Source organism: Kitasatospora sp. NPDC057940, assembly GCF_042887425.1.
Taxonomy (GTDB): domain Bacteria; phylum Actinomycetota; class Actinomycetes; order Streptomycetales; family Streptomycetaceae; genus Kitasatospora.
The window spans coordinates 1-57671 of record NZ_JBHVPH010000021.1; the positions used below are offsets into that span (position 1 = coordinate 1).

At 75.0% G+C, this 57671-nt stretch carries 33 protein-coding genes and 1 pseudogene (1 of these 34 running past the window's edge); 14 read left to right on the forward strand and 20 right to left on the reverse strand.

Annotated elements, in window-relative coordinates:
* Positions 1–442 precede the first annotated feature (442 nt).
* Positions 443–973 carry an EF-hand domain-containing protein gene (locus ACFVTF_RS27070; protein ID WP_387817050.1) on the forward strand — a complete coding sequence of 177 codons (531 nt, stop codon included), beginning with the start codon at positions 443–445 and terminating at the stop codon, positions 971–973.
* 147 nt (positions 974–1120) lie between these two features.
* On the opposite strand, the gene ACFVTF_RS27075 is transcribed toward ACFVTF_RS27070, so the two are convergent.
* The 4 genes from ACFVTF_RS27075 to ACFVTF_RS27090 all read right to left on the reverse strand — a co-directional run bounded on the left by ACFVTF_RS27075 (position 1121) and on the right by ACFVTF_RS27090 (position 4415).
* Entirely contained in the window at positions 1121–2131 is a 1011-nt protein-coding gene (locus ACFVTF_RS27075; protein ID WP_387817144.1) for a zinc-binding alcohol dehydrogenase family protein, read from the reverse strand.
* Positions 2132–2218: 87 nt separating this feature from the next.
* A complete protein-coding gene (locus ACFVTF_RS27080) occupies positions 2219–3019 on the reverse strand; it encodes a glycine betaine ABC transporter substrate-binding protein (protein ID WP_387817051.1) in 801 nt (266 codons plus the stop codon).
* A complete protein-coding gene (locus ACFVTF_RS27085) occupies positions 3016–4002 on the reverse strand; it encodes an alpha/beta hydrolase (protein ID WP_387817052.1) in 987 nt (328 codons plus the stop codon). Before ACFVTF_RS27085 ends, ACFVTF_RS27080 begins: the two co-directional genes overlap by 4 nt.
* Before the next feature lie 68 nt (positions 4003–4070).
* The gene (locus ACFVTF_RS27090; protein WP_387817053.1) at positions 4071–4415 is read right to left on the reverse strand and encodes a YciI family protein; all 345 of its coding nucleotides are present in this window, start codon (positions 4413–4415) and stop codon (positions 4071–4073) included.
* A 144-nt stretch (positions 4416–4559) separates the two neighbouring features.
* On the opposite strand from ACFVTF_RS27090, the gene ACFVTF_RS27095 reads away from it, so the two are divergent.
* Positions 4560–5507: a LysR family transcriptional regulator gene (locus ACFVTF_RS27095; protein WP_387817054.1), complete on the forward strand. Its 948-nt coding sequence runs from the start codon at positions 4560–4562 to the stop codon at positions 5505–5507.
* Positions 5508–5767: 260 nt separating this feature from the next.
* Here the strand turns inward: ACFVTF_RS27095 and ACFVTF_RS27100 are convergent, their stop codons facing one another.
* From ACFVTF_RS27100 to ACFVTF_RS27120, 5 genes are all read right to left on the reverse strand, one after another.
* Positions 5768–6112, reverse strand: coding sequence for a tRNA-binding protein (locus ACFVTF_RS27100; RefSeq protein WP_331744710.1), 345 nt, complete (start codon positions 6110–6112; stop codon positions 5768–5770).
* Entirely contained in the window at positions 6112–7014 is a 903-nt protein-coding gene (locus ACFVTF_RS27105; RefSeq protein ID WP_387817055.1) for a 2OG-Fe dioxygenase family protein, read from the reverse strand. The genes ACFVTF_RS27100 and ACFVTF_RS27105 overlap by 1 nt, the downstream gene beginning before the upstream one ends.
* 368 nt (positions 7015–7382) lie before the next feature.
* A complete protein-coding gene (locus ACFVTF_RS27110) occupies positions 7383–8546 on the reverse strand; it encodes a lactate 2-monooxygenase (protein ID WP_387817056.1) in 1164 nt (387 codons plus the stop codon).
* 367 nt (positions 8547–8913) lie between these two features.
* Positions 8914–12183 carry a BTAD domain-containing putative transcriptional regulator gene (locus ACFVTF_RS27115; protein ID WP_387817057.1) on the reverse strand — a complete coding sequence of 1090 codons (3270 nt, stop codon included), beginning with the start codon at positions 12181–12183 and terminating at the stop codon, positions 8914–8916.
* Positions 12184–12192: 9 nt separating this feature from the next.
* Positions 12193–13128, reverse strand: coding sequence for a DUF4184 family protein (locus ACFVTF_RS27120; protein WP_387817058.1), 936 nt, complete (start codon positions 13126–13128; stop codon positions 12193–12195).
* 266 nt (positions 13129–13394) lie between these two features.
* Between ACFVTF_RS27120 and ACFVTF_RS27125 the strand changes: the two genes are divergently transcribed.
* The gene (locus ACFVTF_RS27125) at positions 13395–14519 is read left to right on the forward strand and encodes an RICIN domain-containing protein (protein ID WP_387817059.1); all 1125 of its coding nucleotides are present in this window, start codon (positions 13395–13397) and stop codon (positions 14517–14519) included.
* Positions 14520–14798: 279 nt separating this feature from the next.
* On the opposite strand, the gene ACFVTF_RS27130 is transcribed toward ACFVTF_RS27125, so the two are convergent.
* Both ACFVTF_RS27130 and ACFVTF_RS27135 read right to left on the reverse strand, forming a co-directional pair.
* Positions 14799–15701, reverse strand: a complete 903-nt coding sequence (locus ACFVTF_RS27130) for a hypothetical protein (protein WP_387817060.1) — start codon at positions 15699–15701, stop codon at positions 14799–14801.
* Entirely contained in the window at positions 15698–16039 is a 342-nt protein-coding gene (locus ACFVTF_RS27135; RefSeq protein ID WP_063352404.1) for a PadR family transcriptional regulator, read from the reverse strand. The genes ACFVTF_RS27130 and ACFVTF_RS27135 overlap by 4 nt, the downstream gene beginning before the upstream one ends.
* A gap of 170 nt (positions 16040–16209) precedes the next feature.
* Between ACFVTF_RS27135 and ACFVTF_RS27140 the strand changes: the two genes are divergently transcribed.
* Positions 16210–16341, forward strand: a complete 132-nt coding sequence (locus ACFVTF_RS27140) for a hypothetical protein (protein WP_387817061.1) — start codon at positions 16210–16212, stop codon at positions 16339–16341.
* 100 nt (positions 16342–16441) lie between these two features.
* On the opposite strand, the gene ACFVTF_RS27145 is transcribed toward ACFVTF_RS27140, so the two are convergent.
* On the reverse strand, positions 16442–17005 hold the full coding sequence (locus ACFVTF_RS27145) for a peptide deformylase (RefSeq protein ID WP_387817062.1): 564 nt from the start codon (positions 17003–17005) through the stop codon (positions 16442–16444).
* A gap of 343 nt (positions 17006–17348) precedes the next feature.
* Complete coding sequence (locus ACFVTF_RS27150; RefSeq protein WP_387817145.1) at positions 17349–17870, reverse strand: TetR/AcrR family transcriptional regulator; 522 nt, start codon at positions 17868–17870, stop codon at positions 17349–17351.
* 293 nt (positions 17871–18163) lie between these two features.
* Here ACFVTF_RS27150 and ACFVTF_RS27155 point away from each other — a divergent pair, with 293 nt between their 5' ends.
* The gene (locus ACFVTF_RS27155; protein WP_387817063.1) at positions 18164–19129 is read left to right on the forward strand and encodes an alpha/beta hydrolase family protein; all 966 of its coding nucleotides are present in this window, start codon (positions 18164–18166) and stop codon (positions 19127–19129) included.
* An 85-nt stretch (positions 19130–19214) separates the two neighbouring features.
* On the opposite strand, the gene ACFVTF_RS27160 is transcribed toward ACFVTF_RS27155, so the two are convergent.
* From ACFVTF_RS27160 to ACFVTF_RS27185, 6 genes and pseudogenes are all read right to left on the reverse strand, one after another.
* On the reverse strand, positions 19215–19925 hold the full coding sequence (locus ACFVTF_RS27160; RefSeq protein WP_387817064.1) for a hypothetical protein: 711 nt from the start codon (positions 19923–19925) through the stop codon (positions 19215–19217).
* Positions 19926–20096: 171 nt separating this feature from the next.
* On the reverse strand, positions 20097–20774 hold the full coding sequence (locus tag ACFVTF_RS27165) for a hypothetical protein (protein ID WP_387817065.1): 678 nt from the start codon (positions 20772–20774) through the stop codon (positions 20097–20099).
* A 221-nt stretch (positions 20775–20995) separates the two neighbouring features.
* Complete coding sequence (locus ACFVTF_RS27170) at positions 20996–21196, reverse strand: MbtH family protein (protein WP_331744753.1); 201 nt, start codon at positions 21194–21196, stop codon at positions 20996–20998.
* A 49-nt stretch (positions 21197–21245) separates the two neighbouring features.
* Positions 21246–22073: pseudogene (ddaH, locus tag ACFVTF_RS27175) on the reverse strand (dimethylargininase); the annotation flags it as partial.
* Positions 22074–22178: 105 nt separating this feature from the next.
* Positions 22179–23003, reverse strand: a complete 825-nt coding sequence (locus tag ACFVTF_RS27180; RefSeq protein ID WP_387817066.1) for an ABC transporter permease — start codon at positions 23001–23003, stop codon at positions 22179–22181.
* Between the two features lie 79 nt (positions 23004–23082).
* The gene (locus ACFVTF_RS27185) at positions 23083–23994 is read right to left on the reverse strand and encodes an ABC transporter ATP-binding protein (protein WP_387817067.1); all 912 of its coding nucleotides are present in this window, start codon (positions 23992–23994) and stop codon (positions 23083–23085) included.
* A gap of 469 nt (positions 23995–24463) precedes the next feature.
* Between ACFVTF_RS27185 and ACFVTF_RS27190 the strand changes: the two genes are divergently transcribed.
* Together ACFVTF_RS27190 and ACFVTF_RS27195 are read left to right on the forward strand one after the other, a co-directional pair.
* Positions 24464–24940, forward strand: a complete 477-nt coding sequence (locus ACFVTF_RS27190; RefSeq protein ID WP_331745471.1) for a GNAT family N-acetyltransferase — start codon at positions 24464–24466, stop codon at positions 24938–24940.
* 446 nt (positions 24941–25386) lie between these two features.
* The gene (locus tag ACFVTF_RS27195) at positions 25387–32601 is read left to right on the forward strand and encodes an amino acid adenylation domain-containing protein (protein ID WP_387817068.1); all 7215 of its coding nucleotides are present in this window, start codon (positions 25387–25389) and stop codon (positions 32599–32601) included.
* A 74-nt stretch (positions 32602–32675) separates the two neighbouring features.
* Here ACFVTF_RS27195 and ACFVTF_RS27200 read toward each other — a convergent pair whose 3' ends face one another.
* Positions 32676–33509 (reverse strand): thioesterase II family protein, encoded by an 834-nt coding sequence (locus ACFVTF_RS27200; protein WP_387817069.1) that lies wholly within the window; start codon positions 33507–33509, stop codon positions 32676–32678.
* A 311-nt stretch (positions 33510–33820) separates the two neighbouring features.
* On the opposite strand from ACFVTF_RS27200, the gene asnB reads away from it, so the two are divergent.
* From asnB to ACFVTF_RS27235, 7 genes are all read left to right on the forward strand, one after another.
* Positions 33821–35704: an asparagine synthase (glutamine-hydrolyzing) gene (gene asnB, locus ACFVTF_RS27205; RefSeq protein WP_387817070.1), complete on the forward strand. Its 1884-nt coding sequence runs from the start codon at positions 33821–33823 to the stop codon at positions 35702–35704.
* Entirely contained in the window at positions 35701–36444 is a 744-nt protein-coding gene (locus ACFVTF_RS27210) for an aspartate/glutamate racemase family protein (protein ID WP_387817071.1), read from the forward strand. Before asnB ends, ACFVTF_RS27210 begins: the two co-directional genes overlap by 4 nt.
* Entirely contained in the window at positions 36441–38228 is a 1788-nt protein-coding gene (locus ACFVTF_RS27215; protein WP_387817072.1) for a non-ribosomal peptide synthetase, read from the forward strand. The genes ACFVTF_RS27210 and ACFVTF_RS27215 overlap by 4 nt, the downstream gene beginning before the upstream one ends.
* Complete coding sequence (locus ACFVTF_RS27220; protein ID WP_387817073.1) at positions 38225–44713, forward strand: amino acid adenylation domain-containing protein; 6489 nt, start codon at positions 38225–38227, stop codon at positions 44711–44713. Before ACFVTF_RS27215 ends, ACFVTF_RS27220 begins: the two co-directional genes overlap by 4 nt.
* 1 nt (position 44714) lies before the next feature.
* Positions 44715–45452 carry an aspartyl/asparaginyl beta-hydroxylase domain-containing protein gene (locus ACFVTF_RS27225; protein WP_387817074.1) on the forward strand — a complete coding sequence of 246 codons (738 nt, stop codon included), beginning with the start codon at positions 44715–44717 and terminating at the stop codon, positions 45450–45452.
* Positions 45453–45556: 104 nt separating this feature from the next.
* On the forward strand, positions 45557–50029 hold the full coding sequence (locus tag ACFVTF_RS27230) for an SDR family NAD(P)-dependent oxidoreductase (protein WP_387817075.1): 4473 nt from the start codon (positions 45557–45559) through the stop codon (positions 50027–50029).
* Positions 50026–57671: the 5' portion of an amino acid adenylation domain-containing protein gene (locus ACFVTF_RS27235; RefSeq protein ID WP_387817076.1), read on the forward strand. 979 nt of this gene lie beyond the right edge of the window; 7646 of the gene's 8625 nt are visible here — the first part of the coding sequence; its start codon is at positions 50026–50028; its stop codon lies beyond the right edge, outside the window. Before ACFVTF_RS27230 ends, ACFVTF_RS27235 begins: the two co-directional genes overlap by 4 nt.

Here is a 57671-nt window from a genome sequence, read left to right on the forward strand (position 1 = left end):
CCGTCCGACGTTTCAAACTCTAGCCGATCCCCGCTCCGAAAAGCGAATCGGCCGCAATCCAATAAAACGAACACGCCGAATAAGAACCAAGCCGCGACAGGACGCGACCCAGCCCGAACCAGGCCATGGCATTTCAAAAGGATTGGCCGCCCCGGGACCGTCCGCGCCGATGCGTGTCCGGTGCTCCCTGCCGAGCGACTAGGGAACACTACCCCCACTCGGCACCCGAAACAAACGCCCGGCCCGGGGCAGCGCAGAAGCGCCCTGCCTGTCCGTCACCAAGCTCGCCCTCGGCGAACGCGCCCTCGCCGCACCGGGGTCAGGACGTGCGGCGCCCCCTCGGAGTGGCGGCGGAGCGTCAGGCGCGCCTGGCCGGTGACCGGACGCCCGGCCGATAGCGTGCCCCGAGTAATTCGACCTTCGGTGAACGGATGGTGACGGAATGTCAGACGCGGCGAAGCGGCGCATCTTCACGATGCTGGACACTGATGGCGACGGCGTGATCACCCACGGCGAGTACCTTGCCCGGGTCGACCGGGCGGCCTCGGCCTGCGGACGCGGCCCGAAGGACCCTCTGGTCACGGCGGCCCGCGCGGCCCACCAGGAGGTCTTCCGACAGATGGACGGTGACGGCGACGGCGGCGTCACCTTCGAGGAGTACCGTTCCTGGGCCGGCCACGAGGCCTTCGAGGAGTCCTGCCGTCCCGCCCTCGGATCGCTGTTCGACCTCGCCGACTCCGACAACGACGGCCGCCTGACCCGTCGGGAGTTCACCCGGCTGCGCGCGGCGACCGGCAATACCGCCGACGGCGCCACCGCCGCGTTCGGCGCCCTGGACACCGACGGCGACGGCACCGTCGACCGCGCCACCTACCTGGCCGCGATCCACGACTTCCTCACCACCGGCTCCTCCCCCATGGCCGACGCCTACCCTGACGGCCACCCGGACCCACGGGAACTGTCCGCCCGCTGACCGGACCCACGTGCCACGACGCCACAAGCGGCACACACCGGCACGGCATCGATGCCTGCCCCGCGAGCAGGACGGCCCGGGCCCGGAGGCTCGGGCCGGGGAGCACGGGTGAGCGGCGGTGGGCGTGGGTGAGCGGCAGGGGGCGGGTCAGAAGCCGGTGAGGGTGATCTTGCCGATGGTCGTGCCGGATTCCTGGATGCGGTGGGCCTGGCGGAGGTTGGCGGCGTTGATCGGGCCGAGGTCCCGGGTGGCGGTGGTGGTCAGGTGGCCGACGTCGACCAGCCGGGCGACCTGGGTGAGGATGTGGTGCTGGGCGGACTGGTCGGCGGTGTGGAACATCGAGCGGGTGTACATGAACTCCCAGTGGAACGAGATGCTCTTCGCCTTGAGCAGGCCGATCGGCAGCGTGTCGAAGTCGTCGATGGCGACGATCCGGCCGAAGGGGTTGAGCGCCTCGGCGTAGACGTCGAGGTTGCGGTCGGTGCCGGTGGTGCTGAAGACGTAGTCCAGGCCGCCTGGCGCCACCTCGGCGAGTTGCGGGGCCAGCGGCCGGCGGTGGTCGATGACGTGGTCGACGCCCATCGTGCGGGCGAAGGCGGCCGTCTCCGGGCGGGAGGCGGTGCCCACCACGGTCAGACTGGTCAGGGCACGGGCGAGTTGGGCCACCATGGAGCCGACGCCGCCTGCGGCGGCGGTCACCAGCAGCGTCCCGGTCTGCTCCAGGGCTCCGGTCCGCAGGCCCAGCCGTTCGAACAGGCCCTCCCAGGCGGTGAGGGAGGTCAGCGGCAACGCCGCTGCCTCGGCGAAGCTGAGCGTGGCCGGCTTGCGGCCCACCAGTCGCTCGTCCACGGCGTGGAACCGGGCGTTCGCGCCGGGCCGGTCCAACGCCCCCGCGTAGTAGACGTGGTCACCGACCGCGAAGAGCTCGACCTCCGCGCCGACCGCGACCACGGTGCCCGCCGCGTCCCAGCCGAGCACCCTGGGCTCCGGCCCCGGGTGGGCGTTCTGGCGGATCTTGTAGTCCACCGGGTTGACCGCGACGGCCTCGACCCGGACGAGCAGGTCGCGCGGCCCCGGCCGGGGCACCGGCAGTTCGAGGTCCAGCAGGCTCTGGGGGTCGTCGACGGGCAGGTTCTCGCGGTAGCCGACCGCGCGCATGGTCGTGGCCTGGTTGTCGTTCATGGTGTTCTCCTCATCGAGGCGGGGCGGGAGGGGCAGAGCGGGGCTGCTGGACGCGGCGCCGGGTCAGGGGAGCAGCTCCGGGCGGCTCGCCAGGTAGCGGTCGGCGGCCTGCAACGGGGTGAGGCCGTCCGCGTTGATCATGGTGTCGAGTTCCTCGACGCCGTCGTTTCCGAGGCGCAGCGCGTCGAGGCGGGTCAGTGCGTCGGGGTGGACGCGGTCGAGCACCTCGCGGCGTACGACGGGGCCGGCCGCGTCGACGGTACCCAGCAGCCCCTTGGGCTCGGCGATGGCGCGCAGGCCGTGGAGGCGGTTGAGGTACTGCGGGCGCCAGAGCGGGATGACGAACCACTCGCGGTCGGCGATCCCCCGTTCGACGCGGGCGGTGAAGCCCGGTTCGTTGCCCGGGGTGAAGGTGTAGCCGGCCCGGTCGAGGCCGTAGGCGGTCACCATCCGGGCGGAGAAGCGGCTGATGCCGGCGCCGGGGTTGATGCCGTCGATGCCGCGGGTCATCCGCGCGGCCACCTCGGGGCGGACGAGGTCGGCGACCTCGCCGACGGCTTCGAGGGGGACGTAGGGCGGCACGGCCCAGAGGCAGTACGGCTCGTAGTGCGGGGCGAGCAGGCGCACCTCGTCGCGGTACCCGGCGAGGTAGCCGTCGTGGCTGGAGGGCAGCCAGGCGGAGACGAGTACGTCCACCTGGCCGGCCGCCTGGAGCTGGAAGAGCTGTTCGTGCGGTGCCTCGATGCTGTTGACCCGGTGCCCGTGGGCCTGGAGGACACGGCGGGTGACGGCCGCGACGGCGCGGTGGAAGGACAGCGCGATGTTGCCCACGGTCAGCGCGGGCGCGGGATCGGGGGTGGTCATGGGGACTCCTGTCGCGGGTGGAGGGCGTCGTGCAGGAACGCCGTGATCTGGGCCGTGGCAGCCCGGGCGGCCGGGGTCTCGCGCAGGGCGTCCAGGACGACGAAGGCGTGCACGGTGCCCAGGTACCGCGCTGCGGTCACGGGCACGCCGGCGACGCGCAGCGCGGCGGCGTAGGCCTCGCCCTCGTCGCGCAGCACGTCGGCTTCGGCGGTGATGACCAGCGTGGGCGGCAGTGCGGCGAGCTGTCGCGGCCGGGCGCGCAGCGGGACGGCGCCCGGATCGCTCCGCTGGTCCGGATCGGGCAGGTACTGCTGCCAGAGCCAGCGCAGGTGGTCCGCGCTCTGGAGGTACCCCCGGGTGAACTGCCGGTAGGAGGGTGTGTCGAAGTCCGTCGACAGCGGCGGGTAGAGGAGGACCTGGCAGACGAAGGAGAACTCGTCCTGCTCGGTCGCCGCCAGGGCCAGGGCGGCGGCCAGGTTTCCGCCGGCGCTGTCGCCGAGTACGGCCATCCGGTCCGGGTCCAGCCCCGCCGTCGTGCCCTGCCGGGCGATCCAGGCGGCGACGGTACGGGCCTGGCGCAGGGCGGTGGGGTAGGGAGCCTCCGGCGCCAGGTCGTAGTCGACGAAGACCACGGCCGCCCCGACGCCCACCGCGAGTTCGCGCAGCAGCCGGTCGTGGGTGGTGGCGCTGCCCGCGATCCAGCCTCCGCCGTGCAGGTGCAGGACCACCGGCAGGGGCCCGGCTGCCGGTACGGGCGGTCGGACGATGCGCACCCGTACCGGGCCGGTGGGGCCGCCCGGCACGGTCAGGTCCTCGATGCGGGCCTCGGGCCGCGGGGCGGGGCCGGACTGTGCCCGCTCCAGTGCGGCGCGGATCTCGGCCAGGGGCAGGAGGCGCGAGTCGGGGCCGGCCGCAGCCTGGTCGGCGAGCGCCTGTGCGGCCGGGTCGAGGACCGGCGGCGGCAGGTGGGGATGGTCGGACATGGTGGGCACTCCGGGCGCGAGGGTGCGGGGCCGGGCCCGGGCGGTGGGCCCGGCCCCACGGTGTCGGATCAGCCCTGCGGCAGCTGCAGGGGGATGAGCGGCATGATCGACTCGGTCTCGACGAGACCGGCCGCGACCGCGGGCAGCGTCGCCAGGATCTCGCGGGCGGCGTCGACGGTCGCGGCGTCCACGATCAGCGCGGCGCCCGGCACGTCGGTGCGGTGGTAGCCGTGCACGATGACCCCCTGGTCGACGAGCTCCTTGGCGCGGGCCAGCTCGGCGTCGATGACCTTCGCGAAGTCTTCCTCGGTGGCGTGCGGCGCGGCGGCGAAGGTGGCGAGCACGGTGGTCTTGGGCTGCTCGGACTGCTCGGACTGAACGGGCTGGTCGGGCTGGTCGGAGAGGTCGGACATGGTGGTGACTCCTTGGGGGGTTCCACGAGGGAGAGATGAGGCGGCCGGGTCCGCGGGCCCCGCCGCGGGGCATGTCCTCATCCTGCGGAACCCGGCACCCATCAGTCCAAGGAATCGTTTCTATCGGACCCATATGCTGAGCGCATGGCAACACTCCGACAGCTCGAATACCTCACGGCCATCGTCGACGAGGGTTCCTTCACCCGCGCCGCCGAGCGCCTGCGCATCACCCAGCCCGGTCTGTCCCACCAGTTCCAGGCGCTGGAGCGGGAGGTCGGCGGTCCGCTGCTGGAGCGCCTGCCGCGCGCGGTGCGCCTGACCCCGGCCGGGCGCGCGATGCTCCCCCACGCCCGCGCCGCCCTCGCCGACGCCGAGCGCGCCACCACCGCCGCCCGCCGGGCCACCGGGGCGGCCACCGGCGAACTCCACCTCGCCACGCTCTACTCGATCAGCTTCGGCGTGCTCCCCGCCGCGCTCGGCATCTGGCGGCAGCGGCACCCGGGCGTCCGCGTCCGGCTCTTCGAACACCGGCGCGCCGACGACCTCACCGACGCCATGGCGGCCGGCCAGGCCGACGTCGCCCTGGGACCGCCGCCGACCGACTGGGAGGGGCCCGTCCGGTACGTGGGCACCGAGGAGTTCCTGGTCGTCACCCACACCGACGATCCGATCGCCTCCGCCGGCCGGGCGCCCCGGATCCGCCTGGCCGACCTCGCGGACCGCGAGTGGGTGCACTTCACCCCGGACAGCGGGCTCGCCGACATCCTCGACCAGGCCTGCGCCGCCGCCGGATTCCACCCGAGGACCGCGGTCCGCACCGAACAGGCCCCGGCCGCCGCCAACTACGCCGCCGCGGGCCTCGGCCCCACCCTCGTCCCGGCCAACACCGTCCCCCCGCACTTCGCCGGCGCACTCCTGCGCCCCGACCCCCCGGTCAGCCGCCGACTCACCGCCTACACCCGCACCGGCCCCGACCCCCTCGCCGCCGCCTTCCTGGACGTCCTCAGCGACCGAGCGCTCCTGATGCCCCCTCACATCCGCCGACGACTGCGCCTGCCCGACCGGGCGGCCCGGCCCGCCGAGGGAGCCTGACGACCCGGCCCGGGCTCCGCGGCCACGGCGTCGGCTCCGCCCTCATGCAGGAGCTGCGAAGGATCGCCCGGGACGAGCTGGATCCCGAACAACGGACGGAGTCCTGAACGACCAGTGCGCACCCCGGCGGGCCGGGGTGCGCAGGAAGAGGTTCCCCACCCTCCACGAACGCGACCGAGTCAGTCGGTCGGGAGGCCCGGGGGAATCTCACCCCCGGGCTCCCACAGAGTGAAGTCCGGCCGGTCGCCTGCCGGTTCGCGTCAGAGCAGCCGTGCTCCCGGCTTGACCTCCCGGTCCGGGGCGATCAGGACCACGTCGCCGCCGCCCTCGCCCGGCACGCCGAGGACGAGGACCTCGGACATGAAGTCCGCGACCTGCCGGGGCGGGAGGTTCACCACGGCCATCACCAGGCGGCCTTCGAGGTCGTCGAGCGCGTACAGATCGGTGATCTGGGCGCTGGACTTCCGGACGCCCAGATCGCCGAAATCGATCCACAGCTTGTACGCGGGTCGGCGGGCGCGCGGGAACGCCTCGGCGCGGACGATCCGGCCCGCACGGATGTCGACGTTCAGGAAGTCGGTGATCGTGATGTCGTCCGCCGTCATCACACCATCACCGAGGGAAGCAGCCCGACCGACATCGGCAGGGCGGAGTGGCAGGCGAGGGAGTCGTGCGTGTGGGAGATGTGACCCTCCATGGCAGGCTTCCGCGTGAAGAAGATGAGCATATCCCTGGTGGAGGTCCGCTGCGGGTCGGCGGCGACCACCGGGGAGAGGCTGTGCTTCCGCTCGTGGTCGACGACCAGCATGGTGTCGAGGAAGTGGCGGTGCTGGTACTGGCCCACGACGAGCTCCGGCTCGACCTCGTCCCAGCGGACCGCGTTGATCTGCTGCATGTCGTGGAGGAAGGTGATCGCGCTGTCGGCGGTCATGTTCTCGCTGCCGAGCAGGGTGGTCATGGTGTGGTCCACGCCGTCGCTGTGCACCCCTTCGAGGGCGGGCTCGCCGACGAGTTCGGGCGTGGTGACGGTCCGCAGGTTGAACAGGGTGCACACCCAGCCGGGGTAGTCGTAGTCGAGCTTCGGGCGGTGCGCGATCTCCACGTCCTGGACCATGAACGCCTTGAACAGGAGCAGCCCCTGGAAGGCCCGGTTCAGCTGGAGGTCGTCGCCGACCTCCGCGAACTCGCGCTTCTGTCCGGAGTCGTGGCGTACGAAGTCCTCGTCGGCCGAGAGCGCGAACGGCTGGAATTCGCCCCGGTCGATCGTCCCGTTCTTCACGTCGAAGTGGAAGCGGCCGTTCTTCGACTGGCGGAAGGGGAGGGTGGGGTCGTCCGGCAGGTCGTCGCTCACCCGCTGGAGCTGGGCCAGGTCGGCATCGGTGGCGCCGAGCCCCTTCAGTAAGCCGGCCATGCGCTCTCCAGGGACGAAAGCCGAACGCTGCTCGACGTACTCCTTCTTGATCCGGGTCAACTCGGATATGACCTGGTCGAGTTCGTTGGTGTTCATAGAATGAATACTCCGTTCCGGTTAAGGGGACGACTCCCCGCGGGATCTCTCGTGTCATCGGCGACGTCCGCCCCGGGGCGGAACCGATCGCCTCCGACGAGAAACCTACGAGCAGCTGATCAATGATCAGTCAACGATGGATCTACGTGCGCGTCATGGCTGATTCAAGGTCTTGACGGCTCCACGAGCCCGCAGATCACGGTCTTATGACGGCCAGTCATACACAGGAACTCCCGACGGTCAAAGCCGACCACAGAGATCCGGTCAGGACCGCTTTCACCACAACCGGGTTCAAGTGGTTCGGGGAAGTACGGACCGCGTCGCCACCGAATACGTGTGGTGAATTCGGCCGTCGACCGTCGACCGCCTCAGAGGCGCACCAGCGCCTCGCGGGTCAGGTCGGCCAGGGTCGGGTAGCCGTCGACCGCCATGAGCAGGTCGGCCTCCGCCAGCAGTGAGCGCAGCACGTGCACGACGCCGTCCTCGCCGCCGAGCGCCAGCCCGTACGCGTACGGGCGGCCGACGCCGACCGCGGTGGCGCCGAGGGCGAGCGCCTTGACCACGTCGGCGCCGCTGCGCACCCCGGAGTCGAAGAGCACCGGCAGAGCGCCCGCCGCCTCGACCACGGCGGGCAGCGCGTCCAGGGCGGGCAGGCCTCCGTTGGCCTGGCGGCCGCCGTGGTTGGAGCAGTAGAGGCCGTCGACGCCGCCGTCCCGGGCCCGGCGGACGTCCTCGGGGTGACAGACGCCCTTGAGGATGATCGGCAGGTCGGTGAGCGAGCGCAGCCACGGCAGGTCGTCCCAGGTCAGCGGGTTGCCGAAGACACCGGCCCACTCCAGGATCGCCGCGCCCGGATCCTCCTCGGGGGCCTTGGCCAGACGGGCCCGGAAGACCGGGTCGGTGAAGTAGTTCGCCAGGCAGTGGCCGCGCAGCTGGGGGAAGTTGGAGGTGGCGAGGTCGCGCGGGCGCCAGCCGGTGATCCAGGTGTCCAGGGTGACCACGATGCCCCGGAAACCGGCCGCCTCCGCGCGGTGCACCAGGCTGGCGGCGAGGTCGCGGTCGGTCGGGGTGTAGAGCTGGAAGAAGCCTGGCGTGTCGCCGAACTCGGCCGCGACCTGCTCCAGCGGGTCGACGGTGAGGGTGGAGGCCACCATCGGCACGCCGGTGCGGGCGGCGGCCCTGGCGACGGCGAGGTCTCCGTGGCCGTCCTGGGCGCAGAGGCCGATCACACCGACGGGTGCCAGGAACAGCGGCGAGGGCAGGGTGTGGCCGAACAGGTCGACGGTCAGGTCGCGGCGGGCCGCGCCGACCATCATCCGGGGGTAGAGGCCCCATCGCTCGAAGGCCCGGACGTTGGCGCGCTGGGTGTGCTCGTCCCCCGCGCCGCCGGCCACGTACGACCAGATCGACGGCGGGAGGGCGGCCTGCGCCCCGGCCTCCAGCCCGGCGTACGTCATCGGCAGGGCGGGCTGCACGCCGCGCAGGCCGTCGAAGTAGATCTCGTTCTGGTAGTCCCCGAACTGCTGGGCCATGGTTCCCAACCTCCTGTTGGTGTGTGCGGTGTGGTGCGGTGCGGCGTGGTGTCCGTGTGCGGGGGTGACCGGAGTGACGGGAGTGACGGTTGCGTTGATCTGATGTCTACCGGCCCCTGCGAGCGTTCGGACGTCTTGCCGTAGGTACGTAGGGAGAGTCATCCGTGTTTCGAACGATTGTTGTCCGTACGGCTGTTGCCGGTGCGGCCGTGCTGGTGCCGGTGGTGGGCGCTGTTGCCGTGGGCGCGGGGGCCCCCGTGCGGCAGAGCTCGCCGACCGAGCCGTCGGCGCAGGCCTGCGACGGCTCGGCCGGCGTGCACTGCCTCTCGGGGCATGTCACCTGGAACGGCACCGGTCTCGTCATTCGCTACCGGGGGTGAGGAGTCCGGTCGGCGGTCGCCAGAGCGGCCAGCATCGACGTCACGGCGGCGGCCTCCGGGGCGCTGAGGCGGCTGAGCAGTAGACGCGCCTTCGCTTCCTGATGCCGGGCGGCGTGGTGGTCACCGCGGGCCGTCATCGCATGGGCCAACACCAGGTGGGCGAGAGCGCGTTCGCGCTGTCGCCCACCTGCTTCTGCGAGGTCCAGGGCCCGCTCCGCCTGCTGAACGGCCTCGTCGAGCCGTCCGAGCAGGCGCAGGACGTCGGCCAGGCGGCTTCGGGCGGCCGACTCGCGGTCGAGGTCGCCGGTGACGCCCGCGCAGCAGATGCAGGACCGCAGTTGCACCGCGGCGTCGTCGAGTCGGCCCAGCTCCTGGTAGGCGAGGCCGAGGACGTAGTGCACGTACGCGGTCATCGCGACGTCGGCGGTCCCCCCGGGCTCGGCGAGGATCCGCTGACAGGTCTGCACCGCCGTGGCCACGCGACCGGTGCGGATGCGGGACAGGGCCGCGTTCGCGGTGCTCGCCACCTCGCCGGACCGGTGGCCGAGCTGCCGGGCGAGCGCCACCGCCTCGTCGAAGGCGGCGATCGCCTCCTCGTGCCGGCCCTCGGCCTGGGCGATGAGGCCCAGGTCGTTGAGGGCTTGCCGGAGAACGGCCGGGTCCTCCGCCTCCCGGCAGGCTTCGGCCGCCTGCCGGGCCTCGGCGCCGGCCTCGCCGAGCCGGGCCCGGGCCAGCAGGACCGTGCCGAGGAGGAACCGCGACCGGCCCTCCGCGCAACGGTCGCCGGCCGCGACGGCGGCGGCGATCAGCGTGCGGACGGCGTCCTCCGCCCGGCCGCCCACGGCGCCGAGGCCGAGCGGGCTGAGGGCGATCAGCAGGTTGACGGCCGCCCGCAGGTCGGTCATCGCCGAGGGCCTGCCGTCGGCGAGGGCGCGCAGGGTGTCCGTCGCGACGGCGGCGGCGAGCGCCACGGCGCCGGGTGTCTCGGTCCGGGCCCAGCGGCGGGCGTCCGCCAGATCCGCGAAGACCGGGGAGTGGCCGGCGCGGGAGACCGGGGAGCGGCCAGGACGGGTGGCCGGGGAGCGGTCAGGAGGGGTGGCCGGCTGCTGGAGCGGCTCGCCGAAGACGTCGGCGACCGGGTCGCCGGGTACGGCGAGGGTGAAGGCCGTACGGGCGCGGCCGAGCAGATGGGTCAGCAGCCGCTGCTGGGCGCCGGCCCGTTCGTGGTCGCCGGTCCGCAGCGACGCCCGGCGGCCGAAGGCGCGCACCAGGTCGTGGTAGCGGTAGCGCCCGGCACCCGTCGACTCCAGCAGCGCCTGGTCCACCAGCGACTCCGCGAGCCGCTCCGCCTGGTACTCCGCCAGGCCCAGGACTGCGGCTGCCGACGCCAGACCGAGGTCGGGCTCCGCCCAGGAGAGCATCCGGAACACCGTGGCCAGAGAGGGCGGGAGCAGCCGGTAGCTGAGCTCGAAGACCTGCTCGATCGCCAGGTCGCCGATGCGCAGGGCGTCGATGCCCTCGCGGTCGTCGGCCAGGCTCCGGACGAGCTCACCGATCGGCTGGTCCGGGGTGGCGGCGAGCCGGGCCGCGGCGATCCGTACGGCCAGGGGGAGCCGGCCGCAGGCATCGACCAGCATCCTGGCCTGGGGGCCCTGTCCGGACCGGCGTGCCGCGCCGATGACCGAGTCGAGCAGGCCGATCGCCTCGGGCTCGCTGAACACGTCCAGCGCGACGTGCAGGACCGACGGCACGCTGGTGAGCACCGTGCGGCTGGTGACGATGACGGCGCAGTCCGACGAGCCGGGCAGCAACGGCTGGATCTGGGCCTCGTCGCGCGCGTTGTCCAGGAGGATGAGCAGCCGCCGTCCCGCGCTGGCGGTCCGGAACAGCGCCGACCTGCTTTCGAGGTCCTTGGGCACGACTGCCGCCCGGACGCCCAGCGTCGTCAGGAAGTCCGCCAGGATGTCGGACGCGTTCGCGGGCACCAGGTCGGCGCCGCGCAGGTCCGCGTACAGCCGGCCGTCGGGGAAGTCCGGGCGCACGGTGTGGGCGGCTCGCACCGCGAGGGTCGTCTTCCCCACCCCGGCCATCCCGGTCACGGTCACCAGTCGCAGTGCGGGACTGGTCCGTCCGGTCGGTGCTTGCCCGGTCGGTGCTTGCCCGGTCAGCGCTCGTCCGGTCAGCGCTCGTCCGATTCCGGCGATGTGGTCCTGCCGTCCGATGAACTGCGATACCACCGGGGGGAGTTGGTCCAGGGCCTCACTGTCGGCCGCCTCGCCTGCGCCGCGCTCGACATCTCGGTCGATGTCTCCGTCGGCGACTCGGCCGACGTCTCGGTCGACGTCTCGGTCGGCCCTGCGGTCTGCCGGCGCGGGCGACAACGGTACGTCCGGGCGTAAGTCCGGACCGGGTGCGGCGGCCCTCGATCGCATCGCGGCATCCACACCGAGATCGTGACACAACTCCGTGAGCGCGGGCGCCGGTTCGATCCCCAGCTGCTCCGCCAGCCGTAATCGAAGCGCGTCGTAGACCGCGCGCGCCTCGGACCTGCGCCCCTGCCGGCACAGCGCGCGGATGAGCAGTTCCTGGAGGCGCTCGTGGAGCGGGTGGTCACCGGCCAGCTGCTCCAGCTCCGGCAGGTAGCCGGAGGGGGCGTCGAGTGCGGTGTCGCGGGCCGCGCCGAGCCCCGCGCCGCGAGATACGTCGAGGGACGTGTCGAGGGCCACGTCGAGGGCGAGGCGCTCCTCCAGGAGTGTGAGGCGCAGCCTCGAAAGCCGTTCCCGCTCGCGGCACATGAGCGGCCCCGGCAGGCCGGCGAGCGGCTCCCCGCGCCACTGGGCCAGGGCTTCTGACAGTGCGTTCCGGGCGTTCTGCGGCCGCTCGGCGGCACACGTCCCGGCCAGTTCCTGCCAACGTTTGACCCGCCACACGTCCACGCGCTCCGGGTCAACGGCCAGACGGTAGCCGCCCGTCAGGGAGACCAGCACCCTGGGTGCCGTACGCACGGGCTCCAGCAGATTCCGCAGCTGCCACACGTAGGTGCGCAAGGTGGTGTCGGGCGCACCGGGCGGCCGGTCTCCCCACAGGCCGGTGATCAGCTCGTCGACCGTCACGGCCGCGTTCGGGCGCAGCAGCAGGGCGGCCAGTACCGCCCGCTGCTGCGGGCCGCCGAGGTTCAGATCCGTGTCGGAGCGCCGGGCCCGCAGCGCGCCGAGTAACGCGAAGCTCGGCGAGTCCTGATCATCATCTGGACGCACGTGTTCCCCTCATCTGGTCGGCCCGGTACCGATCCGGCCATCGGCCTCTGCGTGGTGTTCCGATTGTCGGTGAACGGCCCCGCGTTCTCCCTGCGAGCCCGGGCATACTGTGTCAACTCTGCCCCTGCGAATGCGGGTTGCCGTGAGGGCGCGCCGAATCCACCACATGAGGACGTACAGGGTCAGGCTGCCGATCAGGCCGGCGCCGGCGCCCTTCGCCGCGTCGGACAGCACCCCTTCGACCACGGCGCTCAGCGGCAGCCCGTCGGTCGCCGCCTCCGGGCCGGCGTGCCACCACCAGGCGTGGGCGACGGCTCCGACGAGCGAGACCAGGGCCATGGCGAGGAGGACGGGCCGCCGGATTGCGCTGCCAGGCTTCGCTCGGCCCCCACCGGAGAGGAATCGGGCCCGCCTCGGCCACACGTACACCGCGATGGCGGCCAGGCCGCCGATCGTGCTCGCGTGCTGCAACGCCCGCGCCCAGGTGAGGCTGCCCACCAGCGTGGAGTTGAGCCAGGGCGTACGGGCGACCACGAAGCCGTCGAAGTGGGTGAAGGCGTCCCAGACCAGGTGCGTGGCGATACCGATCAGGGCGGACAGCACGATCCACCCGGCTCGCCGCGCCAGCTCGCCGGCAGTGCGCAGCCCCCGCGACGCGGTGACGGGCACCGGCAGCAGCGACGCCAGGGGACGATGGCCGGCGCGGAGCAGTCCCCACAGGGCGAGGGCGTACGGCAGGGCGACGGTGACCGCGCCCTGAGCGCTGTGCGAGGTCGTGGCGTTGACGAAGGGTTCGTACCAGGACTGCGCGCTGACGGGCAGCCCCGTGGTGGTGACGAAGTAGGGCAGGTCCGGTGCGACGGCTCCGGCGACCAGCGCGGCCCGGCTGAAGGGCGATCGCAGCAACGGCAGTACGGCCGCGGGGTGGGCCGGGGTGAACGGCATGAGCATCCTCTCGCACAGACCTCAATAGTCCGTCGAACGGAATGCTACGTCAAACGGACTAATGAGCTCTGGCGGACGCGCCGCGCCGCCCCCACACGGTGAGAGCACGCGCGGACAGGTTGTCCGAAGGAGCCTTCGATGGGTGTCGGAGCGCAGCCTCCTGCCGAGACGCCCACGGTGTGCCGTGCGCCATGGCGCACCCCCACCCGATCAGGTGATCATGTTGTGACGTCATGTCATATTCGACTACCGAAAGGATGTTCACGATGCTGGTCGACTGGCCCACCGAGACCTTCGTCCTGCGCCTGCACCGCATTCCCGGCCTGGTGGCGGGCGCCCCGGCGGGGAGCCCGGAGGGCACCCCCGTGGTGCTCGGGCCGGAGACCGGCGGCGACGGCGAGCAGTGGGTGGCCGAGCGGTTCCGGGTGATCAACCACCGGATCCGGCACGCCGCCACCGGCCTCTACCTGACCGCCGAGGAATCGAGCCGGGGCGCCACGGTCACCCTGCGGCCCAAGTTCCCCGACACCGGCAGCGATTCCTCGTACTGGCGCCAGGCGTGGCGGGCCTTCGTCCAGCGCGACACCGGTCGGCTGATGGCCCTCCACGACTCCTCCAACTGCCTCCTCGGCCTGGCCGACCCAGCCGCCGAGCGGCCGGGCGGGCCGCTGATCCTGGAGAAGGGCGCCGGGGCCGAGGACCGGTCCTGCACCGCCTGGGCGCCCGCGCCCGTCCCGCCGCCTGCGCCCGCCCCCACTCCCGCACCGAAGGCCACCGACCTCCCGGTGGGGACGGGACGGGTCCGAGTACCGGCCCGCCGCTTCGAGAAGCACGTGCGGACCATCGAGCAGATCTTCGATGAGACCAGCTTCCGGGAGGTCCCCGGCGAACTCCTCACCCCGGGCACCCGCATCGAGGCCTTCGACTTCGACCAGTACTCCCAGGGCGACTGGTACCAGGAGGGCCGGGAGGGAAGTCTCGTGACCTTCACGGACAGCTACGACACGGCGGGCGCCGTGCGCAGGGCCTTCCACCGGCTGAAGGGGGAGCCCGCCCGCTACGTGGACTCCGGGGAGGTGGACGTCCACTACGTCCCGCCGAAACTCGTCGCCCGCACCAACTTCCCCGCCGCGCTCTTCGACCGCATCGGCGGCAGCGGCGCCATCTTCCGGACGCCGTACCGGCTGCCCAACGGATACGGCTTCTACAACCAGCCCGAGCGCCGCGAGGGCCTCTACTTCCCCAAGCGCGACGGCGCCGGCACCGTCATCCAGTGGAACAAGACCTGGATCGCGGACAACGACACCACGTCCAAGGTCTTCCTCTGCTTCGACGGCCGCTACTTCATCGACCAGATGGACATCACCTGGGCCGAGGACGGGAAGAGCTGACCCGCTCGCCCGACCCGTACGGCGACCATCCGCTCGACGCACCGCGCATCCCGGCCGACGTCGATCCGACCCGTGGGCCGGACGCCTCGCACCCGACGTCAAGCAGCTCGCAGCCAGGCTGAACGAGGATGCGAAGAGGGCCCAGCCGCTGGTTGCGGCTGGGCCCTCTTGCTGCCTGAAGCATCTGTTCCTGGGCGGAAGGTGAGCCAGCGCCCCAGCCATTCCGAAGAAATCGGCTCCGACATCACCCGATCGAGTTCACCAGCCGCAGCGGGCAATTCAGCGGAGGATGCGGCCGCCTCGCTTCAGACGACCGGCGAGCCCGGCGGCCACCGCGGTGGCCGGCAACGCGGCCGCCAGGCACGCGACGACAGCCGCCTCCCCCCACGCCACCGTGTAGGCCTGGGCGAGCAACGGCGGGGAGGCCAGGGCCATCGCCGCCAGCTCGCGGCCGCCCCACGATCCGCTGGACCAGGTCAGCGCGACACCGGTCGCGGCGAGGACGACCAGCGGCCAGCACCCGTAGTCGGTGCTGACCCACGGCACCCCGTGCGAGGCGATGGCCGCCCGGGGCACGACCACGAGCGCGACCACGGCGGCGGCCGCGCCCGCGCGCCCCGCCGCGACGCCCTCCGTCCGCCGGTCCTGCGGGCAGGCGAGCAGCACGGCCGCCGCCAGGACCATCGCGGCCGGGGTGACCACCGGGTCACCGAACGCCCGCCCGCTGACCACCGCGGCCGCCGCGAAGGAGAGCAGCCCGGCCACCGTGCAGGGCACCCCGAGGCGCCACCGGCCGGTCAGCGCCGCCACCGACCCCGCGACCACGACCAGCGACGAGACGAGCAGCGCGCCCCACGCCCCCGACAGGTCGGTTCCGAGTCGCACCCCCAACGGGACGGGCGAGGACACGACGCCGGCGTACCAGGTCAGCAGGTGCAGGCCGCCGGCGGCGCCCGCGGCGGCCAGCGCGAAGGGGTACGCCAGCGCGAGGACCTTCGCGACGGGAGCGGCCGTGCCCAGCCCCATCCGCATCCTCATCGCGTGCGCCGCCAGACCCGCGCCCTCCCGCAGCCGCGAGCCCAGCGGCTCGCCCGCGGTCATCTCGCGGAAGGTCGCCACGATCTCCCCGCCGTGGGCCCGGCGGTAGGCGGCGGGATAGAGCCGCAGGACGCGCTCGATCATGCGGAGGCCGCCGGCGGCTTCGCGACGGACAGGCGGCGGGTGGCCTCCTTCGCCGCCGCGGCCAGACGCTCGGCCTCCACCGCGAGCCGCTCCCGCCCCGCCGGGGACAGGGTGAAGATCCGCCGGGCCCGGCCGTCGACGATCTCCTCGCGGTCGATGTCGATCAGTCCGTCGGCCAGCAGCCGGTCCAGGGCCCCGTACAGCGCCCCCGTGCGCAGCGCGACCCGGCCACCGGTCATCACCTTGACCTCCTGCGCGATGGCGTATCCGTGCCGGGGCGCGTCGGCGAGGGCCGTCAGCACCATCAGGGTGGGCTCTTGCATCACACGTTCACTCACCTCACGAAGATAGTCACTCCGCCGGACCATCTCAACGCGGCCGGCCATCGCCGTGCGGTGCGCGGCCGTGAGGTGCGTGGTCGTGCAGGTCCGGCGCGAGGTGCGCGAGCCAGGACCGCTGGCGCCACCCGTCGACGTCCCTGTCGTGACCGAGCCGGGAGGAAGCGCCGATGGACGAGAACGTGGTGCTGGGCACGGTGGCCGAAAGGTTCGAGCCGGTCCGTGAGGGGTTCGCTGCGGTCACGGCCGGGGAGGGCCGGCGACCACGCCGCGCAGCCCGTCGCCTGCCAGACGCGGCCTGATGGTCGGCCACCCGCACATGTGCCGGTGCTGCGCCAGATCTACTGGTCTGAGCCAAATCCCGCGCTAGCCACACTGCGTGGAGTGACATACCTCCGGATGTCAGTAGGTCCAGGTCGAACCGGTACCCCGGTACTCCTCGACCGGGATCGGGTGGACGTCGGGGCGCATGCGGTCGATGTAGAGCAGGCCGTCGAGGTGGTCGACCTCGTGGGCGATGAGGCGGGCGAGGCCGAACTCGTAGGTGGCGGTGGTGATGGCGCCGTCGAGGGTGGTGGCGGTGACGTCCATGCGGAGGGGGCGGGTGACCATGCCGCGGACGTCGAAGAAGCTGAGGCAGCCCTCGTACTGTTCGTCGGTCTCGTCGGACACGGCGGTGACCTTCGGGTTGAGCAGGATGATCGGGTCCGCGCCGGCGGTCGGGGGCAGGACGAGGGCGGCGGCGCGGGGGATGCCGATCTGCGGGGCGGCGAGGCCCATCCCCTTGGCGAAGGAGTGGACGCGGCCGATCCGGTCGACGGCGGTGAACAGTTCGTCGATGACGGCCTGGGCTGCGGCGCGTTCGACCGGGAGGTCGAAGGGCTCGGCCGGACGGTTGAGGATGGGGGCGCCCTGTTGGACGACGCCGAGGGACTGCATCTGCTGGCTGGGCCGCACCTCGATCACCTGGTCTCCTTGGTCCGTTGCGGGTTGTCGGCGGTGGCGCGGAAGCGCGCGTGCAGTGGTGGGCCGCCGGTGGCCCAGGCGAAGTGTAGGCGCCCGCCGCCGCCGTGGCGGCTGATCGCGGTGCGCGAGGCCGTTCGAGGCCTCGCCGCAGGATGCCGGGCTCTGGCGCGACGCTCAGGCGGCGTTCGCTCACTCCGCCGCCGACCGCGATCTGGTCGTGGCCGACAACGGCTCACACGATGTGCCGCTCGACCGCCCCGGCGTCGTGATCGGGGCCATCCACGCCATGCCGGCCAAGACGGGCTGAGCCGGGGAGCTCGCGGTTTCGGAGGGCCCTCGCGCGTCAGGACGACGGGGGGCGCTGGAGGCCGTGGAGGAGCAGGTCGACCAGGCGGCGGGGGTCGTAGCGGGGGTCGCCGTCGCGGCCGGCGCAGAGATTGCCGATGCCGCGCATCAGTTCGTAGGCCTGGGTTCCGGGCCTGATCTCGTCGGCCTCGGCCGCGGCGGCGAGCAGTTGGGCGCAGACGGGCACCAGGCGGTCGAGGAAGTAGGCGTGCAGCGCGTCGAAGCCGCTGCCGTCCGACTGCAGCGCGTTGGCGAGTCCGTGTTTGGTGACCAGGAAGTCGACGAAGAGGTCGACCCATTGGCGAAGTGCCGCGAGCGGGGAGTCGGCCTCGGCCAGCAGCGCCGGGCCGGCTTCGGCGCAGGCCTCGACCTGGTGGCGGTAGACGGCGACGACGAGATCCGCGCGGGTCGGGAAGTGGCGGTAGATCGTTCCCGTTCCGACGCCCGCCCTGGCCGCGATCTCGCGGATCGGCGCGTCGACGCCGGAGGAGACGAACACCTCGGCGGCGGCGGCCAGCAGTGTCTGCCGGTTGCGCTGCGCGTCGGCCCGCCTTCCCCTGGTCGGCGCTTCCTCGGGCGGGGTCTCCCCTGGCCGGGTCTGCCCGGACTGGCCCGCAGTGGACACGATGCTCTCCTTCCGACAGCCGTTGGCCGTCGACCACCGACCGTTGACTAAGCGGAACAACGTTCCGTATAGTAAGTGGAACAAGGTTCCGGTTTCAGCATAGCCGAAACCGGACGCTCCCGACCGCCTCGCCCGCCGCCGGCCGCTCAGGCCCGGCCGGGAGAGGCCCCTGAAGGGACATGCGCACCATGAGCGAATCGACGCACCCGGCCGACACCTTCGGCCCGCCCGCCCCCGTCCCCGTCCTCTCCGTCAGTCCGGTCGTCCTGCCGGTGCCCGGCCGGGCCGTGGACCTGGAGGTGCGGGTCTCCGCCCCGCTGACCGGGAGCGACCTGCCGGTCGTCCTCCTCTCCCACGGCCAGGGCCACTCGAACAACCTCTCCTCGCTGAACGGCTACGCCCCCCTCGTCAACTTCTGGGCCGCGCACGGCTTCGCCGTCATCCAGCCCACCCACCTCAGCTCGACGACGCTGGACCTCGCCCCCGACACCCCCGGGGCACCCATGTACTGGCGGTCCCGGGCCGAGGACATGACGCACATCCTCGACCGGCTCGACGCGATCGAGGCCGCCGTCCCCCAGCTCCTCGGACGCCTGGACCACGGCAGGGTCGCCGTCGCCGGGCACTCGATGGGCGGGCACACCGCGAGCCTGCTGCTCGGCGCCCGCCTCACCGACCCCGACGACGGGACAACCGTGCATCTGGTCGAGCCCCGGATCACGGCGGGCGTCCTCCTGGCCGCACCCGGCAGGGGCGGCGACGCCCTCACCCCGCAGGTGGCCGAGAACTACCCCTTCCTCTCGACCCCGGACTTCTCCCGGATGACGACGCCCGCACTCGTGGTCGCCGGGGACAAGGACGCCTCCGCCCACCTGACGGTCCGGGGCCCGGGCTGGCACACCGATCCGTACACCCTCTCCCCCGGCCCCAAGTCGCTGCTCACCCTGTTCGACGCGGAGCACGGGCTCGGCGGGATCTCCGGATACGACGTCGCCGAGACCACGGACGAGAACCCCGCACGGGTCGCGCTGCTCCAACGGCTCACCTGGGCCTACCTGCGCACCGCGCTCCACCCCGGCGACCCCGCCTGGCAGACGGCATGCGACGCGCTGGCGGCCGAAGCCGACCCGCTCGGCCGGGTCGACTCCAAGTAGCACCGGCCGAGCCCGTGCGTCATTCGACGCCGTCACCCCGGTGAGCGCGAGGGCGCGGGTGGTCGACGGCCGACGACCACCCGCGCTACTCCACCGGCGAAACGTGCAGCGCAGGAAGCGTGGGCGCCGGGGCCGGTCGCCCCGTCAACTCGCGGTACTGGCGCACCCGGAACACCCCGGACAGGCTCGCCGTCACCGTCACGGCGACCGCCAGCCACAGGGCCGCGCCCGCCATGGCCAGCACCCCGGAGACCCGGTCGGCCGCCGTGAGGCCCACACCGAAGACCGCCACCGACGGAAAGAAGGACAGCGAGACGGGCAGAGCGATCCAGGTCGAACTGCGCCCACTGTCCCCACCGTGGGCCCGGAACGCCCGCCGGGACGTCCGCATCGCCTCACGGACCCCGACGCCGTCGATCATCATCGCCGGCAGTACCAGGTAGGAGGCCATCGCCCACCAGATCCCGACCAGCAGCAGCGACCCGAAGAAGATCACCACCACACCGACCAGTGCCCACACCACGATCGCCGGCAGCCGCCGCAGCGCCCGCCCGTAGCCGGCCCCGATCCCGACCGGCCGCCCCCGCAACGCGTCGTCCGCCGCGACGATCAGCACCGCGTTGAAGAACGTGGCGAAGACCGCCACGACGAGGATCGCGACCACCACCAGCGCGATGTCCCCCGCAACGGCCCCCGACCACAGCCCCGTCACTCCCAGGGCGAGCGCCCCGACCACACCGGCCAACGCCACCCCGGCGATCCCGGGCAGGAGCAGCAGTGTCTTGTGTGCCCACATCACCCGCGCCGATTCCCTGACCGGACTCTTCATGCTCAACGCCCCCCTGGAGTCGATCCATCGTACGGACGACTACCGCCAAGGGCCCCTCCCCGCCATCCTGGACGCCGATGACGACCAGGATGGCGGCAACCCCTGGTCGTCAACGGCGCAGATCACGGCCAACGACGCTCATCGGACGGCCCGTTGGCCGCGGCGACCGAATTCCGCGCGTCTGGTGCGTCGCCCGGCTTTCGCGGCCATAGCCCGAGTTCTGGCTACCAGATCGGCCAGCACCTCCCTGTCGCAGGCACTGGCCAGGGCGGAAAGGGTTCGCTCCACCGCTTCGACATCCCTGCGGCTCGGCTCCATGCCCATGTGGTCGACGGCGAAGGTCAGCAACTTGCCGTGCCGCACGCCGTCCTCCAGCGAGCGGGCACGGAAGAGCTCGGCCCGCAGGCTCTCGGAGTCCATGCCCTCGCACTCCGCCGCGAGGGCATGGAAGTCGCTCCGCCGCCAACCCACGATGGTCTGGAAGTCGTGCTCACACAAGGTGTCGTCGAAACAGGCCAACAAGAGGGCCGACCGGGCGGTGGACCAGGCAGTCTCCGAGAAGAGGACACGGTCCACCCGCCCAGCCCGCAGTGCTCGGACTGTGCCGACAGCGGGCCGGTGAGGATCGGGGGCCGGAGACGTTTCCGTCCTCCTGACGCGACGGAGCTCGTCGAAGAGGGCTCTGCACGCGTCCACCGAAGGGTCGGCATCCTCAGGCGGGAGACGATGGTGGATGGCGATGAAGAGCGCCCGCTCGACGATGTCCGTCTCGTTCCGGTCGAGAACAACGCCGCCCGGCAGCAGGTCAGCGGTCATTTCTCGCGATGGCTGAGCGGGTTCGGCGGGAAGTGCCGACGAACTGGCGGGCGGAGGAGCATCGCTGCGGGCCGGCCACCGCTGAGAGCGGATGGCGCCGGGCGGCCTACGCGCCATGGGCCTTTCGGGTCTGGATCATGGCGCCCATGATGCCAGACCCGAGAGACCTTGCGCATGTGTGATGCCGCTGCCAATACGCGAGGGCCGGGGCCGGCTACCGGTCAGTCGTGGGTCAGGGTTCGGGGGCGGATGTCGGGCCAGGTGTGCTCGATGTGGTCGAGGCAGGCCTGGCGTCGGGCTGCGCCGAAGACCGTCGTCCAGCCCTCGGGCACGGTGGCGAAGGCGGGCCACAGTGAGTGCTGGCCCTCGCCGTTGACCAGGACCAGGTAGTCGGCGTCGGGGTCGTCGAAGGGGTTCGTCACCACGTCGTCCTCTCGTGCTCGGTGAAATCCGGTGGGCTTTCCGGTGTGGTCAGTGGCCGCGCAGTTCCAGGGTGCAGCACTTGACGCTGCCGCCCGCCTTGAGGAGTTCGGTGAGGTCCACGCCGATCGGCTCGAAGCCGCGGCGGCGCAGTTCGCCGATCAGGTGGGTGGCCGATTCGGGGAGCAGGACGTGGCGGCCGTCGGAGAGCGCGTTGAGGCCGAAGACGGCGGCGTCCTCGGCGGTCGCCTGGATGGCGTCCGGGAAGAGTTCGCGCAGTACCGCCCGGCTGCCGGGGGTGAAGGCCTGCGGGTAGTACATGATCTCTTCGTCGGAGAGGACGGCGAGCGCCGTGTCCAGGTGGTAGAACTCCGGGTCGACCAGGGTCAGGCTGGTCACCGGGACGCCGAAGAACTCCTGGGCCTCGGCGTGCGACCTCGGGTCGGTGCGGAAGCCGGTGCCGGCCAGCAGCCGACGGCCGGCCAGCAGGTAGTCGCCCTCGCCCTCGTTGATGTGCTCGGGCCACAGCAGTTCGGACCAGCCCTGCTCGCGGAACCAGGACAGGTAGGCCGGGCCCTCGGCCGTGCGCTCGGCGTGGCGGAAGCGAGCGCCCAGGACCTTCCCGTCGACCACGGTCGCGCCGTTGGCCGCGAAGACCATGTCGGGTAGTCCGGGCAGCGGGTCGATCTCCTCGACGGTGTGGCCGAGTTCGCGGTAGAGGTCGCGCAGCCTGGTCCACTGGGCGAGCGCGAGCGCGCCGTCCACCGGCTTCTCCGGGTGCATCCAGGGGTTGATGGAGTAGCTGACGCCGAAGTGGCTGGGCCGGCACATCAGGAAACGGCGCTGGCTTGCGACGCGGGCTGTCATCGGGGTGGTTCTCCTCGGTCTGCGTGCTGCGTGCTGCGTGCTGCAATCTGCGAGCTACGAGCTGCGAGCTGCGTGGTCTTCGTGTTGCTCCGGGGCCCGGGAGGTTCCGGGAGCCGTTCAGTCGATGAGCCGGCGGCGCATCCCGCGGACGGCCAGGAACCAGGCGAGGACGGCGAACGCGGCCAGGACGGCCCCGTGCAGGGCGTCGCCCGCGCCGATCGTTCCGAAGGCGCCGTGGCGCACCAACTGCGTGCAGTGGTAGATCGGGTTGACGGCCGCCACCCCCTGGACCCAGTCGGGCAGCCCGTCCAGCGGGAAGAACACGCCCGCGGCCATCACCAGCGGGGTGAGCACGCCGGACACCACGAGCCGCAGCCAGTCGATCGCCGGCACCAGGCAGGACACCCACATGCCGAGCAGGGCGAAGGCGAAGCCGGAGACCAGCGCCACCAGCGGCACCAGCAGCAGCTCCGGCCCCGGCGGCAGGCCGATGGCGAGGCAGACCAGCAGTGGCGCGGTGCCGTAGACGGAGGACTTGACGGCGATCCAGGACGCCTCGGCCGTGACCAGTTCCCAGACGTCGACGGGCTGGCACAGGACGGCGTCGTAGATCTTCTGGTACTTGCGGCGGTTGAAGCTCTCGAACATCCCGGCGAAGGCCGAGGCGAAGAGCACCGAGGTGACCACCATGCCGACGCCGACGAACTGCGGGTACGGGTGCCCCTGGACCGAGTCGATCAGCCGGCTGAAGCCGATGCCGAACCCGGTCATGTAGACCAGCGGCTCGATCAGCGAGCCGAAGGTGATGGCGGGCCAGTAGCGGCGGAAGAGCAGCAGTTCGCGCAGCCACACCGCCCGCATGGTCGGCCACAGGGCGGGCGGGAGGCCTGGGGCGGGACCGGTCTGGGCCTCGGTGCGGGGCATGGGCGTCGCCGTGGTCATCGGGTGTCCTCTCTGTGGGGGCGGGCAGGCGGGCGGTAGGCGAGGGAGCGAGGGGGACGAGGGAGCGGCCGGCCCGGGCTCAGCCGAGCAGTTCTCCGGTCAGCGCGACGAACACGTCCTCCAGGGAGGTCGGGCGCAGCACGTCCGGCGGGCCGAGGCGCTCGCGCAGCTCCGCGGAGATCGTCTCGGCGCGCAGGACGGAGACCGCGGGCCCGGTGCGCCGGCTGGGCAGTCCGGCCCGGGTGGCCTCGGCCTCGACGAGTTCGCGCCGGGCCGCGTCGCCCCGGTACTCGGCGGCCTGCGCGCCCGCGTGCGCGCGCAGCAGTTCGGCGGGGGTGCCCCGGGCGATCACCCGGCCGCCGGTCACCACGGCCACCTCGTCGGCGAGCCGTTCCGCCTCTTCGATGTAGTGGGTCGACATGACCACCGTGGTGCCGCTCTCGCGCATCCCGTCGATGACGTCCCACAGGTCCTGCCGGATCTGCGGGTCCAGGCCGACGGTGGGCTCGTCCATGAGCAGCAGCCGCGGGTTGTTGACGATGCCCCGGGCCAGTAGGACCCGTCGGCGCATGCCGCCGGAGAGCGCGTCGGCGCGGGTGTGCGCGCGGTCGGTCAGCCGGACGGCGGCCAGCGCCTGGTCGACCGCCTCACGGTAGCGCTCGCGCGGCAGGGCCGTGAACCGGACGAAGACGTCGAGATTCTGGCGCACCGTCAGTTCGGGGTCGATGTTGTCGTGCTGCGGGACGACGCCGACCAGGGAGCGGGCGCGGCGGGAGTCCTCCGGCATCCGGTGCCCGAACACCTCCACGGTGCCCGCGTCCGCGCGGGTCTGCCCGGTGAGCATCCGCATGGTGGTGGACTTGCCCGCGCCGTTGGGCCCGAGCAGGCCCAGGAACATGCCGGGCGGCACTTCCAGGTCCAGGCCGCCCACCGCGGTGGTGGCACCGAACGTCTTGACCGCGCCGCTGATTCGGACGGCAGGAGTGTCCACGCGGGCGCTCCTTTCGGGGAGTCGGGGAAGGCAGGAGAAGCGCAGGGGATGCGCGGGGGAAGTGCAGGGCAAGGCGAGGGGAAGGCGAGGGGAAGGCGGAGGAAGTCGGGCGAAGCCAGGGGAAGTTCGGCGTCGGGGAAGCTACAAGGGAAGTCGGGGAATGTCACCGCCCGGTGCGCCGAAATCCTCGCTCCACGGGGGCCGGGCCCGCGCGATCATCTAACCGCAGAATCGACTTGTCAGGAACCTGCTTTCGGGGGTTCCCCTGTCCATGACCAGGTGTTAGGTTGCTCGAAGATCAATGCCGCCGGGACGCACTATGTCGGCCCATCCGGGGGGAAATTCGGCTCCATCACCCGTAGTTCGCGACCGTAGCGTCGGTGTGCGACGGGTGCTGATCACGTATTCCTCCTTCGGTCGTCACCCGCGGCACCACCACCCCTTCACGCACCTGACCGAGGAGATGTGGATGCAGTCCGACGGACCGCTCACCGCGAACGTCCGCCTGCGGGCCGCGGTAGCCGAGGACGCCGATGTCGTCACCGAGGTCTTCCTGGCCTCCCGCACCGCGACCATGCCGTACCTGCCCCGTCTGCACAGTGACGAGGCCACCCTCAGCTGGATCACCCACGTCGTGCTCCCGGACACCCGGGTGTGGCTGGCCGAGGACGCCGGGACCGGGGCCGTGCTGGGCTTCGCCTCGCTCGACGGCAACCTGCTCGACCACCTCTACCTGCGGCCCGAGGCGCGTCGCCGCGGCATCGGGACGGTGCTGCTGGAGGCCGTCAAGTCGGCCAGCCCGCAGGAGCTCTCGCTGCACGTCTTCCAGAAGAACACCGAGGCGCGCGCCTTCTACGAGCGGCACGGCTTCGTCGTGGTGGACACCAACGACGGCAGCCGCAACGAGGAGAACGAGCCGGACATGACCTACCGCTGGACCGCGTGACTCCCGCCCGCACAGCGCGGTAGCCGGTAGTCCCCCCGCCGAGGGACGTCGGCGGACCCCCGCGGCCCCGGAGCCCACAAGGACCCCCGGAGGCCACCACGGCCGGGGGCCCGCGACGGCCCCGGGGGCCCGGCGGCCCACGACATCACCACGGTCCGTCAATCACCACGGTCCGTCAATCACGACGGCCCCACATCACCACGGTCCGTGGATCACCACGGTCCGTGCATCACCATGGCCCGCAACTCGCCACGGCCGGGCCCACAACGGCCTGAACTCACCACGGCCGCGGCCCCCGTCGGCCCGTCACCCACCACGGCCGCGACTCGCCCCGGCCGCGACTCACCACGGCCGGGGCCCACAACGGCCAAGAGCCACCGGAAACCACCGTCCGGCCCGCCCGACCCACCCGGCCGGCGGGGCGGTTCCACCTGGAGGGATGCCCCGTGCTGGGCGAACACAGCCTGCCCGCGGAGACACCGCTGTCGTACGCACAGTTGGCGCTCTGGTTCAACGACCGCCTCCAAGGCGGCGACGCCTCGTACAACGTCCCGGTGGCGCTGCGGCTGACCGGGCCGGTCGACCACGAGGCGCTGCGGTCCGCCCTCGCCGACGTGGTGGAGCGGCACGCGGCCCTGCGCACCGTCTTCCCCGAGCGCGACGGCGTGCCGCGCCAGCACGTGCTGGCGATGGCCGAGCTGCCGCCGGTCCTCACCGTGGTGCCCGTCACCGAGGAGGAGCTGCCCGCCCTGATCGAGGCCGGGGCCGGGCACGTCTTCGACCTGGAGTCCGAGGCCCCGCTGCGGGTGCAGCTGTTCGTGCTCGGCCCGCAGCAGCACGTGGTGCTGATGGTGCTGCACCACATCGCCGGCGACGGCTGGTCGCTGGCCCCGCTGGCCCGCGACCTGAGCACCGCCTACCTGGCCCGCAGCCAGGGCCGGGCGCCCGTGTGGTCCCCGCTGCCCGGCACGTACGCCGAGTACGCCGTGCGCCAGCACGCGAACCTCGGCGACCTGGACGACCCGCAGGGTCAGGGCGGTCGCCAACTCGCCTACTGGCGCCAGGCGTTGGCTGGCCTGCCGGACTTCCTGGAGCTGCCCACCGACCACCCCCGCCCGGCGGCGATGTCGCACCGGGGCGAGTACTTCCCGTGGGACCTCCCGGCCGAGCTGCACCGCGAGCTGCTGGCGCTGTCCCGCTCCTGCCGGGTCAGCATGTTCATGGTGCTCCAGGCGGCGCTGGCGACGGTGCTGACCCGGTCGGGGGCCGGTACGGACATCCCGATCGCCAGCCCGATCGCGGGCCGCACCGACGAGCGCTACGACGACGTGGTCGGCTACTTCGTCAACCCGCTGGTCCTGCGCCTGGACACCTCCGGTGACCCGACCTTCCGCGAGCTGCTCAAGCGGGTGCGCCGCACCGACCTCCAGGGCTTCGCCCACCAGGAGTTCCCGTTCGAGCGGCTGATCACCGCGCTCAACCCGCACCGCTCGCTGGGCTGGCACCCGCTGTTCCAGGTGATGCTGGCCTTCCAGAACACCCCCGAGGCCTCCCTCACACTGCCCGGCATCGAGACCGAGATCACCGAGGCGGGCCCGGGCGGAGCCAAGTTCGACCTGTCCTTCAACATGCGCGAGGTGCACGACGCCGACGGCGCCCCGGCCGGGCTCGGCTGCTTCGTCGAGTACAGCACCGACCTGTTCACCCGCGCGGGCGCCGAGGCCCTGACCGCCCGGCTCGGCCGGCTGCTCGCCGCGGCCGCCACCGACCCGGACCAGCGGATCGGCGCGTACGACCTGCTCGGCGCCGAGGAGCGGATCGACCTGTTCGAGCGTGCCCACGGGCCCGCCCTGCCCGCCCCCGCAATGCCGCACGCCGCCGCGGAGACGTACCACGGCGCCTTCGAGCAGCGCGCCGCCCTGGAGGGCGAGGTCACCGCCCTCGTCGCCGAGGACGGCCGGTTCACCTTCGCCGAGGTCAACGAGCGCGCCAACCGGCTCGCCCGGGAGCTCGTGCGGCGCGGCGCCGGCCCCGAGCGCTACGTCGTCCTGGCGCTGCCGCGCACCACCGACCTGCTGATCGCGCTGCTCGCCGTCCTCAAGTCGGGCGCCGCCTACATACCGGTCAGCCCCGCCGTGCCGCGCGAGCGGCTGGCCGGCATCCTCGCCGACGCCGCCCCGGTCTGCGTGCTCGCGACGGCCGCCGACGCCGGCCGGCTGCCGGACGGCGCGCCCGTCCTGGTGCTGGACGAGCCCGGGGCGCGGGCCGCCGTCGCCGCCCACCCCGGCGGGAACCTGACGGACGCCGACCGCACCGGCCCCACCGGTCCGGACGACCCGGCCTACGTCATCCACACCTCCGGCTCGACCGGGGTGCCCAAGGGCGTGGTGATCCCGCACGGCGGCCTCAGCAGCCTGATGCACCACCACCGCACCCGCATGGTCCGCCCGTCCGGCGGCCCGCAGGGCCGGCGCCTCCAGCTCGGCCTGGTCGCCTCGATCACCTTCGACACCGCCTGGGAGCCGCTGTTCTGGCTGCTGGAGGGCCACCCGCTGCACCTGCTGAGCGACGAGGTCCGGCTCGACCCGCAGGCCCTGGTCGGCTACGTCCGCCGGGAGCGCCTCGACTTCCTGGACCTCACCCCGACGTACGTCCCGGCGCTCACCGCCGCCGGCCTGTTCGCCGAGGGCCACCACCGCCCGGCCGTGCTGATGCTGGGCGGCGAGGCCGTCGGGCCGGCGCTGTGGACCGAGCTCTCCGCCCTGCCGGACGTCGCGGTGTTCAACTACTACGGCCCGACCGAGTGCACCGTCGACGCGCTCGCCTGCTCCCTGGCCGACAGCCGCACCCCCGTCATCGGCCGCCCGCTCGACAACACCCGGGCGTACCTGCTGGACGACCTGCTGCGCCCCGTCCCGCTCGGCGTGCCCGGCGAGCTCTACCTGTCCGGGCCGCACCTGGCCCGCGGCTACCTGCGCCGCCCCGCCCTGACCGCCGAGCGCTTCGTCGCCGACCCGTACGGCCCGCCCGGCGCCCGGATGTACCGCACCGGAGACCTCGCCCGGATGCGCCGCGACGGCCAGGTGGAGTACCTCGGCCGGGCCGACGGGCAGATCAAGATCCGCGGCTTCCGGATCGAGCCCGGCGAGATCGAGGCGGTGCTGCTCCGCCACCCCGCGATCGTGCAGGCCGCCGTCCTGGCCCGGGGCGCCGGCGCCGAGGAGCGCCACCTCGCCGCCTACCTGGTGACCGAGGACGGGAACGCCCCCGACCTCGCCGAGGTGCGCGAGCTGCTGGCCGGGCAGCTGCCCGACTACATGATCCCGGCGGCCTACGCCGTCCTGGCCCGGCTCCCGCTCAACTCCAGCGGGAAGCTGGACGGTTCCGCTCTGCCCGAGCCCGAGCTGCGGGCCGCCACCGGCCGCTCCCGGGCCCCCCGGGACGCCCGCGAGGCCGCGCTGTGCGCGCTGCTCGCCGAGGTCCTCGGCGTGGCCGAGGTCGGCCCCGACGACGACTTCTTCGCGCTCGGCGGCCACTCCCTGCTCGCCACCCGGCTGGTCAGCCGGGTGCGCACCGCCCTGGGGACCGAACTGCCCATCCGGGCGGTCTTCGAGAGCCCGACGGCCGCCGGGCTCGCCCGCGCGGTGGACGCCGGGCGATGTCGCCCGGCGCTGACCGCCGCCGCCCGCCCCGAGCGGATCCCGCTCTCGCACGCCCAGCGCCGGCTCTGGTTCCTCCAGCAGCTGGACCCGCACAGCGACGCGTACCACATCCCGCTGGCCCTGCGCCTGACCGGCGCCCTGGACGTGGACGCCCTCGCCGCCGCGCTGCACGACTGCGCCGTGCGCCACGAGGCCCTGCGCACCGTCTTCCCGCTCCCCCGCGGTGGGGACGCGGCCCCCCACCAGCGGATCCTCGCCCCGGAGCAGCTCCCGCCGCTGCTGCGGCACTCCGGGACCGCCCCGGTGACCGAGGAGGGCCTGGCCGAGGCCCTGCGCACCGCCGCCGCCCAGCCCTTCGACCTCGCGTCGGAGCCGCCGCTGCGCGCCCACCTCTTCGCCCTCGCCCCCGAGCGGCACGTCCTGCTGCTGACGGTCCACCACATCGCCTGCGACGGCTGGTCGATGGGCCCGCTCGCCCGCGACCTGGGCGCCGCCTACCAGGCCCGAACGGCCGGCCGGGCCCCCGAGTGGAGCGCCCTGCCCGTCCAGTACGCCGACTACACCCAGTGGCAGCTCGCCCTGCTCGGGGACGACCAGGACCCGGGCAGCACCGCCGCCCGGCAGTGGCAGTACTGGAGCGGGGCGCTGGCCGGCCTGCCCGAGGAGATCGCGCTGCCGGTGGACCGGCGGCGCACCGCCGAGACCGGCCAGCAGGCCGGCCGGGTGCCGCTGCGGCTGAGCGGCGCGGACCACCGCGCCCTGGCGGAGCTCGCCCGGGCCGACGGCGCCAGCCTCTTCATGGCCGTCCAGGCCGGTCTGGCGGCGCTGCTCACCCGCCTCGGCGCGGGCACCGACCTGCCGATCGGCACCCCGGTCGCCGGGCGCACCGACGAGGCCCTGGACGACCTGGTCGGCTTCTTCGTCAACACGCTGGTGCTGCGCACCGACACCGACGGGGACCCGGGCTTCCGGGAGCTGCTGCGCCGCGTCAAGGACGCCGACCTCGCCGCCTACGCCCACCAGGACCTGCCGTTCGAGCGGATCGTCGAGCTGGTCAACCCGGAGCGCTCCCCCGGCCGCCATCCGCTCTTCCAGGTCGCCCTGGTGATGGAGCAGGCGGGCTCCGCCGTGGAGATCCCCGGCCTCGACAGCGAGCTGTTCACCGCCGGCCCGGCGCCGGCCAAGTTCGACCTCACTGTCACCCTGGGCGCGCCCGTCGGCCCGGACGACGAGCTGACCGGCGCCGTCGAGTACCGCGCCGACCTGTTCGACCGGGCCACGGTCGAGGCGATCGCCGGCTGCCTGACGCGGCTGCTCGGCGCGGCCGCGGCCGATCCCGAGCGGCCGATCTCCCGGCTCGAACTGTCCGCCGAGGGCGAGCGACCGCGACTGCTGGAGCGCTCCGCCGGCGAGCGGCGGGAGCTGGCGCCGACCACGCTGGCCGCCCTGGTGTCGGCAGGGCTCGCCGCGCCGTCCGACACCCCCGCCCTGGTGTTCGAGGGACAGGCGCTCGGCCCGGCCGAGCTGGACCGCCGGATCGACGCGCTGGCCCGCCGGCTCGCCGCGGTCGGCGTCCGCCCCGGCAGCCGGGTCGCGGTGGCCGTGCCCCGCTCGGTGGAGCTCGTGGTGGCGCTGTGCGCCGTCCACCGCGCCGGCGGCGCCTACCTGCCGCTGGACCCGGACTACCCGGCCGACCGGCTCGCGTACATGCTGGCGGACGCCCGCCCGGCCGCGGTGATCGCCGCCCCGGAGCAGGCCGCCGCGCTGCGCCCCGCCGAGGGCGTGCCGTGCCTGTCGCCGGAGGACCTGCCGGCGCCCGAGGGCGTCACGCCGACCGCCCCCGGCCCCGGCGACCCGGCCTACGTGATCTACACCTCGGGTTCGACCGGGCGGCCCAAGGGCGTGCTCGTCCCGCACCACGCCATCGCCAACCGGCTGCGCTGGGGCCAGGGGGAGTACCCGCTCGGCGCCCGGGACGGCGTGCTGCAGAAGACCTCGGCCAGCTTCGACATCTCGCTGTGGGAGTTCTTCTGGCCGCTGACCACCGGCGCCACCCTGGTGCTGGCGAAGCCCGACGGGCACCGCGACCCGGCCTACCTGGCGGAGCTGATCCGGCGCGAGGGCGTGAGCGTCGCCCAGTTCGTGCCGTCCATGCTGGACGTCTTCCTCCAGCACCCGCGGGCCGCCGAGTGCACCGGGCTGCGCCTGGTGGTGGCCAGCGGCGAGGCGCTGCCCGCGGCCACCGTGCGCCGGTTCCGGCAGGTGCTCCCGGGCGCCCGGCTGGACAACCTCTACGGGCCCACCGAGGCCGCCGTGGAGGTGACGGCCTGGGAGTGCGGCCCGGCGGACGAGCAGGCGAACCCGGTGCCGATCGGGCGGCCGGTCTGGAACTCCGGCGCCTACGTGCTGGACACCGCCCTCAACCCCGTCCCGCCGGGCGTGCCGGGCGAGCTCTACCTGACCGGCGAGCAGCTCGCGTACGGCTACCTCGGCCGCTCGGCGCTCACCGCCGAACGCTTCGTCGCCGACCCGCACGGCGCGCCGGGCACCCGGATGTACCGCACCGGCGACCTGGCCCGCCACCGCCCCGACGGCGTGGTGGAGTACCTGGGCCGGGTGGACAGCCAGGTGAAGCTGCGCGGCCACCGGATCGAGCTCGGCGAGATCGAGACCCGGCTCGGCGAGCACCCGGCGGTCACGGCCTGCGCCGTCACCGTGCGCGAGGACCGGACCGGCACCGCCCGGCTGGTCGCCTACGTGGTGCCGGACGGCTCCGCGCAGCCGCCCACGGCCGCCGCGCTGCGCGCCCACCTGCGCGGCCGGCTGCCCGACCACATGGTGCCCACCGCCTACGTGCTGCTCGGCGCGCTGCCGGTGACGGCCAACGGCAAGCTGGACCGCCGGGCGCTGCCCGAGCCGCAGACCCACGTCGAGAGCCGGGCCCGGGAGCCGCGCACGCCGGCCGAACGCACGCTGGTCGCGGTCTTCGCCGAGCTGCTGGGCGTGCCCGAGGTCGGCCCGGAGGACGACTTCTTCCTGCTCGGCGGCCACTCGCTGCTGCTGATCCGGCTGGTCGAGCGCATCCACGCGGAGTTCGGCGTCGACCTGCCCGTGAAGGCGCTGTTCGAGGCGCCGACCCCGGCCGCGCTGGCGCAGCGGCTGACCGGGCAGCGGCCCGGGCGCGCCGACGCCCGCTTCGAACCGCTGCTGGCGCTGCGGGCCGCGGGCGGCCGGGCACCGCTGTTCTGCGTCCACCCGGTGACGGGCGACGGCCTCGGCTTCATCGGCCTGCTGCGCGGGCTCGACCCGGACCAGCCGGTCTACGCCTTCCAGGGCATCGGCCCGGTCGGCGGCGGGGAGCGGCCGGCCGACGTGGACGGCCTGGCGCGGGAGTACCTGGCGCGGATGCGCGCCGTCCAGCCGCACGGCCCCTACCGGGTGCTCGGCTGGTCCTTCGGCGGGCTGGTCGCGCACCAGATCGGCGTGCTGCTGCGCGAGCAGCGCGAGCAGGTCGACCTGGTCGCCCTGCTGGACAGCCATCCGGCGCCGCCGGGCGCCGGGGAGGTCACCGACACCGACGTGCTGGCCGAGCTGCTGACGGCGACGGGCGCGCCCGCCGCCGAGGTGGCGGCCGTCCTCACGGAGCAGTGGCGGCCCAAGCCCTCGGAGCTGCTCGACCGGCTGGCCGTGGCGCTGCGCGAGGCCGCGCCGCGCGACGAGGACGAGCTGGCGGTGTTCCTCGACTCCTGCCGCTACCACGCCGGGCTGATGGCGGCGTGGACGCCGGGGGTGCTCGACGCGGCGCTGACCACCTTCACCGCGACCGGCGACCACCGGCCGCAGGACACGGTGGCCGTCTGGTCCGCCCACGCCACCGGGCCGGTGGCCGACCACCCGCTCGCCGCCCGGCACCTGGACCTCGCCGACGCCGGGCCGATCGACGAGATCGCCCGGGTCGTCGCCGCCGTCCTGCGACGGGCCGACGAGGGCCGGCGATGACGGTCCGTCCGGAGCGTTCCGGACGGACCGCCACCCGCCGCCCGGCCCCGTCGTACGGAACCGGGCGGCCGGGGTCAGGCGCCCGGCGCCCGGCCCTCCTGGGGGCCGTCCGCGGTGTCCAGGCACGCCCGGGCCTGCGCCGCGAGCTCCGCGAGCACCTCGGCCCGCTGCTGGTGCAGGAAGAAGTGGTCGCCCGGCAGGATGCGGTGGCGGAAGTCGGCCGCCGTGGTGGCCCGCCAGCCGGTGATCCACTCCGGTCCGGCCATCAGGTCGTCGGCGCCGCCGAGCGCCAGCACCGGGCAGGGCAGCACGGTCGGCCGGACCCGGTCGTTGTACTCGCCCAGCAGGGTGACGTCCGCCCGGAGCACCGGCAGGATCATCTGCATCAGGTCGGCGAACTCCAGCACCTCGGCCGGGGTCCCGCCGAGGCCGACGATGCGCTCCAGGAGCTCGTCGTCGGTGAGTCCGTGCAGCCGGGTGACGTCCGGCGTGCCGGGGGCCCGGCCGCCGGAGACCACGAGGGACAGCGGCAGCGGCCGCGCCTCGGCGGCGAGCCGGCGGGTCGTCTCGTAGGCGATCCGGGCGCCCATGCTGTGGCCGAAGAGGATGAACGGTTCGTCCGCCGGGCGGCTCGCCAGCAGGGCGAGCAGGCCGTCGACGACCTCGTCCATGACGGCCGACGGCGTCTCGGCGAGGCGGGTGCCCCGGCCCGCCAGCTCCACCGGAACGATCGTCAGGCCCGGCTGCTCGCCGGACCGGGCCCACGGCAGGTAGGCGCTCGCGGAGCCGCCGGCGTGCGGCAGGCAGTAGACGCGCACGGGCCCGGACCGCCCGTTCGGCGCGGCGTCCCGGTGCCACGGCGTCCATCGGGCCACCTCGTCGTGCTGTACGGCGGACGAACCGGTCATCGCTGCTCCTTTTTCTTCCCCAGTCAATTACGCGAAGCCTGAACAGGCCTCCCGCACGACTTTATGCGGTAATTCACGGGTTGGTCCAGCCCGTATTCCGGCATGCCCCGAGAGGATCCAACCGGGCGATGCTGCAGCTCAGTTGTGCCCTGAAATAGTCGGTTGGCGCATAAGGATCTTGAGTCTTTCCCGGAACACCGAGCTCTGTTACGGTGCTCCTCGTCCGGGTTTCTTTCGGATATTTCCAGAGTATTTCGATCGGCGAGTTCCGACGACGAGTTCCGAACGCACGACGGGAGAGGGCGGACAGAATGTGCGGAATAACCGGCGTATTCGTCCTGGGCGGCGGTCGCCCGGCCGATGCCGCCGTGGTCCGGGAGATGACGGCGTGCCTGGTGCACCGCGGCCCCGACGACGACGGCCACTACGCCACGGACGGCCTGTGCCTGGGCTTTCGCCGACTGGCCCTGAACGACCTCGCCGGCGGCAACCAGCCGCACCGCACCGAGGACGGCACCCTGGCCTCGGTCTGCAACGGCGAGATCTACAACCACCGCGAGCTGCGCGCCGCGCTGAGCCGCCGCGGCCACCGGTTCCGCACCGAGAGCGACACCGAGGTGCTGCTCCACCTGTACCGCGAGTACGGCGAGGACCTGACGGCCCACCTGGACGGCCAGTTCGGCTTCGCGCTGCACGACGCCGCCGCGCAGCGGCTGCTGCTCGCCCGCGACCGGGCCGGCATCGTCCCGCTCTTCTACACCGTCGCCGACGGCCAGCTGATCTTCGCCTCCGAGATCAAGGCGATCCTGCGCCACCCCGCCGTCAGCGCCCGGGTCGACCTGCGCGGCCTCGACCAGGTGCTGACGCTGCCCGGGCTGGTCAGCCCGCGCACCATGTTCGAGGGGATCAGCGCGCTGCGCCCCGGCGAGCGGCTGATCGCCGACCGCTCCGGCGTGCGCACCGAACGGTACTGGGACCTCGACTTCCCGCTCGCCGCCGACCTCGACCCGGTGGCCCCCGAGGCCCTGGACCGGGAGCTGGAGCGGTACGCCCACCGCACCGCCGAACTGCTCGACGGGGCCGTGCGCAGCCGGCTGCTCGCGGACGTGCCGATCGGCATGTACCTCAGCGGCGGCCTCGACTCCAGCCTGATCGGCGCCCTGATGGCCCGGGCCCGGCCCGGCCACGCCTGGCCCAGCTTCTCCGTCACCTTCCCCGGCCGCGACTTCGACGAGGGCCCGCACCAGCGGCTGGTCGCCGCCAAGCTGGGCACCGAGCACCACGAAGTCCCGGTCGGCGAGCACGAGGTGGCCGAGCGGATCACCGCGATGGTGCGCCACGCCGAGGCACCCGTGCGCGAGTCGTACAACGTCTGCTCGCTGGCGCTGTCCGAGGCCGTCCGGGCCGCCGGGACGGTCGGCGCGCTCAGCGGCGAGGGCGCCGACGAGCTGTTCGGCGGCTACCCCGGCTACCGCTTCGACGCCACCGGGCTCGGCGGCAGCCGGCTCACCGGCCTGGACGCGCAGCTGGAGCGCGAGATCCGCGAACGGATGTGGGGCGTCGACCTCGGCTACGAGCAGGACCAGCTGCCCGCCCAGGAGTTCCGCCGCGAGCTGTACGCCGAGGACCTGGCCCACGGGCTGGACGAGTTCTCCGTCACCAACCAGCGCCTGGTCGACCCCGGGCGGCTGGCCGGGCGCCACCCGCTGCACCAGCGCTCCTACCTGGACTACCACCTGCGGCTCGCCGACCACCTGCTCGGCGACCACGGCGACCGGATGGCCCTGGCCAACGGCGTCGAGCTGCGCTTCCCCTTCCTGGCGAACGCGGTGGTCGACCACGCCACCACGCTGCCACCGGAGTTGATGCTCGCCCACGGCCGGGAGAAGGCCGTGCTGCGCCGGGCGGCCGAGGGCCTGGTGCCCGGCGAGGTGCTCGGCCGGCAGAAGTACGGCTTCCGCGGCCAGACCAGCAGCCACCTGCTGAGCACCGGCGCCGACTGGTTCGAGGAGCTGGTCTCCCCCGCGACCGTCCGCCGCCAGGGCTACTTCAACCCGGACACCGTCGCCGCCCTGACGCGGCGTCAGCGGGGAGACGGCCAGCAGGTGCACGCCCACCTGGACACCGACTACCTGATGCTCGTCGCGACCTTCGCCCTCTTCGTCGAGGAGTTCGATCTGCCGTGCCTGGGATGACCGCCACCGCCGCCGGGCCGATCGCCGGCCCCGGCACCCGCCCGCGCCACCCGCTGGTCGGGGTGGTCGGCGGCATGGGCCCGCTGGCCTCCGTCGAACTGCTGCGCACCGTCTACCGGGCCTGCCGGCTCCACCCCGAGCAGGACACCCCCCGGGTGCTGCTCTGGTCCGACCCGGCCGTGGTGGACCGCACCGAGGCCATCGGCAGCGGCGAACTCGACGAGCTGCGCCGCGCCGTGGAGTCCTCGCTGCGCGGCCTGCTGGCCGCCGGCGCGGAACGCGTGGTGATCGCCTGCATCACCGCCCACCACGTGCTCGGCGACCTGCCCGCCGACCTCGCGGCGCGCTGCGTCTCCCTGGTCGACGTGGTGCACGAGGAACTGGCCGCGGCCGGCGAACCGCACCTGCTGCTCTGCTCCTCCGGCACCGCCCGGGCCGGCATCCTCACCTCGGGCGCCGCCGGGGCCCGGGCCGCCCGGCAGCTGGTGGCGCTGCGCCCGCCGGACCAGGAGGCGCTGCACCGGGAGATCCACCGCCTCAAGCGCGGCGAGGACCCGGCCCGCACCATCGACTTCCTGCGCGAGACCCTGCCCCGCTACGGCGTGCGGTCCTTCGTCGCCGCCTGCACCGAGCTGCACCTGGTCACCAGGGCGATCGAGGACGCCGGTCTGAGCGAGGCGCTGCCCTCCCTCGACCCGCTGACGGTCGTGGCCCACCGGATCATGAACGGAGAGTTGTGAGCCACACGAGCATCCTCGACCGCTGGGCCGACCAGGTCGAGCGCCGAGCCGCCGCCCCCGCCCTCGCCACCGCCGAGCGGGTCTGGAGCCACCAGGAGCTGGCCGGGCTGGCCGCCGGCCTGCGCGACCGCCTCGCCACCGGCACCGGCCCGGTCCTGGTCGCCTGCGCGGACCCCGTCCCGGTGGTCGCGGCGATCCTCGCCTGCGCCGCCACCGGCCGCCCGTTCGCCCCGGTGGACACCCGCCAGCCCGCCGCCCGCTGGACGGCCCTGCTGGAGGACCTCCGGCCGGGCGCCGTGCTCGCCGACGCCGCCGGCCGCTCCGCGCTGGCCGCCGCCGGGCCGGGCCTGACCGTCGCCGGACTGCACCTGGCCGTCGCCGGACAGGGCGAACTGCCGCTGCTCGCCGCCGAGTCGATCACCCCGCTGCCCTGGGCGGCCGACGACTGGATCGGCATCAGCGGCCCCGACGCCGGCTACGTCTACTTCACCTCGGGCACCACCGGCCGCCCCAAGGGCATCCGGGGCAGCTTCGAGGCGGTCGCGCACTTCCTGGACTGGGAGATCGCCGAGTTCGGCATCGCCCCGGGCACCCGGATCTCCATGCTCACCTCCCCCGGCTTCGACGCCTTCCTGCGCGACGCCCTCGTCCCGCTGTGCGCCGGCGGCACCGCCGTGCTCCCGGCGCCCGGCGCCATCCCCGTCGGCGCGGCCCTGGCCCGCTGGCTGACCGAGCAGCAGGTCGACCTGCTGCACTGCGTGCCCACCGTGTTCCGCACCCTGCGCGCCGCCGGGCTGGCCGCCGACTCCCTGCCGCGGCTGCGCGGCGTGCTGATGGCCGGGGAGCCGGTCCGCCCCGCCGACATCGCCTGGTGGCGGGCCCTGTTCGGGGGCGACAAGGAGCTCGTCAACCTCTACGGGCCGTCCGAGACCACCATGACCAAGGTCTTCCGCCGGCTCACCGCCGAGGACGCCGACGCCGGGACCGTCCCGGCCGGCCGGCCGATGCCCGGGGTCGAGATCGCGGTGCTGTTCGGCGGGCGCCCGGTGGTGGACGCGATCGGCGAGATCGAGATCCGCACCCCGTTCCCGCTGCGCGGCTACCTGGGCGACGCGGCCGGCGGCTTCGTCGCACCGGACCGGTACCGCACCGGCGACCTCGGCCGGCTGGGCGCCGACGGCACCCTGGAGGTCCTGGGCCGCCGCGACCAGCAGGTCAAGGTGAACGGCGCCCGGGTCGAGCTCGGCGAGATCGAGGACCTGCTGCGCCGCCACCCCGCGGTGGCGGACGTCTGCGCCGCCCTGGTCGAGGAGGCCGACGGCGAACCGGTGCTCTGCGCCTACCTGGTCGCCGACGGCGCCACCGACGAGGAGCTGCGCGCGCACGCCGCCGAGGGCCTGCCCGCCGCCGCCCGCCCCGCCCTGTACCTGCGGCTCGCCGCGATCCCGCGCACCCTCAGCGGCAAGGCCGACCGGCGGGCGCTGCCCAGCCCGGCCGCCGCCCTGGCCGGGCGCACCGGCGAACAGCCGCTGGACGGCCTGGAGGCCGGCATCGCCGAGCTGTGGCGCGAGCTGCTGCACGTGCCCGCCGTCGGCCGGCACGACGACTTCGCCCTGCTCGGCGGGGACTCCCTGGGCATCGCCCGCCTGCTGGACGGGCTGCGCACCCGCTTCGGCGTCGAGGTGCCGCTGCGGGTGTACGTCGGCGACCCGACCGTCGCCGGGCTGGCCGCGGCCGTCGCCGCCGGCCGCGCGGACGCCTCGCCGGAGGGCGGCCGCCGATGAGCCGCGACACCTCCCTGCCGCTGCGCGGCGACCGCGCCCGCGCGCCGCTGTCCTACGCCCAGCGCTCCATCTGGCGGGCCGAGCAGGTGCTGCCCGGCACCGCCCTGAACAACGAGAGCGCCGCCTTCCACGTCAGCGGCCCGCTGGACGTGGCCGCCCTGGAGCGGGCGCTGGCCGCCGTCGCCCGGCGGCACGAGGTGGTGCGCTGCGCCGTCGCCGCCGACGGGGCGGGCGAGCCGTGGCAGCTGTTCGCCGACCTGGTCCGCCCGGCCGTCGAGACCGTCGACCTGACCGGCGTCCCCGAGGGCGAGCGCGCGGACCGGCTCGCCGAGCTCACCGCCCGCGCCGTGGCCGTGCCCTTCGACCTGGCCCGGCCCCCGCTGATGCGCACCCAGCTGTTCCTGCTGGGCGGGGGCCGCTCGCTGCTGCTGTTCACCGCCCACCACATCGTGGTCGACGCCTGGGGCTTCGGCGTCTTCCTGGAGTCGCTGGCCGCCTGCTACACCGCCGAACTCGGCGGCGGGGCCCCGGCCCCCGCCCTCGCCGACGGGCCCGACTTCGGCGACTTCGCCGCCTGGCAGCGCGGCGACGACAGCGACACCGGCCACGCCGGCGGAATCGACCACTGGCAGACCCGGCTGGGCGGCGAACTGCCCACCGCCGACCTGCCGTCCGACGTCGGCCCCGGCGGCGACCCGGCGGCCGGCGCGCTGCACCACTTCACCGTCCCCGCCGAACTGGCGGCCCGGCTCAGCGCCTTCGGCCGGGGCGAACTGGCCAGCCTGTCCACCGTGCTGCTCACCGCCTTCTGCGCCACCGCCGCCCGCTGGACGGGCCAGGACGACCTGGTGGTCGGCATGCCGGTGGCGACCCGCGGCCGCACCGCGCTGGCCGGCGTGGTCGGACCGCTGCTCAACCTCGTCGCCCACCGCAGCGACCTCGGCGGCGAGCCGAGCTTCCGGCAGGCCCTGGCCCGCACCCGGCAGAACCTCAAGGCCGACCTGCGCCACCGTGACACCCCCTTCGACCTGGTCCTGGAACGGCTCGGCCGGGCCGCGGGCGGGCGCACGCCGCTGTTCCAGCTGATGTACTCCTTCCACAGCGGCCCCACCACCACCCTGGAGCTGCCCGGCGTCACCACCGCCCCGGCGCCCTCGCACAGCGGCACGGCCAAGTACGACCTGACCTTCTTCCTGCGCCCGCGCCCCTCGGGCGCGCTGGACGCGACGCTGGAGTACCGCACGGCGCTGCTCGCCCCCGAGACGGCGGCCGACTTCGCGGACTCGCTGCTGTGCCTGCTGGAGGCCGCCGCGGCCGACCCGGACCGGCCGCTGGCCGAGCTCCCGGTGCTCTCCGAAGACCGGCGCCGGCGCGTCCTGGTCGACTTCAACCGGGCGCCCGACGCCGAGCGCGCCTGGGCCACCGTGCCCGAGGCGCTGCGCGCACTCGCCCGGCAGGACGGCGCAGCACCGGCCGTCGAGTCGCCCGGCCACGCGTTCGGCCGGGCCGGGGCCGACGCGGCCGCCGACCTGGTCGCCCGCCGGCTGGTGGCCCGGCACGGCGTGGCGCCCGGCGACCGGGTGGCCCTGCGCGTCGAGCGCGGCGCACAGCTGGTGCCGCTGATCGTCGGCATCTGGCGGGCCGGGGCCGTCCTCGTCCCGCTGGACGAGGCCATGCCCGCCGCGCGGGCCGAGCACGTGCTCGCCGACAGCGGCGCCCGCCTGCTGATCGGCGACCCCGTCGAGGGGCTGCCCGCCGCCGACCCGGCCGCGCTGCTCGACGAGCGCCCGGACGCCGCCGACTCCGGGGCGGGCCAACCGCTGCCCGGCGCCGGCCCCGCGGACCTCGCGTACCTGATGTACACCTCGGGCTCCACCGGGCTGCCCAAGGGCGTGGCGGTGCCGCACGGCTGCGTCGCCAACCTGCTGCACAGCGTGGTCCGCGCCGAGCCGGGCCTGCGGGCCGACGACACCCTGCTCGCCGTCACCTCGATCACCTTCGACATCTCCGTCCTGGAGCTGTTCGCCCCGCTGCTGGCCGGCGGCCGGGTCGTGGTCGCCCCGCGCGAGAGCGTCCGCGACGCCGAGGCGCTGGGCGCGCTGCTGGAGCGCAGCGGCGCCACCGTCGTGCAGGCCACCCCCTCGCTCTGGCGCGGGCTGCTGGACGGCGGCTGGGCGGGCCGGCCCGGACTGCGGGCGCTGTGCGGCGGCGAGGCCCTGGACGCCGACCTCGCGGATCGGCTGCTGGCCCGCTGCGCCGAGCTGTGGAACCTGTACGGGCCGACCGAGACGACCATCTGGTCCACCGTCGGGCGGGTGCTGCCCGGCGAGGGCGTCACGGTGGGGCGCCCGGTGGCCGGCACCGTCTGCTACGTCCTGGACCGGCGGCTGCGGCCGGTGCCGCGCGGGGCCGTCGGCGAGCTGGTGATCGGCGGGGCCGGCGTGAGCGCCGGGTACCGCAACCGCCCGGAGCTGACCGCCGCCGCCTTCGTGGCCGACCCGGTCGACCCGGCCGGCGGCACCGTCTACCGCACCGGCGACCTGGCCCGCCACCTGCCGGACGGCCGGCTCGTCGTGCTCGGCCGGGCCGACCAGCAGGTGAAGATCCTCGGCCACCGCATCGAGGTCGGCGAGGTGGAGTCCCTGCTCGCCGCCCACCCCGAGGTCCGCCAGGCGGCCGTGGTCGTGGACCGGGGGCAGCCCGCCGGGCCCCGGCTGGTCGCCTTCGTCACCGCCCGCACCGGGGACGACGAACTGCCCGACCGCCTGCGCCGCCACCTGCGCGAGCGGCTGCCCGCCGCCGCCGTCCCCGGGGTGATCGCCCCGCTGCCCGCGCTGCCGCTCAACACCAGCGGCAAGGTGGACCGGCCGGCGCTGCTGCTGCGCGCCGGGGAGCTCACCGCCGCCCGGCGCAGCGCGCCCGTCACCGAGGCCGAGCGGGCCGCCGTCGCGCTCTGGGCGGAGGTCCTGGGCCTGCCGTCCGAGCGGGTCGGCACCACCGACGACTTCTTCGCCGCCGGGGGCAACTCCATCGCCGCGACCCGGCTGCTCGGCCGGGTCCGGGCCCGCTTCGGCGCCGCGCCCTCGCTCGCCGAGTTCTACACCGACCCCACCCCCGCCGCCCTGGCGCGGGTGCGGCCCGCCGCCCCGGCGCCCGCCGCCCGGACGACCGGGCCGGCCCCGGACGCCGTCCCAATGACCGACCAGCAGCGCCAGCTGTGGCTGCTGCACCGCCTGGCCCCCGACTCGCCCGCCTACCACCTGCCCGCCGCGCTCGACCTGGCCGGCCCGGTGGACGAGGCGGCCCTGACCGGGGCGCTCGCCGACCTGACCGCCCGGCACCCGGTGCTGGCCGCCCGCTGCGAGCTGCGCGAGGACGGCCCGGTGCTGGTCCTCGCGCCGCCCGCCGCACCGGCCCTGGCCGTCCTGGACGCGGCGCCCGAGGAGGTGCCCGAGCTCGCCCGGGCGGAGGCGGTGCGCCCCTTCGACCTGGCCGGTGAGCCGCCGCTGCGGCTCACCCTGGTGCGCACCGGCCCCGAGCGCTCGGTGCTGCTGTGCACCGCGCACCACCTCGCCGTCGACGGCTGGTCGATCGGCGTGGCCGTGCGCGAGCTGGCCGCGCTGTACGCCGCCCGCCTCGGCCTGGCCGAGCCGCCGCCCGCGCTCGACCTGGACTTCGCCGGCTACGCGGCCGGCTGCGCCGACGAGGCGGGCCTGACGCTGCGCCAGGAGCACCTGGAGTACTGGCTGAAGCGGCTCGACGGGCACCCCGGGGTGCTCGACCTGCCCGCCGACGCGCCGACCCGGGCGCGGCCGACGGGAGCCGGCGAGACCCTGCCGGTGGCGCTCGCCCCGGAGCTGACGGCCGCGCTGCGCGAGGGCGCCGCCCGGCTGCGCACCACGCCCTTCACCCTGCTGCTCGCCGTGTACGCGGCGCTGCTGGGCCGCTACGCGGGCAGCGACGACGTCCTGGTGGGCGTGCCCGTCGCCAACCGCGACCGGCCCGAACTGGAGTCGCTGGTCGGCTCGTTGGCCAACACCCTGCCGGTGCGGGTGGACCTGGCCGGGGCGCCGTCCTTCGCCGAGCTCGCCGCCCGCACCGGGCGGGCGCTGGCGGGCGACCTCGGCCGTCCGCTGGTCGCCTTCGACCGGCTGGTGGCCGGCCTCGGCCTGGCCCGCGAGCCGGGCCGCCCGACCCTGGTCCAGGCCTCGCTGGTGTTCCAGGACGCGCCGCCGGCCGACGTCCGGCTGGGCCCGGCCGCCGGCGTGCTGCGCCAGGTCCCCACCGGGGCGGCCAAGTACGACCTGACCCTGGCCCTGGACGAGCGCGCCGACCGGATCGCCGGCGCCCTGGAGTACGCCACGGACCGCTTCGGCCCGCAGTTCGCGGACCGCTTCGCCCGGCACTTCCACGTCCTGCTGCGCGCCGCCCTGGCCTCGCCGCAGGCCCCGCTCGACGCCGTCGAGCTCACCGACCCCGCTCTGCCCGACCCGCGCCCGGCCCGACCCGCGGGCCAGGCGCGCGCCGAGCACGCCGTCTCGGTGTCGGAGCTGTTCCGGGACCGGGCGGCCGCCCGTCCGGACGCCCCCGCGATCCGGGCCGAGGGCGTGACGGTCGACTACCGCCGGCTCGACGCCTGGAGCGACCGGATCGCGGCCCGGCTGCTGGAGCGCGGCGCGGCGCCCGGCCGGTTCGTCTCGGTACTGCTGCCCGCCGGCCCGGTGCAGAGTGCCGCGATCCTCGGCGTCGCCAAGACCGGGGCCGCCTTCGCGGTGCTCGACCCGGCCGACCCGGACGCCCGCCTGACCGCGCTGCTGGCGGACGCCGAACCGGTGTGCCTGCTGGCCGCCGAGAGCACGCTCGCCCTGCACCCCGAACTACTGGCGGACGACGGGCACTTCGCCGGCGTCCCGGTCGAGGCCGTCGACCCGCGGGTGCCGGCCGCCGACGAGCCCGCGGGCCCCGCCCCGGCCGCCTCCCCCGCGGGCCCCGGCGACCCGCTCTGCCTGGTCTACACCTCCGGCTCCACCGGCACGCCCAAGGGCATCGCCCTGCCGCACGCGGCGCTCGCCCAGTTCGCCCACTGGCAGCGCGAGCACTTCGGCATCGGGCCGGACAGCCGGATCGCCCAGTGGGCCCCGTTCACCTACGACGCCGCGTACACCGAGGTGTTCGCCGCGCTCTGCTCGGGCGCGGTGCTCTGCCTGCCGCCGCAGGGGCTGCGCCGCGACCCGCTCGCGGTGGCCGGGTGGCTGCGGGCCGAGCGGATCACCCAGATCCAGACCGTCCCGGCCTTCTTCCAGCTGGTCACCGAGGCGCTGGACGCCACCGGCTCGCACCTGCCGGACCTCGCCCACGTGCTGATGGCCGGCGAGGTGCTCCCGGTGGCCCTGGCCGCCGCCTGGGCGCACCGCCCCGACCGGCCGCGGCTGCACAACCTCTACGGGCCCACCGAGTGCGTGCTGGCGACGCACCGCGAGCTGGCGCCGGGCGAGGAGTTCCCGGCCGGGGTGCCGATCGGCACCCCGATCCCGGGCCGCGAGGCGGTGGTCCTGGACCGCGAGGGCCGGCTCTGCCCGGTCGGGGTGGTCGGCGAGATCCACCTGCGCAGCGACTTCCTGGCCGGCTCGTACCACCGCAGGCCCGAGGAGAGCGCCCGGGCGTACGTCGCCGACCCCTGGCGGGCCGGGGGCGGGCTGTACCGCACCGGGGACCTGGGCCGCCGCCTCCCGGACGGCGAGCTGGCGTTCGTCGGCCGGATCGGCAGCCAGCTGAAGATCCGCGGCAACCGGATCGAGCTGGAGGAGATCGAGGCGCTGCTGGAGCTGCACCCGGGGGTCCGCGAGGCGGCCGCCGCCGCGCACGGCCGGGGCGGGGCCCGCCGGCTGGTCGGCTACGCGGTCGCGGCGCCCGGGGTCACCGGCGCCGAGCTGCGCGCGCACCTGGCCGAACGGCTCCCGGCGGCGGTCGTGCCGGACACCGTGATGCTGCTGGACGCGCTGCCCCGAACGCGCACCAACAAGCGGGACCGGGCCCGGCTGCCGCTGCCCGGGGCCGCCGCCCGGCCCGCCGACGCCGCCCCGCTGGCCGGGGTCGAGCAGCTCGTCGCCGACGCCTGGCGCCAACTGCTGGGCGGCGGACCGGTCGGCCGGCACACCAACTTCTTCGAGGCCGGCGGCGACTCGCTGCTGGCCGCCCGGCTCCAGCTGGAGCTGGCCCGCCGCCTGGAGCGGCCGGTCCGGCTGGTGGACATCTTCGGGCGGCCCACCATCGCCGAGTTCGCGGCCGGCCTCACCGAGGGCGCCGCGCCGAACGGCCGGGCCGCCGCCGAGACCGCCGAGCCGCGCGGCGAACGCCGCCAGAGCGCCGTCCGGGCCCGCGCCAGGGCCCGCCGCGAGGCCCGGGACCGGGCCGAGGGCCCGGCCGCCGACCAGCACACACCGGCCGGGCCGACGACCCGGACCGCACCGACAGGGAGGGACTGACATGGACGTTCAGGGCGTGATGACGGAGCTGCACGGCATCCTCGGCACCGAGGGGCTGGAGCGGGTCGAGGAGTGCCTGCGCATCCTCACCGGCGAGCAGGCCCCGGAGTACCTGCACGACGACCAGGAGCCGACCCGGCTGTTCTTCCCCGGGATCAGCGCCCTGCCCTGGCACGACACCGCCGAACTGCCCTGGGTGGCCCGGATGGAGGCGGCGTACGACCGGATCAAGGCCGAGTTCCTGGAGCTGCGCGCCGAGCAGGCCCGCTTCGCCCCGTACGAGGACCTGTACACCAAGGAGCTCGGCTGGCAGGGCTGGGACACCTACCAGCTGTACCGCAACGGCAGCTGGCGCGACGAGGTCCCGGAGCGCTGCCCCGAGACCCACGCCGCCGTCTCGGCGAGCCCGCACGGGCCGCGCGACGGCATGTTCACCATCCTCAACCCCGGCGTGCACATCACCCCGCACACCGGCGGCGTGAACCTGCTGCTGACCGCGCACCTGCCGCTGATCGTGCCGCCCGGCTGCGCCATCAAGGTCGGCGACGACGAGCGGGGCTGGGAGGAGGGCAAGGTGATCCTCTTCGACGACAGCTTCATCCACGAGGCCTGGAACAAGGGCACCCAGCAGCGCGCCGTCCTGCTCTGGGACGTCTGGCACCCGGAGCTGACGCCCGTCGAGGTCCGGGCCCTGGAGTTCCTGATGCCCCGTTTCCAGCGCTACCTCATGGCGGTCTGAGCCGCCCGGCGGCCCCGAACCCCATGGCGGTCTGAGCCCCGGCCGCGTACCCGGTCCTGCCCGCCCCGCCGCGCGCGGAGCCCACCTCACCCACGGAGAACACCTTGAACGCACAGCCGGTCATTCCCGACGAGGCCGAGACCGACGGCCGGGTCGCCGTCGTCGGCCTCGCGGGCCGCTTCCCCGGAGCCGATTCCGTCGACGCGCTGTGGGAGCTGCTGGCCTCCGGCACCGAGGCGATCAGCCGGTTCGGCCCCGAGGAGCTGCGGGCCGCCGGGGTGCCGGACGGCGAGGCCGGCAAGCCCGGGTACGTGGCCGCCAAGGGCGTGCTGGCGGACGTCGCCGGCTTCGACTCCCAGCTGTTCGGCTACAACGCGCTGGAGGCCTCGGTCATCGACCCGCAGCAGCGGATCTTCCTCGAATGCGCCTGGGAGGCGCTGGAGGACGCCGGCTGCGACCCCGACCGGGCGCGCGGGCCGATCGCGGTCTACGCCGGGTCGCTGCTGAGCACCTACCTGATCCACAACCTGCTGCCGCGCACCGACCTGCGGGACTCCCTCGGCGTGCCGATGCTCTTCCAGGGCAACCAGCCCGACCAGCTGGCCCCCCGGGCCGCGTACAAGCTCAACCTGCGCGGCCCGGCGGTCAGCGTGCAGACCGCCTGCTCGACCTCGCTGGTCGCGGTGCACCTCGCGGTGCAGAGCCTGCTGTCCGAGGAGTGCGACCTCGCGCTCGCCGGCGGCGTCACCGTCACCGTGCCGCACCGCTCCGGCTACCTGCCGGTGCCCGGCGGCATCGAGTCGCCGGACGGGCACTGCCGGCCCTTCGGCGCCGAGGCGGCCGGCACGGTCTTCGGCAACGGCGCGGGCGTCGTGGTGCTCAAGCGCCTCGCCGACGCGCTCGCCGACGGCGACCGGGTGCACGCCGTCATCCTCGGCTCGGCCGTCAACAACGACGGTGCGAACAAGGCGGGTTACACCGCCCCGGGGGTCGCCGGCCAGACCGCCGTGATCCGCGAGGCGCTGTCCGTCGCGGGCGTCGCCCCGGACAGCATCGGCTACGTCGAGGCGCACGGCACCGGCACCCCGATCGGCGACCCGATCGAGGTCGAGGCGCTCACCGCCGCCTTCCGCGCCGAGCAGGACGCCGACGACAGGTCCGCCACCGGCTGGTGCGGCCTGGGCTCGGTCAAGTCCAACCTCGGCCACCTGGACACCGCCGCCGGCGTCACCGGCCTGATCAAGGCCATCCTGACGGTGCGCGGCGGCCGGATCCCGGCGAGCCTGCACGCCGAGGCCGTCAATCCCGAACTCGGCCTCGCCGACAGCCCGTTCTTCGTCCCGGCCGGCCTCACCGACTGGCCGGTCGCCGACGGCCCGCGCCGGGCCGCCGTCAGCGCCTTCGGCATCGGCGGCACCAACGCGCACGTGATCCTGGAGCAGGCCCCCGAGCCGGCCCCGCGCGAGGCCGCCGCACCGGGCGCCGTCCCCGTCGCCCTGCCGCTGTCGGCCCGCACCGCCGCCGCGCTGGACGCCGCCGCCGAGCGGCTCGCCGACGACCTCGCCGCCCACCCGGACCGCCCGCTGGCCGACGTCGCCCGCACCCTGCGCACCGGCCGCCGCCAGCTGGTCCAGCGCCGCGTCGTGGTCGCGGACGACACCGCCGCCGCCGTGGCCGCGCTGCGCGGCGCCGGCCGCCGGGAGTCGGTCCGGGCCCGCGCCGGGCAGGGCGCCGCCCCCGTCGCCTTCCTGCTGCCCGGCCAGGGCGCGCAGTACCCGGGCATGGCCCTGGGCCTGCACCGGGCGCACCCGGTCTTCCGGGCCGCCCTGGACGAGGCCGCCGACCTGCTGCGCCCGCACCTGGGCCTCGACCTGGTCGAGCTGCTGCGCGGCGGCGACGCCGACCTGCTGCGCCGCAGCTCCGTCACCCAGCCCGCCGTACTGGCGGTCGGCCACGCCACGGCCGCGCTGTGGCGGCACTGGGGCGTGCGCCCGGCGGCGCTGCTGGGCCACAGCCTCGGCGAGTACACCGCGGCGCTGCTCTCCGGCGTCCTCGACCTGCCCGAGGCGCTCGCCCTGGTCGCCGCCCGCGGCCGGCTGATGGAGCAGACCGCGCCCGGCGCGATGCTGGCCGTCCCGCTGGACGAGGCGGCCGCGGCCGACCTCGCCGCCGCGCACGGCCTGGACCTCGCCGCCGTCAACGGACCGGGTGCCTCGGTGCTGTCCGGCACCGCCGAGGCCGTCGAGCGGGCCGCCGCCGAGCTGGGCGAGCGGGGCCTGCGCGCGCTGCGCCTGCCGGTGGAGCGGGCCTTCCACAGCGCCCTGTGCGCACCCGCCGCCGAGCAGTTCGCGGCCGAGCTCGCCAAGGTGACGCTGCACGAGCCCACCGTGCCCTTCCTGTCCAACCTCACCGGCGACTGGATCACCCCGGAGCAGGCCACCGACCCCGGCTACTGGGTGCGCCAGATGCTCGCCCCGGTGCGCTTCCACGACGGGCTGACCCGCCTGGCGGCGCTCGACGAGCGGATGGTGCTGGTGGAGACCGGCCCCGGCAGCGTGCTGACCGACCTGGCCCGCGCGGCCGCCGAGGGCACCGCCGGGCCGCGGCTCGCCCTGCCGCCGCTGCCCACCCGCGGGCGGCGCGGCGCCGAGGACGAGCCCGGCAGCGCCGTCCTCGCGCTCGGCAGCCTGTGGGCGCACGGCGCCGCCGTCGACTGGGAGCCCGTCGACGCCGACGCCCGCCCCGCCGACCTGCCCGGCTACCCCTTCGAGCGGCTCCCGCACTGGATCGAGCCCGCCGTCCCCGGCCGGGCGCCCGCCACCGCGCTGCCCGCCGCGGACCTCGACGCCGTCCACGCGACCGTCAACTGGCGCCAGCTCGCCGAGGCCGCCGGGGACGACCCGCTGGCCGGCCGCCGCCAGACCTGGCTGGTCCTGCTGGACCGGGCCGGCGCCGCCCAGCCCCTGGTCGAGCTGCTGACGGCACGCGGCCAGATCGTCACCACCGTCCAGCCCGGCCCGGCCTACCGCCGGGTGCGCCGCGGCGTCTACGAGCTCGACCCCGCCGACCCGGCCCAGTACGCGAAGCTGCTGGCCGACCTGCGCGGCCTGGTCCGCACGCCCACCGCCGTCCTGTACGCCTGGGGCCTGGACGAGACGCCGGACGAGACCGCCGGCTACTTCGGCCTGGTCCACCTCGCCCGGGCGATGTCCGCCGAGAGCGTGCTGAACGAGGTCCGGCTCGGCGTCGTGACCGCCGGGGCCTTCCCGGCCGCCCCCGGCGAGCAGCCCCGGCCCGCCGCCGCCCTGCTCAGCGGCCCGGTCCAGGTGCTCGGCGAGGAGTACCGCAACCTGCGCTGCACCCAGGTCGACCTCGCCGTCGGCGCCGCGCTCGACGAGGCCGCCGCCGACGCGGTGGTGCGCGCCGTGCTCACCGGCCCGGCCCGGCTGCTCGCCCTGCGCGGGGGCGCCCTGCTCACCCGCGGCGTCGAGCCCGCCGAGCGCCCCGTCCCGACCGCCCCGGCCCGGGTGCGCCCCGGCAGCACCTGGCTGCTCACCGGCGGCCTCGGCGGGATCGGCCTGACCCTCGCCAGCGCCCTGGCCCGGGCCGGCGCCGCCAAGCTCGTCCTGCTCGGCCGCGGCGCCGCAGACGAGGCCGCGCTCGCCGCCGTGCGCGCGAGCGGCGCCGAGGTGCTGGCCGTCCAGGCCGACGTCACCGACGCCGCGTCGCTGGACCGGGCGCTGGAGCAGACCCGTGCGGCCTTCGGCCGGATCGACGGCGTCGTCCACGCGGCCGGCGTGCCCGGCGGCGGCTCCGTCGAGCTGCGCTCCGACGACAGCATGCGCACGGTCCTCGCCCCCAAGACCGCCGGCCTGCGCCACCTGCTCGCCGCGCTGCGGCCCGGGGAGGCCGAGGTGCTGGTGCTCTGCTCCTCGCTCGCCACCCTGATCCCGACCTACGGCCAGGCCGACTACGCGGCCGCCAACGCCTACCTCGCCGCCGTCGCGGAGGCCGAGGCCGCGCGCGGCGAGCGCCACGCGGTGGCCGTCGACTGGGACATGTGGGCCGGCGTCGGCATGGCCAGCCGGGCCGAGGTCCCCGAGGCCCTGCGGGCCTTCCAGGCCGACATGCTGGCCGGCGCGCTCACCCCCGAGCAGGGCGCCCGCGCCTTCGCCGCCCTGCTGGAGGGCCCGCCCGGACGGGCCGTGGTGGCCCGGGCCGGCGCCGCGATCGCGGACGGCACGCTGCGCACCTCCGCCGCCCCGGCCGCCGAGGCCCCCCGGACGGCGGCCCTGCCCCGCCCCGAGCTCGCCACGCCGTACACCGCCCCGGCCACCCCGACCGAGGAGCGCCTGGCCGAGATCTACGCCGAACTGCTCGGCCTCGACCGGGTCGGGGTGGACGACGACTTCCTGGAGCTCGGCGGCCACTCGCTGCTGGCCGCCCAGATCGCGGCCCGGCTGCGGGCCGAGTTCGAGGTCGACGTCCCCGCCCGGGTCTTCTTCGAGGGCGGCCGCGTCGCCGACCTCGCCACCGAGATCGAAGACCGCATCCTCGCCGACCTGGAGAACCAGTGACCAACCCCGCAGGCCGCCGCGAGGACCGCCTCGCCCGGCTCACCCCCGAGCAGCGCGCCGCCTTCGAGGCGCGCGCCCGGGGCCGCGCAGGCACCGCCCCGGCCACCCCGGCCGGCCCCGCCGCCACGGCCCCGGCCGTGCCGCCGCGCGACCCGGCGCAGCCGGCGCCGTTGTCCTTCGGCCAGGAACGGCTCTGGTTCCTGGAGCAGCTCACCCCCGGGCTCGGGGTGTTCAACGAGTACGTGGGCCTGCGTCTGAGCGGCCCGCTGGACGTCGCCGCGCTGGAGGCCGCGCTGGACGGCCTGGTGGAGCGGCACGAGGCGCTGCGCACCGTCATCGCCGCCGGCCAGGACGGCCCGGTGCAGCGGGTGCTGGAGCGCACCGCCCCGGTGCTGCGGGTGGTCGAGCCGGCCGGCGGCGAGGCCGGCTGGAGCGAGGCCGAGGAGCGCGCGCTGGCCGAGCGCGAGGCGGCCCTGCCGTTCGACCTGGAGCACGGCCCGCTGCTGCGCGCCCTGCTGATCCGCTCCGCGCCCGAGCGCGCCCTGCTGGTCGTGGTCAACCACCACCTGGTCGGCGACGCCTGGTCCCGCGCGGTGCTGGTGGAGGAGCTCTGCGCCCGCTACCGGGCCTTCCGCGAGGGCGGCCCGGCCCCCGAGCCGCTCGCCGTGCAGTACGCCGACTGGGCGCAGTGGCAGCGCCGCGAACTCACCGACACCGCGCTGGCCGAGCCGCTCGGCTACTGGCGCGAGCGGCTGGAGGGCGCCCCGCACGTCCTGGAGCTGACCACCGACCGGCCCCGGCCGGCCGTGCCCAGCCACCGGGGCGGCCGGGTGCACTTCACCCTGGACGCCGCCACCACCGAGGCCGTGGAGGCCGCGGCCCGGGCGGCCCGGGCCACCCCGTTCATGGTCACGCTGGCCGCCTGGCAGGCCGTCCTGATGCGCCACTCCGGCCAGCAGGACGTCGTGGTCGGCGTGCCCACCGCGGGCCGCGACCGGCCCGAACTCGCCGGGCTCGTCGGCATGTTCGTCAACAGCCTGGTGCTGCGCTCGGACCTCTCCGGCGACCCGACCTTCGGCGAACTGCTCGGCCGGGTGCGGGAGACCTCGCTGGGCGCGCTGGCCCACACCCAGGTGCCCTTCGAGCGCCTGGTCCGCGAGCTGCGCCCGGACCGCGACCTCAGCCACGCCCCGCTCTACCAGGTGCAGTTCGGCTACCGCAACGTCCCCGCCCCCGACATCGCCCTGCCCGGCGTCACGGTCGAGCTGGTCGAGCTGGACAACGGCCTGTGTCGCACCGACCTGAGCCTGGAGCTCGCCCGCGACGGCGAACTCACGGCAGGCGTCTGCGAGTTCAGCGGCGACCTGTTCGACGACGACACCGTGCGCACGCTGACCGAGGCGCTTCAGCGGGTGCTGGCCCGCGGCGCCGCCGACCCCGGCCTGCGGCTCTCCGACCTGCTCGCGCTCACCCCCGTCGAGCAGGCCCTGCTGGCCTCGGCCGGCGACGGCCCGGCGCTGCCCGAGGACGCGCCGGACGTCGTGACGGCCTTCGCCGAGGCCGTGCGCACCCGCCCGGACGCCGAGGCCGTGCTGCCCGGCGGCCGCCCGGAGCTGGCCCTCACCTTCGCCCGACTGGACGCCCGGGTCGACGAGTTGGTCGCCCGGCTCCAGGCCGCCGGGGTGCGCCCCGGCGACCGGGTCGGCCTGTGCCTGCGCCGCGGCACCGACCTGCCCGCCGCCATGCTCGCCGTGCTCCGGGCCGGCGCCGCCTACCTGCCGCTCGACCCGGACTACCCGGCGGCCCGGCTGCGCCACGTGGTCGAGGACGCCGAGCCCGCCGTGGTCGTGGTGCACGCCGCGACCCGGGACGCCGCGCCCGCCGGTGCCCCGCTGCTCGACCTCGACGCCCCGGCCGAGTCCGAGTCCGCCGCGCCCGCGCCCGTACCCCTGGACCCGGACGCCCCCGCGTACGTCATCCACACCTCCGGCTCGACCGGCCGCCCCAAGGGCGTCGTCGTGCTGCGCCGCAACCTCACCGCCTTCCTGGCGGCGATGGACCGCGTGCTGGCGGACGACGGGGAGCCCGCCACCTGGCTGGCCGTCACCAGCGTCTCCTTCGACATCTCCGTCCTGGAACTGCTCTGGACGCTCAGCCGGGGCCACCGCGTCGTGGTCAACCCCGACCCCGGCACGGCGGCCCCCGCCCCGGCCGCACCGGCCTCGCAGGACGCCCCGGACGCCCCGGCCGTCCCCGAGTTCAGCCTCTTCTACTTCGCCAGCGACACCGCCGGCGCCGAGCCCGGCCCCGACCAGTACCGGCTGCTGCTGGACGGCGCCCGCTTCGCCGACACCAACGGCTTCTCCGCCGTCTGGCTGCCCGAGCGGCACTTCCACGCCTTCGGCGGGCCGTTCCCCGCCCCCTCGGTGCTGGCCGCCGCGATCGCCCAGGCCACCGAGCGGATCGGGATCCGGGCCGGCAGCGTGGTGCTGCCGCTGCACCACCCCGTCCGGGTCGCCGAGGAGTGGTCGGTCGTCGACAACCTGTCCGGCGGGCGGGTCGGCCTCTCCTTCGCCTCGGGCTGGCACGCGGACGACTTCGTCCTCGCCAAGGACGCCTACCAGGACCGCCAGGCGCTCACCGTCAGCGGGATCGAGCAGGTGCGCCGGCTGTGGCGCGGCGAACAGCTCCCCTTCGAGGGGCCCGGCGGCCGCACCGTCGACGTCCAGGTGCTGCCCCGCCCCGTCCAGGCCGAGCTGCCGTACTGGCTCACCTCCTCGGGCAACCCCGAGACCTGCCGCACGGCCGGCCGGGTCGGCGCCCGGCTGCTGACCCACCTGCTGGGCCAGAGCGTCGAGGAGCTCGGCGAGAAGATCGCCCTGTACCGGGAGGCCTGGCACGAGGCCGGCCACCCGGGCGAGCCGCACGTGACCCTGATGCTGCACAGCTACGTCGGCGCCGACGCCGCCGACGTCCGGGCGCACGCCTGGCAGCCGTTCCGCGACTACCTGCGCAGTTCGGTCGGCCTGATCGAGAACCTGGCCCGCGGCCTCGGCATGGACGTGCGCAGCAGCGACTTCACCGCCGAGGACCAGGAGGCCCTGCTCGACCACGCCTGCGCCCGCTACCTGGGCCACGGCTCGCTGATCGGCACCGCCGAGGAGTGCCTGCCGCTGGTGCACCGGCTGGCCGCGGCCGGCGTGGACGAGATCGGCTGCCTGGTCGACTTCGGCGTCGACACCGACGTCGCGCTGGCCGCCCTGCCCCGGCTGGCCGAGCTGCGCCGCGCCGCGGCCGCCGCACCGGCCCCCGCCCCGGCCGCCCTCGCGGTCGCGGCCGAGACCGAGCTGACGGCGCTGGTGCGCGCCCACGGCGTCACCCACCTGCAGTGCACACCCTCGCGGGCCCGCACCCTGCTCGACGAGGCCGAACCGCAGGCCCTGCGCGGCCTGCGGCAGCTGCTGCTCGGCGGCGAGGCCCTCGACGCCGAGCTGGTGCGCCGGCTGGCCGAACACCTCGGCGGCCCGATCCGCAACATGTACGGGCCGACCGAGACGACCGTCTGGTCCACCACCGCCGAGGTCGACCCGGCCGAGGGCCTGGTCACCATCGGCGGCCCGATCGCCGGCACCACCGTGCGCGTCCTCGACCCGTACGGGCGGCGGGTGCCCGTCGGCGTGCCGGGCGAACTCCTGATCGGCGGCGCCGGGGTGACGGCCGGCTACCTCGGGCTGCCCCAACTCACCGACGAACGCTTCGTCGCCGACCCCGGGTCGGCCGATTCCGACCCGGCCGACCCGGCCGACCGGCTGTACCGCACCGGCGACCTCGTCCGCACCCTGCCCGACGGCCGCCTCCAGTACCTCTCGCGCAACGACCACCAGGTCAAGATCCGCGGCTTCCGGATCGAGACCGGCGAGGTCGAGGCCGCGCTCACCGCGCTGCCCGGCATCCGCCAGTGCGTGGTCACCGCCTACGGCCTGGGCACCGCCCGGGCCGCGCTGGCCGCCTACCTGGTGCCCGAGGACCCGGCCGCCCCGCCCGCCCCGGCCGAACTGCGGGCCGCCCTGGCCGGGCAGCTGCCGGGCTTCCTGATCCCGTCCCGGTTCATCCCGCTCGACGCGCTGCCGCTCACGAGCAACGGCAAGGTCGACCGCGCGGCGCTGCCCGCCCCCGAGACCGTCCCCGCCGCCGGCCGCGACCGCACCGCGCCCGCCACCCCGACCGAGGAGCGGATCGCCGCGATCTGGCGCGAGGCCCTGACGCTCGACGAGGTCGGCACCGAGGAGGACTTCTTCGAGCTCGGCGGCCACTCCCTGCTGGCCGCCCGGATGGTCGCCGGGATCCGCCGCGACCTGGACGTCCAGCTGCCGCTGCGCACCCTGTTCGACTCGCCGACCGTCGCCGCCCTCGCCCGGGCCGTGGACGCGCTGGGCGCCGGCGGGGCCACCACCGCACCCGCCGAACCGGTCGAGCTGCTGCCCGACCAGGCCCGCCGCCACGAGCCCTTCCCGCTGACGGACGTGCAGCGCGCCTACTGGATCGGCCGCAGCGGCGCCGTCGGCGGCGACGTCGCCTGTCACCTCTACCTCGAAGTGGACGTCGCCGACGTCGACCCGCTGCGCCTCCAGGACGCCTGGCAGGCCCTGGTGCGGCGGCACGACGCGCTGCGCCTGGTCTTCGCCGAGGACGGCACCCAGCGCATCCTGCCCGAGGTGCCCGCGTACCAGCTGGCCGTCGAGGACCTGCGCGGACTGCCGGAGGCCGAGCGGGCCGACGCCCTCGCGGGGACCCGCGCCCGGATGTCGCACCAGGTGCTGCCCGCCGACACCTGGCCGCTGTTCGAGCTGCACGCCAGCCGGACCGAGGGCACCGACGCCCGGCTGCACCTGAGCATCGACACCCTGATCGCCGACGGCGGCAGCGTGCAGATCCTGCTGCGCGAGCTGCTGGCGATCTACCAGGGCTCGCTCGACCCGCGCCCGATGGAGCTCTCGTTCCGCGACTACGTGCTGGCCGAGCAGACCCGCCGCCAGGGCCCCGCGCTGCAGCGCGACCTCGACTACTGGCACGGCCGCCTGGAGACCCTGCCGCCCGCCCCCGCGCTGCCGCTGGCGCGGCGCCCCGAGGAGCTGACGCAGACCAGGTTCCACCGCCGCGAGGCGCACCTGCCCGCCGAGCTGTGGGAGCGGCTGAAGGGCCGGGCCGCCGCCGGCCGGGTCACGCCCTCGGCGCTCGCCCTGGCCGCCTACGCCACCGTGCTCGGCACCTGGGCGGCGGCCGACCGCTTCACCCTCAACCTGACCCTGTTCAACCGCGTCGGCGAACACCCCGACCTGGCCGCCATGGTCGGCGACTTCACCGCGCTCAGCCTCTTCGAGGTGGACGGCGCCACCGCCGGCTCCTTCGCCGACCGGGCCCGCCGGCTCCAGGACCGGCTCTGGGAGGACCTGGACCACCAGCTGGTCAGCGGCGTGCGGGTCGGCGGCGACCTGGCCCGCCGGCGCGGGGTGGCCGACGCCGCCATGCCGGTCGTCTTCACCAGCGAGCTCGGCGCCGGCGAGGTCGGCGGCAGCCGGGTGCTGCGGGAGCTCGGCGCCAAGGTCGCCCACACCATCACCCAGACCCCCCAGGTCTGGCTGGACCACCAGATCTCCGAGGACGAGGGACGGCTGCGGCTGACCTGGGACGCCGTCGAGGAGCTCTTCCCCGAGGGCCTGCTCGACGCGATGTTCGAGGCCTACACCGGCCTGCTCACCGCCCTCGCCGAGCGGCCCGACGCCTGGACGGACCCGTACCTGGCCGCCCTGCCCGCCGCCCACGCCGAGGCCTACCGCGCGCTCAACGCCACGGACGGCCCGCGGCCCGACGGGCTGCTGCACGAGCCGTTCCTCGCCCAGGCGCGCACCGCCCCCGAGCGGACCGCCGTGGTCTCCGCCACCGGCACCGTGACCTACGGCGAGCTGGAGCGCGCCTCCGCCGCCGTGGCCCACGCGCTGCGCGGCGCCGGCGTCGGCCCCGGCGACCTGGTCGGCGTGCGCGCCGACCGGGGCTGGGAGCAGGTCGCGGCCGCGATCGGCGTGATCCGGGCCGGCGGCGCCTACCTGCCGCTGGACGCCGGACTGCCGGCCGCCCGCGTCGCCCGCTCGCTCGAACACGCCGGTGCCACCGCGCTGCTCGCCCGGGAGTCCTGGGACGCGGCCGGCGCGGTGCCGGCCGGCGTCACCCTGCTGGGCTTCGAACAGGCGCTGGCCACCCCGGCCGGCGCCGAGCCGGCCCCGGTGCCCACCACCCCGGCGGACCTCGCGTACGTCATCTACACCTCGGGCTCCACCGGTGACCCCAAGGGCGTGATGATCGACCACCGCGGCGCGCTCAACACCGTGGTGGACGTCAACGACCGCTTCCGGGTCGGCCCCGCCGACCGCGTCCTCGGCCTCTCCTCGCTCGGCTTCGACCTCTCGGTGTACGACCTGTTCGGCACCCTCGCCGCCGGCGCCGCGCTGGTGCTGGTCGGGCCCGGGGAGGAGCGCGACCCCGCGCGCTGGTCCCGGCTGGTCGCCGAGCACGGCGTCACCGTCTGGAACTCCGTCCCCGCGCTGATGGAGATGCTGCTCGCGTACGCCGGCGGCAACCCGGCCGCCGACCTGGAGTCGCTGCGCCTGGTCATGCTCAGCGGCGACTGGATCCCCGTCGGCATGCCCGACCACGTCCGCGCGCTGTCGCCCAAGGCCGAGGTGATCAGCCTGGGCGGCGCCACCGAGGCGTCGATCTGGTCCGTGCTGCACCCGATCGGCGCGGTCGAGCCGGGCCGCCCGAGCATCCCGTACGGGCGGCCGATGCGGAACCAGGGCATGGTCGTCCTGGACGAGGCCTTCCGGCCGCGCCCGGTCGGCGTCGCCGGCGCCCTGTTCATCACCGGCGTGGGCCTGGCCGTCGGGTACCGCAACGCCCCCGAGCTCACCGCCCGGGCGTTCCCGACCCACCCGGTCACCGGGGAGCGCCTGTACCGCACCGGCGACCTGGCCCGGCTGCTGCCCGACGGCGAGCTGGAGTTCCTCGGCCGGGAGGACTGCCAGGTCAAGGTGCGCGGCATGCGCATCGAGCTGGGCGAGATCGAGTCGGCGCTGGTCCGGATGGACGGCGTCCGGGAGGCGGCGGCGCTGGTCGAGGGCAGCGGGCTCGGCGCCCGGCTCGCGGCCTTCGTGGTCCGCGAGGCCGCCCGGCCGCAGCCCGCCGCCCCCGCTCCCGCGCCGGCCCCGGCCCTGGACGCCGAGCGGGTCCGCCGGCTGGAGGCGCGGCTGCGCCAGCCCGGCCGCCGCGCCGACCTGGCGGGCCGCGAGGTCCTGCCCTTCGCCCTGCCGACCGACACCCTGGACCTGCGCCGGGCCGCCGCCCTGCGCGGCGCCGCCACCGGCTTCGCCGACGCCCCCGTGCGGCTGGCCGACCTGCACGCGCTGCTGACCGTGCTCGCCCGCCAGGACGAGGACGGCGTGCCCCGGTACGCCTACGGCTCGGCCGGCGGCCTGTACCCGGTGCAGACCTACCTGGCCGTCGCCCCCGGCAGGGTGGCGGGCCTGCCGGCCGGCACCTACTACGTCGACCCGGCCGGGCCGGCGCTGGTCGCCCTCGACGGCGCACC

Coding starts and splice junctions, on each gene's coding strand:
- ACFVTF_RS27070 (WP_387817050.1), top strand. CDS start 443: ATGTCAGACGCGGCGAAGCGGCGCATCTTCACGATGCTGGACACTGAT.
- ACFVTF_RS27075 (WP_387817144.1), bottom strand. CDS start 2,131: ATGCGCGCGGTCGGCTACCGCGAGAACCTGCCCGTCGACGACCCCCAG.
- ACFVTF_RS27080 (WP_387817051.1), bottom strand. CDS start 3,019: ATGACCACCCCCGATCCCGCGCCCGCGCTGACCGTGGGCAACATCGCG.
- ACFVTF_RS27085 (WP_387817052.1), bottom strand. CDS start 4,002: ATGTCCGACCATCCCCACCTGCCGCCGCCGGTCCTCGACCCGGCCGCA.
- ACFVTF_RS27090 (WP_387817053.1), bottom strand. CDS start 4,415: ATGTCCGACCTCTCCGACCAGCCCGACCAGCCCGTTCAGTCCGAGCAG.
- ACFVTF_RS27095 (WP_387817054.1), top strand. CDS start 4,560: ATGGCAACACTCCGACAGCTCGAATACCTCACGGCCATCGTCGACGAG.
- ACFVTF_RS27100 (WP_331744710.1), bottom strand. CDS start 6,112: ATGACGGCGGACGACATCACGATCACCGACTTCCTGAACGTCGACATC.
- ACFVTF_RS27105 (WP_387817055.1), bottom strand. CDS start 7,014: ATGAACACCAACGAACTCGACCAGGTCATATCCGAGTTGACCCGGATC.
- ACFVTF_RS27110 (WP_387817056.1), bottom strand. CDS start 8,546: ATGGCCCAGCAGTTCGGGGACTACCAGAACGAGATCTACTTCGACGGC.
- ACFVTF_RS27120 (WP_387817058.1), bottom strand. CDS start 13,128: ATGCCGTTCACCCCGGCCCACCCCGCGGCCGTACTGCCGTTGCTGCGA.
- ACFVTF_RS27125 (WP_387817059.1), top strand. CDS start 13,395: ATGCTGGTCGACTGGCCCACCGAGACCTTCGTCCTGCGCCTGCACCGC.
- ACFVTF_RS27130 (WP_387817060.1), bottom strand. CDS start 15,701: ATGATCGAGCGCGTCCTGCGGCTCTATCCCGCCGCCTACCGCCGGGCC.
- ACFVTF_RS27140 (WP_387817061.1), top strand. CDS start 16,210: ATGGACGAGAACGTGGTGCTGGGCACGGTGGCCGAAAGGTTCGAGCCG.
- ACFVTF_RS27155 (WP_387817063.1), top strand. CDS start 18,164: ATGAGCGAATCGACGCACCCGGCCGACACCTTCGGCCCGCCCGCCCCC.
- ACFVTF_RS27160 (WP_387817064.1), bottom strand. CDS start 19,925: ATGTGGGCACACAAGACACTGCTGCTCCTGCCCGGGATCGCCGGGGTG.
- ACFVTF_RS27165 (WP_387817065.1), bottom strand. CDS start 20,774: ATGACCGCTGACCTGCTGCCGGGCGGCGTTGTTCTCGACCGGAACGAG.
- ACFVTF_RS27180 (WP_387817066.1), bottom strand. CDS start 23,003: ATGACCACGGCGACGCCCATGCCCCGCACCGAGGCCCAGACCGGTCCC.
- ACFVTF_RS27190 (WP_331745471.1), top strand. CDS start 24,464: ATGCAGTCCGACGGACCGCTCACCGCGAACGTCCGCCTGCGGGCCGCG.
- ACFVTF_RS27200 (WP_387817069.1), bottom strand. CDS start 33,509: ATGACCGGTTCGTCCGCCGTACAGCACGACGAGGTGGCCCGATGGACG.
- asnB (WP_387817070.1), top strand. CDS start 33,821: ATGTGCGGAATAACCGGCGTATTCGTCCTGGGCGGCGGTCGCCCGGCC.
- ACFVTF_RS27210 (WP_387817071.1), top strand. CDS start 35,701: ATGACCGCCACCGCCGCCGGGCCGATCGCCGGCCCCGGCACCCGCCCG.
- ACFVTF_RS27220 (WP_387817073.1), top strand. CDS start 38,225: ATGAGCCGCGACACCTCCCTGCCGCTGCGCGGCGACCGCGCCCGCGCG.
- ACFVTF_RS27225 (WP_387817074.1), top strand. CDS start 44,715: ATGGACGTTCAGGGCGTGATGACGGAGCTGCACGGCATCCTCGGCACC.